This is a genomic window from Salipiger bermudensis (assembly GCF_017309175.1).
In the GTDB taxonomy this organism is placed as follows: Bacteria; Pseudomonadota; Alphaproteobacteria; order Rhodobacterales; family Rhodobacteraceae; genus Salipiger; species Salipiger bermudensis.
In genome coordinates this window covers 503,992-556,806 of the sequence record NZ_JAEKJV010000001.1, presented here as the reverse complement: position 1 = coordinate 556,806, position 52,815 = coordinate 503,992, and the positions used below count along the sequence as shown (strand labels likewise).

General features: G+C 65.1%; 68 protein-coding genes and 1 tRNA gene (1 of these 69 only partly in view). 27 read left to right on the top strand and 42 right to left on the bottom strand.

Annotated features, from left to right (window positions below):
- Positions 1–459: 459 nt before the first annotated feature.
- The 3 genes from JF542_RS02775 to JF542_RS02765 all read left to right on the top strand — a co-directional run bounded on the left by JF542_RS02775 (position 460) and on the right by JF542_RS02765 (position 2,773).
- Positions 460–924 carry a hypothetical protein gene (locus tag JF542_RS02775; RefSeq protein ID WP_207074658.1) on the top strand — a complete coding sequence of 155 codons (465 nt, stop codon included), beginning with the start codon at positions 460–462 and terminating at the stop codon, positions 922–924.
- A gap of 260 nt (positions 925–1,184) precedes the next feature.
- Entirely contained in the window at positions 1,185–2,192 is a 1,008-nt protein-coding gene (locus tag JF542_RS02770; protein ID WP_207074657.1) for a hypothetical protein, read from the top strand.
- Entirely contained in the window at positions 2,189–2,773 is a 585-nt protein-coding gene (locus JF542_RS02765; protein ID WP_207074656.1) for a hypothetical protein, read from the top strand. The genes JF542_RS02770 and JF542_RS02765 overlap by 4 nt, the downstream gene beginning before the upstream one ends.
- Positions 2,774–2,797: 24 nt before the next feature.
- Here the strand turns inward: JF542_RS02765 and JF542_RS02760 are convergent, their stop codons facing one another.
- Positions 2,798–3,280, bottom strand: coding sequence for a hypothetical protein (locus JF542_RS02760; RefSeq protein WP_207074655.1), 483 nt, complete (start codon positions 3,278–3,280; stop codon positions 2,798–2,800).
- 106 nt (positions 3,281–3,386) lie between these two features.
- On the opposite strand from JF542_RS02760, the gene JF542_RS02755 reads away from it, so the two are divergent.
- Positions 3,387–3,599 carry a hypothetical protein gene (locus JF542_RS02755; RefSeq protein ID WP_207074654.1) on the top strand — a complete coding sequence of 71 codons (213 nt, stop codon included), beginning with the start codon at positions 3,387–3,389 and terminating at the stop codon, positions 3,597–3,599.
- A gap of 16 nt (positions 3,600–3,615) precedes the next feature.
- Here JF542_RS02755 and JF542_RS02750 read toward each other — a convergent pair whose 3' ends face one another.
- The 38 genes from JF542_RS02750 to JF542_RS02565 all read right to left on the bottom strand — a co-directional run bounded on the left by JF542_RS02750 (position 3,616) and on the right by JF542_RS02565 (position 34,458).
- Positions 3,616–3,900, bottom strand: a complete 285-nt coding sequence (locus JF542_RS02750) for a helix-turn-helix domain-containing protein (RefSeq protein WP_242533547.1) — start codon at positions 3,898–3,900, stop codon at positions 3,616–3,618.
- 8 nt (positions 3,901–3,908) lie between these two features.
- The gene (locus JF542_RS02745) at positions 3,909–5,138 is read right to left on the bottom strand and encodes a hypothetical protein (protein WP_242533546.1); all 1,230 of its coding nucleotides are present in this window, start codon (positions 5,136–5,138) and stop codon (positions 3,909–3,911) included.
- 97 nt (positions 5,139–5,235) lie between these two features.
- On the bottom strand, positions 5,236–5,526 hold the full coding sequence (locus JF542_RS02740; protein WP_207074652.1) for a hypothetical protein: 291 nt from the start codon (positions 5,524–5,526) through the stop codon (positions 5,236–5,238).
- Between the two features lie 174 nt (positions 5,527–5,700).
- The gene (locus JF542_RS02735) at positions 5,701–6,069 is read right to left on the bottom strand and encodes a hypothetical protein (protein ID WP_242533545.1); all 369 of its coding nucleotides are present in this window, start codon (positions 6,067–6,069) and stop codon (positions 5,701–5,703) included.
- A 78-nt stretch (positions 6,070–6,147) separates the two neighbouring features.
- On the bottom strand, positions 6,148–6,699 hold the full coding sequence (locus JF542_RS02730; protein ID WP_207074651.1) for an N-acetylmuramoyl-L-alanine amidase: 552 nt from the start codon (positions 6,697–6,699) through the stop codon (positions 6,148–6,150).
- A gap of 159 nt (positions 6,700–6,858) precedes the next feature.
- A complete protein-coding gene (locus JF542_RS02725) occupies positions 6,859–7,287 on the bottom strand; it encodes a hypothetical protein (RefSeq protein WP_207074650.1) in 429 nt (142 codons plus the stop codon).
- Positions 7,284–7,586, bottom strand: coding sequence for a hypothetical protein (locus tag JF542_RS02720; protein ID WP_207074649.1), 303 nt, complete (start codon positions 7,584–7,586; stop codon positions 7,284–7,286). Before JF542_RS02720 ends, JF542_RS02725 begins: the two co-directional genes overlap by 4 nt.
- A 47-nt stretch (positions 7,587–7,633) precedes the next feature.
- Positions 7,634–8,173: a DUF4376 domain-containing protein gene (locus tag JF542_RS02715; RefSeq protein ID WP_207074648.1), complete on the bottom strand. Its 540-nt coding sequence runs from the start codon at positions 8,171–8,173 to the stop codon at positions 7,634–7,636.
- Positions 8,174–8,187: 14 nt separating this feature from the next.
- On the bottom strand, positions 8,188–9,396 hold the full coding sequence (locus tag JF542_RS02710; RefSeq protein ID WP_207074647.1) for a hypothetical protein: 1,209 nt from the start codon (positions 9,394–9,396) through the stop codon (positions 8,188–8,190).
- A 12-nt stretch (positions 9,397–9,408) separates the two neighbouring features.
- Complete coding sequence (locus JF542_RS02705) at positions 9,409–9,747, bottom strand: tail fiber assembly protein (RefSeq protein ID WP_207074646.1); 339 nt, start codon at positions 9,745–9,747, stop codon at positions 9,409–9,411.
- Positions 9,744–16,991, bottom strand: a complete 7,248-nt coding sequence (locus JF542_RS02700) for a host specificity factor TipJ family phage tail protein (RefSeq protein WP_207074645.1) — start codon at positions 16,989–16,991, stop codon at positions 9,744–9,746. Before JF542_RS02700 ends, JF542_RS02705 begins: the two co-directional genes overlap by 4 nt.
- Positions 16,984–17,358, bottom strand: a complete 375-nt coding sequence (locus JF542_RS02695) for an NlpC/P60 family protein (RefSeq protein ID WP_207074644.1) — start codon at positions 17,356–17,358, stop codon at positions 16,984–16,986. The genes JF542_RS02700 and JF542_RS02695 overlap by 8 nt, the downstream gene beginning before the upstream one ends.
- A complete protein-coding gene (locus tag JF542_RS02690; protein WP_207074643.1) occupies positions 17,358–17,828 on the bottom strand; it encodes a DUF1833 family protein in 471 nt (156 codons plus the stop codon). The genes JF542_RS02695 and JF542_RS02690 overlap by 1 nt, the downstream gene beginning before the upstream one ends.
- The gene (locus JF542_RS02685; RefSeq protein WP_207074642.1) at positions 17,825–18,175 is read right to left on the bottom strand and encodes a hypothetical protein; all 351 of its coding nucleotides are present in this window, start codon (positions 18,173–18,175) and stop codon (positions 17,825–17,827) included. Before JF542_RS02685 ends, JF542_RS02690 begins: the two co-directional genes overlap by 4 nt.
- Position 18,176: 1 nt before the next feature.
- A complete protein-coding gene (locus JF542_RS02680; RefSeq protein WP_207074641.1) occupies positions 18,177–20,483 on the bottom strand; it encodes a phage tail tape measure protein in 2,307 nt (768 codons plus the stop codon).
- A 276-nt stretch (positions 20,484–20,759) separates the two neighbouring features.
- Complete coding sequence (locus tag JF542_RS02675; protein WP_207074640.1) at positions 20,760–21,098, bottom strand: GTA-gp10 family protein; 339 nt, start codon at positions 21,096–21,098, stop codon at positions 20,760–20,762.
- Positions 21,095–21,535 (bottom strand): phage tail protein, encoded by a 441-nt coding sequence (locus tag JF542_RS02670; protein WP_207074639.1) that lies wholly within the window; start codon positions 21,533–21,535, stop codon positions 21,095–21,097. Before JF542_RS02670 ends, JF542_RS02675 begins: the two co-directional genes overlap by 4 nt.
- A gap of 48 nt (positions 21,536–21,583) precedes the next feature.
- The gene (locus JF542_RS02665; protein WP_207074638.1) at positions 21,584–21,937 is read right to left on the bottom strand and encodes a hypothetical protein; all 354 of its coding nucleotides are present in this window, start codon (positions 21,935–21,937) and stop codon (positions 21,584–21,586) included.
- The gene (locus tag JF542_RS02660) at positions 21,937–22,416 is read right to left on the bottom strand and encodes a hypothetical protein (protein ID WP_207074637.1); all 480 of its coding nucleotides are present in this window, start codon (positions 22,414–22,416) and stop codon (positions 21,937–21,939) included. The genes JF542_RS02665 and JF542_RS02660 overlap by 1 nt, the downstream gene beginning before the upstream one ends.
- Positions 22,413–22,769, bottom strand: coding sequence for a phage head completion protein (locus JF542_RS02655; protein ID WP_207074636.1), 357 nt, complete (start codon positions 22,767–22,769; stop codon positions 22,413–22,415). Before JF542_RS02655 ends, JF542_RS02660 begins: the two co-directional genes overlap by 4 nt.
- A 44-nt stretch (positions 22,770–22,813) precedes the next feature.
- On the bottom strand, positions 22,814–23,374 hold the full coding sequence (locus tag JF542_RS02650; RefSeq protein WP_340689132.1) for a head-tail connector protein: 561 nt from the start codon (positions 23,372–23,374) through the stop codon (positions 22,814–22,816).
- Entirely contained in the window at positions 23,375–23,512 is a 138-nt protein-coding gene (locus JF542_RS02645) for a hypothetical protein (protein WP_207074634.1), read from the bottom strand. It lies immediately after the preceding gene.
- A gap of 64 nt (positions 23,513–23,576) precedes the next feature.
- On the bottom strand, positions 23,577–24,812 hold the full coding sequence (locus JF542_RS02640) for a phage major capsid protein (protein WP_242533544.1): 1,236 nt from the start codon (positions 24,810–24,812) through the stop codon (positions 23,577–23,579).
- 12 nt (positions 24,813–24,824) lie between these two features.
- Complete coding sequence (locus tag JF542_RS02635; protein WP_207074633.1) at positions 24,825–25,661, bottom strand: head maturation protease, ClpP-related; 837 nt, start codon at positions 25,659–25,661, stop codon at positions 24,825–24,827.
- Positions 25,639–26,907, bottom strand: a complete 1,269-nt coding sequence (locus JF542_RS02630) for a phage portal protein (protein WP_207074632.1) — start codon at positions 26,905–26,907, stop codon at positions 25,639–25,641. The genes JF542_RS02635 and JF542_RS02630 overlap by 23 nt, the downstream gene beginning before the upstream one ends.
- Positions 26,908–26,917: 10 nt before the next feature.
- The gene (locus JF542_RS02625; RefSeq protein ID WP_207074631.1) at positions 26,918–28,630 is read right to left on the bottom strand and encodes a terminase large subunit; all 1,713 of its coding nucleotides are present in this window, start codon (positions 28,628–28,630) and stop codon (positions 26,918–26,920) included.
- Positions 28,630–29,016 (bottom strand): hypothetical protein, encoded by a 387-nt coding sequence (locus JF542_RS02620; protein WP_207074630.1) that lies wholly within the window; start codon positions 29,014–29,016, stop codon positions 28,630–28,632. The genes JF542_RS02625 and JF542_RS02620 overlap by 1 nt, the downstream gene beginning before the upstream one ends.
- 196 nt (positions 29,017–29,212) lie before the next feature.
- Positions 29,213–29,569 (bottom strand): HNH endonuclease, encoded by a 357-nt coding sequence (locus JF542_RS02615; protein ID WP_207074629.1) that lies wholly within the window; start codon positions 29,567–29,569, stop codon positions 29,213–29,215.
- A gap of 21 nt (positions 29,570–29,590) precedes the next feature.
- Positions 29,591–29,959, bottom strand: a complete 369-nt coding sequence (locus tag JF542_RS02610; protein WP_207074628.1) for a hypothetical protein — start codon at positions 29,957–29,959, stop codon at positions 29,591–29,593.
- Positions 29,960–30,117: 158 nt separating this feature from the next.
- Positions 30,118–30,783: a hypothetical protein gene (locus tag JF542_RS02605; RefSeq protein ID WP_207074627.1), complete on the bottom strand. Its 666-nt coding sequence runs from the start codon at positions 30,781–30,783 to the stop codon at positions 30,118–30,120.
- Entirely contained in the window at positions 30,780–31,367 is a 588-nt protein-coding gene (locus JF542_RS02600) for a hypothetical protein (RefSeq protein ID WP_207074626.1), read from the bottom strand. The genes JF542_RS02605 and JF542_RS02600 overlap by 4 nt, the downstream gene beginning before the upstream one ends.
- 213 nt (positions 31,368–31,580) lie before the next feature.
- Entirely contained in the window at positions 31,581–32,237 is a 657-nt protein-coding gene (locus JF542_RS02595; RefSeq protein WP_207074625.1) for a DUF1376 domain-containing protein, read from the bottom strand.
- 62 nt (positions 32,238–32,299) lie between these two features.
- A complete protein-coding gene (locus tag JF542_RS02590) occupies positions 32,300–32,596 on the bottom strand; it encodes a hypothetical protein (protein WP_207074624.1) in 297 nt (98 codons plus the stop codon).
- On the bottom strand, positions 32,593–32,853 hold the full coding sequence (locus tag JF542_RS02585) for a hypothetical protein (protein WP_207074623.1): 261 nt from the start codon (positions 32,851–32,853) through the stop codon (positions 32,593–32,595). Before JF542_RS02585 ends, JF542_RS02590 begins: the two co-directional genes overlap by 4 nt.
- Complete coding sequence (locus tag JF542_RS02580) at positions 32,850–33,239, bottom strand: helix-turn-helix domain-containing protein (protein ID WP_207074622.1); 390 nt, start codon at positions 33,237–33,239, stop codon at positions 32,850–32,852. The genes JF542_RS02585 and JF542_RS02580 overlap by 4 nt, the downstream gene beginning before the upstream one ends.
- Before the next feature lie 56 nt (positions 33,240–33,295).
- On the bottom strand, positions 33,296–33,574 hold the full coding sequence (locus JF542_RS02575) for a hypothetical protein (protein WP_207074621.1): 279 nt from the start codon (positions 33,572–33,574) through the stop codon (positions 33,296–33,298).
- Between the two features lie 234 nt (positions 33,575–33,808).
- Positions 33,809–34,012, bottom strand: a complete 204-nt coding sequence (locus tag JF542_RS02570; RefSeq protein WP_207074620.1) for a hypothetical protein — start codon at positions 34,010–34,012, stop codon at positions 33,809–33,811.
- Positions 34,009–34,458 carry a hypothetical protein gene (locus JF542_RS02565; RefSeq protein WP_207074619.1) on the bottom strand — a complete coding sequence of 150 codons (450 nt, stop codon included), beginning with the start codon at positions 34,456–34,458 and terminating at the stop codon, positions 34,009–34,011. The genes JF542_RS02570 and JF542_RS02565 overlap by 4 nt, the downstream gene beginning before the upstream one ends.
- Before the next feature lie 40 nt (positions 34,459–34,498).
- Here JF542_RS02565 and JF542_RS24365 point away from each other — a divergent pair, with 40 nt between their 5' ends.
- The 12 genes from JF542_RS24365 (at position 34,499) to JF542_RS02500 (ending at position 40,415) form a co-directional block, all read left to right on the top strand.
- A complete protein-coding gene (locus JF542_RS24365) occupies positions 34,499–35,116 on the top strand; it encodes a helix-turn-helix domain-containing protein (protein ID WP_242533543.1) in 618 nt (205 codons plus the stop codon).
- A 254-nt stretch (positions 35,117–35,370) separates the two neighbouring features.
- The gene (locus JF542_RS02550) at positions 35,371–35,712 is read left to right on the top strand and encodes a hypothetical protein (RefSeq protein ID WP_207074616.1); all 342 of its coding nucleotides are present in this window, start codon (positions 35,371–35,373) and stop codon (positions 35,710–35,712) included.
- Positions 35,709–35,882, top strand: coding sequence for a hypothetical protein (locus tag JF542_RS02545; protein ID WP_207074615.1), 174 nt, complete (start codon positions 35,709–35,711; stop codon positions 35,880–35,882). The genes JF542_RS02550 and JF542_RS02545 overlap by 4 nt, the downstream gene beginning before the upstream one ends.
- Positions 35,879–36,130, top strand: a complete 252-nt coding sequence (locus tag JF542_RS02540; RefSeq protein ID WP_207074614.1) for a hypothetical protein — start codon at positions 35,879–35,881, stop codon at positions 36,128–36,130. The genes JF542_RS02545 and JF542_RS02540 overlap by 4 nt, the downstream gene beginning before the upstream one ends.
- Complete coding sequence (locus JF542_RS02535) at positions 36,117–36,374, top strand: hypothetical protein (protein ID WP_207074613.1); 258 nt, start codon at positions 36,117–36,119, stop codon at positions 36,372–36,374. Before JF542_RS02540 ends, JF542_RS02535 begins: the two co-directional genes overlap by 14 nt.
- Before the next feature lie 108 nt (positions 36,375–36,482).
- On the top strand, positions 36,483–36,905 hold the full coding sequence (locus JF542_RS02530) for a hypothetical protein (protein WP_207074612.1): 423 nt from the start codon (positions 36,483–36,485) through the stop codon (positions 36,903–36,905).
- Positions 36,906–36,919: 14 nt separating this feature from the next.
- Complete coding sequence (locus JF542_RS02525) at positions 36,920–37,162, top strand: hypothetical protein (RefSeq protein WP_207074611.1); 243 nt, start codon at positions 36,920–36,922, stop codon at positions 37,160–37,162.
- Positions 37,163–37,179: 17 nt separating this feature from the next.
- The gene (locus tag JF542_RS02520) at positions 37,180–38,169 is read left to right on the top strand and encodes a DUF2303 family protein (protein ID WP_207074610.1); all 990 of its coding nucleotides are present in this window, start codon (positions 37,180–37,182) and stop codon (positions 38,167–38,169) included.
- A gap of 65 nt (positions 38,170–38,234) precedes the next feature.
- Positions 38,235–38,483, top strand: a complete 249-nt coding sequence (locus JF542_RS02515; protein ID WP_207074609.1) for a hypothetical protein — start codon at positions 38,235–38,237, stop codon at positions 38,481–38,483.
- On the top strand, positions 38,480–39,109 hold the full coding sequence (locus JF542_RS02510; RefSeq protein WP_207074608.1) for an HNH endonuclease: 630 nt from the start codon (positions 38,480–38,482) through the stop codon (positions 39,107–39,109). Before JF542_RS02515 ends, JF542_RS02510 begins: the two co-directional genes overlap by 4 nt.
- Positions 39,109–39,333, top strand: a complete 225-nt coding sequence (locus tag JF542_RS02505) for a helix-turn-helix domain-containing protein (protein WP_207074607.1) — start codon at positions 39,109–39,111, stop codon at positions 39,331–39,333. The genes JF542_RS02510 and JF542_RS02505 overlap by 1 nt, the downstream gene beginning before the upstream one ends.
- A 2-nt stretch (positions 39,334–39,335) precedes the next feature.
- Positions 39,336–40,415, top strand: a complete 1,080-nt coding sequence (locus JF542_RS02500; protein WP_207074606.1) for a tyrosine-type recombinase/integrase — start codon at positions 39,336–39,338, stop codon at positions 40,413–40,415.
- A 105-nt stretch (positions 40,416–40,520) separates the two neighbouring features.
- Here the strand turns inward: JF542_RS02500 and JF542_RS02495 are convergent.
- Positions 40,521–40,604: transfer RNA gene (locus tag JF542_RS02495), tRNA-Tyr, on the bottom strand.
- Positions 40,605–40,734: 130 nt separating this feature from the next.
- Between JF542_RS02495 and rlmB the strand changes: the two genes are divergently transcribed.
- From rlmB to JF542_RS02445, 10 genes are all read left to right on the top strand, one after another.
- A complete protein-coding gene (gene rlmB / locus JF542_RS02490; protein WP_007791761.1) occupies positions 40,735–41,514 on the top strand; it encodes a 23S rRNA (guanosine(2251)-2'-O)-methyltransferase RlmB in 780 nt (259 codons plus the stop codon).
- Between the two features lie 37 nt (positions 41,515–41,551).
- Positions 41,552–41,851 (top strand): hypothetical protein, encoded by a 300-nt coding sequence (locus JF542_RS02485; protein WP_207074605.1) that lies wholly within the window; start codon positions 41,552–41,554, stop codon positions 41,849–41,851.
- 183 nt (positions 41,852–42,034) lie between these two features.
- Complete coding sequence (gene ribB / locus JF542_RS02480) at positions 42,035–43,159, top strand: 3,4-dihydroxy-2-butanone-4-phosphate synthase (RefSeq protein ID WP_207074604.1); 1,125 nt, start codon at positions 42,035–42,037, stop codon at positions 43,157–43,159.
- Positions 43,159–43,710 carry a 6,7-dimethyl-8-ribityllumazine synthase gene (locus tag JF542_RS02475; protein ID WP_207074603.1) on the top strand — a complete coding sequence of 184 codons (552 nt, stop codon included), beginning with the start codon at positions 43,159–43,161 and terminating at the stop codon, positions 43,708–43,710. Before ribB ends, JF542_RS02475 begins: the two co-directional genes overlap by 1 nt.
- Positions 43,707–44,198, top strand: a complete 492-nt coding sequence (gene nusB / locus JF542_RS02470) for a transcription antitermination factor NusB (RefSeq protein ID WP_007791787.1) — start codon at positions 43,707–43,709, stop codon at positions 44,196–44,198. Before JF542_RS02475 ends, nusB begins: the two co-directional genes overlap by 4 nt.
- 123 nt (positions 44,199–44,321) lie before the next feature.
- Positions 44,322–44,609 (top strand): hypothetical protein, encoded by a 288-nt coding sequence (locus JF542_RS02465; protein WP_007791784.1) that lies wholly within the window; start codon positions 44,322–44,324, stop codon positions 44,607–44,609.
- A gap of 112 nt (positions 44,610–44,721) precedes the next feature.
- Entirely contained in the window at positions 44,722–46,680 is a 1,959-nt protein-coding gene (parE, locus tag JF542_RS02460) for a DNA topoisomerase IV subunit B (RefSeq protein ID WP_207074602.1), read from the top strand.
- Positions 46,681–46,986: 306 nt separating this feature from the next.
- Positions 46,987–47,637, top strand: a complete 651-nt coding sequence (locus JF542_RS02455) for an adenosylcobinamide amidohydrolase (RefSeq protein ID WP_207074601.1) — start codon at positions 46,987–46,989, stop codon at positions 47,635–47,637.
- Between the two features lie 118 nt (positions 47,638–47,755).
- Positions 47,756–48,466 carry a DUF1194 domain-containing protein gene (locus tag JF542_RS02450; RefSeq protein ID WP_207074600.1) on the top strand — a complete coding sequence of 237 codons (711 nt, stop codon included), beginning with the start codon at positions 47,756–47,758 and terminating at the stop codon, positions 48,464–48,466.
- Positions 48,467–48,519: 53 nt separating this feature from the next.
- Positions 48,520–49,203, top strand: a complete 684-nt coding sequence (locus tag JF542_RS02445) for a hypothetical protein (protein WP_207074599.1) — start codon at positions 48,520–48,522, stop codon at positions 49,201–49,203.
- Positions 49,204–49,221: 18 nt separating this feature from the next.
- Here JF542_RS02445 and JF542_RS02440 read toward each other — a convergent pair whose 3' ends face one another.
- Both JF542_RS02440 and JF542_RS02435 read right to left on the bottom strand, forming a co-directional pair.
- Positions 49,222–49,629 (bottom strand): c-type cytochrome, encoded by a 408-nt coding sequence (locus JF542_RS02440; protein WP_207074598.1) that lies wholly within the window; start codon positions 49,627–49,629, stop codon positions 49,222–49,224.
- Between the two features lie 82 nt (positions 49,630–49,711).
- Positions 49,712–51,226 carry a bromoperoxidase gene (locus JF542_RS02435; RefSeq protein WP_207074597.1) on the bottom strand — a complete coding sequence of 505 codons (1,515 nt, stop codon included), beginning with the start codon at positions 51,224–51,226 and terminating at the stop codon, positions 49,712–49,714.
- 275 nt (positions 51,227–51,501) lie between these two features.
- Between JF542_RS02435 and JF542_RS02430 the strand changes: the two genes are divergently transcribed.
- Positions 51,502–52,815, top strand: the 5' portion of a protein-coding gene (locus tag JF542_RS02430; RefSeq protein ID WP_207074596.1) for a S8 family serine peptidase. Its footprint extends 744 nt past the window's final position; 1,314 of the gene's 2,058 nt are visible here — the first part of the coding sequence; it begins with the start codon at positions 51,502–51,504; the stop codon falls past the right edge of the window.

The following is a 52,815-nucleotide window of genomic DNA, read 5'->3' as shown; positions in this document are numbered from 1 at the left end:
GGTCTTGTATGCTTAGGAAGGGAGAAAGTGGTGGGCGACCTAGGAATCGGACAGGGTATAGTTCGCCCATATTTTACTGATCTAGGTGTCCCGCAAATTTCGTCTGCGGGACACCTGCCGACCAACCGAACCGCACCTCCTCTCGGCGCCCTACCCGGCAATAGCTGGTCGCTAAAGTGCTACCGCGAGGGCCCGGCGATCCCCGTGAAAGAAAGCGGCGAGCAAGGCGATGCCGCCCCCTCACCTCGTGATCGGCTCTAGGGTCCTAGTGAAGCTTTTCGATGAGGAGAACGCAGCGCTTAGAACCGTCCGGGACGGGCCGGGGTGGAAGGCCGGCACCTTGATCTTTAATATCCGCTTTCAGGACTACGAGAACTCGTATCCGGCCAAGCATTTGCAGCCGTATCTGAGGGTGGTCGATGAGTGACGCCCTTGCGTATGGGAAAACCGAGGTGAGATATGACGACAAGGCTTGAACTGAAGAGGGTTTTCTTCGAGGCGTACGACGGCTTCGCCGATAAACGCTACAAGAAACTTGAAAACAACCAGCCGTTCATCGTCGATGATCGAAGCCGCGGAGACCATGACGCTCAGGGGCAGCTATTCTTGTGGTTCTGCATGATCTTTGCTGAAGTCCTAGATGGCGACCGTATCCGCGTGAAACTTGGGGGTGGGGTGCCGCAGAGTGCCCGCGTATCACAATGGATTGCCGAGCACGGAGGCGAAATAGAGGAGGGCCACATTGGCTACTCCGCCGACTTCGAAGTCTCCGAAGAAAACCTCGATGACCTGCTTGATCTCGCTGACAGAGTAGGCGCGATTATTCGTGGCCACTACGATACTCCCGCCTACAAATATGTGGTGCCGCGCACCCAGGCCTCTCTTCTGCGCCTGCACGACCTGCTTGCCGAGGTGTGGCAGTAGATTTTTCACTCGACTGGAGCATGATGATGGCAGGCCTTCTGCCGAGCGCCGCCGAGAGAGCGTTACAGGTGACGTGCCAGGTCGAGGCGAATTGGTATGCAGCCGATCATCTCCGTACGCTCCTGAGCATCGTGGCAGAGTGAGTATGCCGCGGCAAACCGCAGTTCGTTGTGCAATATACCGGTCTAAACACTAGATATGGGTTCCCTCAAGCGCCCGAATCGGGGTTTGATCTCGACGTTTGATGAGGGAGAGAATTTGTGACTAAGAAGGCCACCGTCCAATATCGCTACGTGAACTTGGACAAACTCGGCGAACAATTTCATCTAAAGAATGTAGTCGTGGATGTCTTGCGGCGCTCAGCGAAGGGCGCGACTGGCTCGCGCGCTCAGCTAGTTCGTCATCGGAAGATCGATCTGGATCAAGACGGCAGCTACGTCATTCTCAACAAGATGAACGACACCGCGCTCTGGGATGGCCCGGTTTTCTGCGGGCAGTTGTTGCACATTCGCGCTGGCGCAGACGTCGCCGGAATCATGCAATCGCTCGAAGAGGACATCTCGGAACTCGAGCTTCGGAACATAACGATGGGCGACGATCAGAGGGTCGTAGATGGCGTCCTGTACTTCGCCATCGTTCACAACCATGTGGGTTTGATCGAAGGGCAGCGAGCACGTTCTCGAACGTTGGAACGGTATCTCACTCGGCTCCTCCAAGACTCGGGAGAGCTTGAGCCAGGTCACCCGGTGATCCTGAATGCGAAGCTTGAAGGCGGATCAACGGTAAACGAGGTAAGCGAGCTCTTTGTCTCTCCTCAGCGAAGCATGAGCTCAGACCAGGTGGATACCACAAGTGAACGCGGTGCCGGTAGCGCAGAAGGCCATGGCACGACAGTCTTTGACGTTCTCGAAACATTGGGCTGGTCGCACGAAGAGATCGAGAGCCTTCAGGCTGGCCTGCCCGAGGAGGGCTGGATCGAAGGCACATTCAAGATGGTATTCAAGCAGAAGGCAAAGAAGCGAGCGGCGAAAGCCGCAGTTGCTCGCAAGCAGTTGGAAGAAGCTCTCAGGAACCATCACCCTGCATCGTTTGGCCTCCGCGACCCGTCTGGCTCAACAGAAAAAAAGGGGCTTGCCAGGCTTGCTGAGAAACGCGATGTGCACACAGTCCAAGACCTCCTCGATCCTGAGGACGCTATGCGAGTGATCGTCGGGCTGCTACGATCCTGGTCAACATCCGGAAAAATCGACTGCGACTTTCAATCATGATCTGGCTCATTTCATCAGTGTTCTTTGCGCTCGGGGCAATGCTCCCGGTCGCCTCGTTCACTGATGGGGTAGCCAGTGTGCTTGTGACCTTCTTCGGATTGATGGCCACGGCGATCCTCGCGGCGCTCTCGCTTCTTGTGGGAAATGTTCTGTCGTCTGCTTGGACGGTTTCGAAGTTGAGGGAACTGAAATCTGAACTGGATTCGCTGATTACCAAGATGACGCGCACCCTAGCAGTGCTCGTCATCGGCGCACTGTGCGTGATCGTTTATCAGCTCGGCCTTCCCAAAATCGACTTCAACATCTTCCCCGCGTGGTTGCCGGTGGCCTCCCTCCCCTCATGGTCTGCTGAGTTGCCACAACGACTGGTACAAGGTCTCGTCAGCCTTTGTCTGGGCCTTTGCGCCGACCACATTGTGGTAGTATCCAGAGCATTCAAGAAAGTCTTGGACGCACGTTACGAGCTGGCATTGGCCGACAGTGTGAGACGAACGGAACGAGCCGCTCCGAAGAGCGAAGATATCGCTACTGGTTTCGCGACCCCGAAGGACTTCGGAGCTCGGATCCCGAGAGGCAACTAGTCTCAGGCCAGCTCGCCAGCCTCCTCAGTTGGATCTGTTCCGCGACTTGCGGACGTTGGCGGCATTCTGCTCGGCGGCCACCATGTCCAGCAGGTCGGAGATATCGTCGCCTTCAGCATAGAGCGCCGAGCCGTTGCCCCGCACCGTGTGGACGTAGACCAGCATACCGCAGGACCACAGCCGCTCAATCACCTGCCGCGCGTGAGCCGGTGAGAAGCCGATGCAGAGCGGCGTAGCGAAGAAAACCTGATCGCCGGCAGACAAGCTGGTGGCCATGGTCTCGAGGAAAGACGCTCGCTCCTTCAGCAGTGCCGGCCAGTTGGTGGTGCGCTTTCCGGTCACGTCGTCAACGATCAGCGCCGAAACGTCGCGCGCCCCATGCATGGATTCCGTCACGCCCCAGGCGCGGGCGCGGGCAATCTGCTCACCTCTCGACGGCAGGCGCTCATTCACCGTGATGATGGCCCACTTCCCGTTGAAGCCATCCGCTTTCTTACCGTCGCTCATGCACCGTCGCTTTCTGTCTGCTTTCTGTATTTGATAAGCAAGCAGCTTGCGGCGGTCAATCTACTCCCTTACTGTATTTGATAAGTAAGCCGAGCCGGAGGTACGAATGCCCGAAACACTTGGAGATGCCCTACCAGCTGCGATCCACCGCGTGCGCGAGGAAGTTCTGCCCGCGTATGAGGGCATCGGCGCCGCGGGACAGCCCGCGATCCAGTTGGTGATCAACCCCGCGATCCGGGAAGGCGTAGACGCGCTGGCGTCGGGCGACGTGGCCAGGATGGCCCGCGCCTACCAGGCGCTCGCCGACATCAAAGTCTGAATCTATCAATCCCCGGTCAGCCTTCCGGCATCTTCCAGCCGGCTGGCCAGCTCACGCTGTACCCAATGCCGTACTCGGTGCGGATGGTCACCGGCCACTCAGCCTTGACCAACACCTTCCGTGCCAGCTTCACCGAGTCCCTGACGGCGAGCTCACTCGGGCGGTAGTCCGCGATCTCTTCGATGTGGTCCATGAGGTGGCCCATCGTGTAGACCGCGCCGTTGCGACGGAGCATGAGCACCAGCACGGCGAGAGCCATTCGCCGCGCTGGGAAACCAAGACGCTCAAGAAGCCGCGCCATGTCCTCCGTCATGCGAGCAACGAAAGCAGCGCCTGCCCGGCATCGCGCCCGTTCTGCTGCATACCGTGCGCGTTGTAATGCGGATCATCATCCGTGGTGTACTGGTTCCCGTCCTGCGGATGCACCACCGTGACATAGGGAATTGCGTTCGGATGGCCGCTGTCCTTGTCAAAGCGGGCAAGCCAGTCCTGCATGTATTCACCGAGGCCCGGTGTCTCGATGGACTGGCTGTGTCGCACCACATGATCGCCAATATTCCAGAGGACCTGCGGCACATCCCCTATCAGGGCGCGCACTTCTGCGAAGAAGGTCTGATAGGGAGCGAGGTGCGCGTTGTCGTAAGCGTCCACGCTTGGGGCACTGAAACGGTCATTGGCGCCCATGGACCAGACCGCCCCAACGATCTCATGGTTCGGGCCGAGGGCTTCGACGGCAGCCTTCATCGCAAGCAGCTCGTTCCACATGCGCGCACCTTCGGGCTCTACCGTGGAAGAACTGCGCCAGTCTTCGGTGCCCATCAGGCCCGAGCCTGGATCACCCAGCGCCATCACCAACAACGGGCGCCCGCGGGCTGCCGACCATCCGACAAGCTCGCCAGCGACAGCGTGAACCGGCGACATGCGCCGGGCCTCGACCGTGGCGACCGGCTCAATGCAGGGCTGTGGAGTATGGCGCACGCTGTCGGTAGTCGGGAAAGTCCCCGAGAGCCGCAGGCAGGGCATATACCAGATACGCGGATCGAACGGGGTCTCGCGCGCCGACATGTCGATCTCGTCGCCGAAGCGCTCGGAGGTGGCATTGGCGCTGTTGCTGTCTCCGCCAACGATGATCACGTCGCAGGCCACTAGGTTGGGATCGACGGTCGAGAGGTCGTAGGCACGGACGTTATCGACCGTGCCGGCATAATCAGTCGTCGGCTGTAGATCGAGACGGGTTGCCGCGTATTCGACGTCGCCCGCCGGGACGAACTCGCAATCCATGTAGAGCGCGGAAAGCTGCCGGCTGATCGTGATGCCCGGGCTGGCGAAACGCATCCGCAAAGAGCCAGCGGTCGGCTGATGGTCTGCGAGGATGAAGTGCGCCCGACCCGGCGTCAGGGCCCCAGCCAGGGACAGCCGTGCAGCCTGTCCGGCGTTGCCGCCAGTGCAAGACAGGCGCCCGCTACCGTCGACCTCCCAGTTCGACCGAAAGTCGATATGCGCCGTGTCGGTGAACGCGCTTTGCGCGACGGTGAACAAGTTCGGCGGGGACGCCAGAGGGTCAACGGCAGGCGGCTGAACGGGGGCGCCTCCCCTGCCAGGCCCGCCAAACCGACGCGATCCGATGCTGCCGAACCTACGCATGGTCGACCATCACGCGCGCCTGCAGCCCATAGGCGAACCCATAGAACCTGGTCGGCGCGATGCCTTTGAAGATCTTCGGACAGTCCTCGCCGAACAGCGCCTCGCCAGGCCGAAGCTCGTAGCCAGGCGCGGTTGCCGCCGGTGTCTCTTCGCTGGTCGTGGCGATCACGCGGACGAACTTGGAGGTCGGGTTCTGCACCGTAATCTCGGACACGTTCGCGCCGCTGAGGCTCAAAAGCACAGGCACATCGCCCTCGATCGTTTCAAATTCATGCTTGGGCATCTCTGCACCTCATCGAGAAAGGGGAAGCCCGCGCGCCGACCAAAGCACGCGGGCGGGGACAGACGAGCCGCAGTTGACGGCCGTCTCTGCGATCCGGTTCGGATCTGGGATCCGGGAAAAGTGGAATGTGGCGGCCCGGCCCGCCCACCGCCGGCACCGCGCCGGCGGATCTCGTTACGCGGGCACCTGCACCCCGAAGCGCTCCATTGCCTCGCGGTAGTAGCGCAGCGCCAACCGGTCGAGGACGCCATCCCCTGGCACCAGCTGCTCGATCGCATCCGGGACAGACTGCTGGGCATGGAAGATCGCATGCGCCTTGATCTCCTCCAAGCCGGCCTCAGGCCCGCGAGCGAGCGCCGCCTCAATGCCGCTCTTGATCGCGGAGTGCAGTGCTTCGCGCGCCTCACGCTCGATCGCGATGCCCGTGGCCGCCTGGAACGCTCCGGCGGCGCGGTTGATGATGATCGTCAGGAAGATGCCGAAGACGCCCAGCAGCGCCTCCTGCAGCCCCGCATCGGCGAGGAGCGATGTCAGGATGTCCATAAACGTGTTCCTTGTTGGATTGGCGGCAGAGCGCCGCTGAGAGGACCAGCGCGAGGCGCCAGTCAGTGATCGGGAGGATCATTCGCCGGCCAGCGCGCGATCGGCGGTGTCGCGGATCTCGGCGAGACGCCAGCGCAGCTTGGTCGCGGCGGTGTAGTCCGGGTCGGTCGCGGGATCAGCCTCGGCCGACGGCAGCGCGCCCGCGAGCCACTTCGACACGTTGAAGCCCGGGCAAGCCTTGGCGGCGTAATCGTTGTGGCCGCTGATCTTGAGGCCGGGCCCGTAGGTGGCGTCGAGCTCGGCCAACAACTCGCGCAGCGCCGCATCCTGCGCCTCGGTGAAGTGCTCCGAGAAGACATCGGTCTCCGCGCTGCCATGGCCGCCGAAAAGCGACACGCCGATGGTCCCGGTGTTGTGGCCTTTGACATGCGCGCCGGTGCGCTCGATCGGGCGCCCGGTCGCCACGGTCCCGTCGCGGTCGATCAGGAAGTGATAGCCGATGTCAGACCAGCCGTTGTCATCGACATGCCAGCGCTTGACCTCCGCCACCTTCGCGCCGGTCGGGTAGCCATCCATCCAGTTGGCGCGTGTGGCCGTGGCGTGAACGATGATCTCAGTGATTGGTCGCATGGTCTCTCCAATGAAAAAGCCCGGCGCGATGTCCGGGCATTAGGGTTGCTTTCAAAGTGGCAAGCTGCTCATGTCCGCGAGCGAGTGCTGCGACAGGCACGTGTTTCCCTTCGTCGCCGAGCCCGTCCCAAGCCGGGTGCAGCGCTCGCGCCTGTCATCTCACCAGAAGTGCGTGCGAGTCAGGTATCGCTCGCCGCGGTAGCAGGCGTGGAGAACGTCCGCGAAGGTCTGGTCGATCATGAACTCGGGAATCGGGACGTAGAGACGGGTCCATTCCTGCCGCCCCTCTCCGCGACCGCGCGGCCTGTCCTTGAAATGCGCGCCTGGTATCCTGACCCCGTTCCCACGCGCCCCGAGAAAGACTTCGATCCCTCGATACTCGCAGCCGCCGCGCAGCTTGACCGCACCGCCCGCCAATTCGCTCGCGGCGCCGTCTTGAACGGGGCGAACCGCTGTCCTCTCGAACGGCGTTGTCACCGGCCAATACCGGGTCTCCGCCAGAGGCGCGAAAAGGTAGGCCAATCCGAGCAACAGAAAGGCTCCGACCAGCCCGCGATACTGCAGCAGCGCTGCGCGTGTATGGGTCATCTTCCCAAACGCTCCCGAATGATGGATTTGACGAACTCCCGATCGGCCAGCACCGCTGCGACGATGTCGAGGAGCATGTATCCGAACGCGGTCAGCACCATGACGACGAGTGTCTCGCTGCGACCGGTCCATTCCGCAACCTCAGGCGTCTGGCTGTAGCCGATGCCCGCGCTGATCGCGGCGATGAAGACGCGACCGACAAACGGTCGCGCCCGGTTTCTCTCGATGACGATCAAGGCCCCGGCGGCAAGCGCGACCCAGAATTCCAGTGGTTTGCCGAGCACGTTGCCTCCGGTCATAAAAAAGCCCGCCGGCGGCGGGTCGTGTCGCGCGATCGTTGGCCGGCTCAGGAAGGCCAGTAGCTCGGATCTGTGAAATCCTCCGGGATCGCGCCGGCGTCCTTGATCGCCCAGCTCGCGGACATCACGAGCTCGACCCACATCATGCCAGCCTCGGCCAGCTCCACGGCCTGCGCGCCGGTCAACTGGTGGATGGTGTTCGCGGCATCGCGGTAGATCATGTCGGCAGTCGTGTCGTTCGCCTCGACGCGCGCGGCGCCGCGTTGCAGAAGCGAGAGCATCACGTTCTGATCAAACGGTGTGCCGATTACCGGAACGTCGCCAATGCCGGTGACGGTCACGGTGGTGCCGGCAGCGATGAGCTGGTCGCGGTGAGCGTGCAGGGCAGCTTTGCGGTCTCTTTGGATCAGCTCGGCCTGCTGCGCCTCGCTCATATCGCCCACGGTCGCCAGAGCGATGGCGGTCTCTTGCGTGCTGTTTCCGGGCGCGCAGAACACTCGGACGCGCTCGCTCGGCGCAGTTTCGACAAGCCACTCCGTGCCGGATACGAGAGTGGCGCTGGGGGAAAATTCTGTTTCAGTCGGCATGATGTTGCGTCTCCTTAGAGCCAGCCGATACGGATGGCGCGTGACGATCCGCTTCGGTTCTCGATTTGAAGATTTCCGTTCTGGGGCAGGAAGATTGTTAGGTTTCCGTCCGATCCGGAGGTTCCGGTCGCGGAACCTCCGCCCGCCACATCTGTGTCCAAGTTTGCTCCAGCGTGGAGCGTAATGATGCCGTTGGTCGCACCGGCGTCCATCAGGAATACCCCAGACTCACTCAAAGTCGGGAAGCCGCTGCCCTTGACAGGGAAACTCATGATCGAGACGAGACCACCTGCACGCGGCGGCGTAAACTCGCCAAAGCCATCATCAGCAATGACAAGGTAGTCCCAGACAGCATCAGTCCCGAGGCCGAATGCCCCGACCCTCATCAGCTTGTCTGCCGTGGTGTCGGCAGGCGTGGCCTGAACATCCTGGTCGGTGATCGCCGTCATCCAGTCACTGAAAGTGACGCCATCCCAGCTGCCCCGGAATGCCAGCTTGGGAAGAGCGCTATTGGTCCGCTCAACGGCAACCTGACCTGTCAACAAGCCGAACCGCATCAGGTTAACGCCTGCGCCCAAGGGGAAAGGCGTGTTGATGTCATCGCTGGTAAACTGCATGAATCCGGACGTCGCAAAATTGTTCATGTCGTCGCCCGGAGGGGGCATGGTCGTCGCCGTCGCGACGCCGCCTGATCCCGTCCTCAGCAGTTTGCCGGAGGTGGTGTCCAGATCGTCCGATGTAACGGCACTGCCAGTGACGGGCAGATCGACACGCATTTCGGTGGTGGACAGTAGAACGCGTCGTACACCATTGGTCACGAACCCCAGCTGGTTCGCCGCCACGCGGTAGAGCCCCATCGCCGTATTGCTGGCGAAACTGATGCCCGGCGCACCAACCGTACCGTTGCCGAACCGGCCCGACAGTGCGCCATCGACATAGCCCTGCACGGTCGAGATCAGCGCAGCCATCTGCTGCGCCGCCAACAGCGGATACCCCTTGACCGGAACAATGCGGTAGACCTGCCCGCTTTGGGTCGTGCCGAGATAGTTCGGGGAAATCGTGAGGCTCGTGTCGCTGTTGATCGAGACGATCTCGTAGAGCCGCCCATCGGGCAGCCAGATCCCCTCGCTCGCCTGCGCGTTTGCGACCCATGCGGTGCCGCTCCCAGTGACCGTCGCGCTGCCATTCGTGACGCTGACCGTGCCGGCCGAATACCATGCCATCTGATTTGCTCCTTACTCCGGCTTCGCCGGCCAGTTGATGTTTTCGGGGAACCCGGGTTGATCGGGGATGTCTCGAAGGGCCTGCCGGTAGGCGGCCCAAGCGGAGGCCTCGACCGGTGCGTCTGCGACCTGCGTCCAGTCGGAGGCGGCGAGGAGCGCGGCCCGGCGGGCCCGCACCTCACGCGCGAGCGCCTCTGGCTCCGGAGGCATCTCGACCAGCTCGCCGTCGACATAGCCAAGGCCCAGAGGGTCGATCCCATCCGGGATTTCGGCCACATGAAGACCGGCGGGCGTCTCGCCTTGAGTTGCCCAGCTGCGGATCCTGCCCGCATCGTCGTAGAATATTTTCATCGCTTTCTCGCTAGAGCCCAGACGTTGGAGGAAAGGATCCCTTTGCCACCCATGTTGCGGATCCTCAGGATCACCTGCGGGTCGGTTCCGGTGATTCCGACCCGCGACAGCGGCATGTTGATGACGCGCGCTGTTGGGTCTGCCTGCGCAGAGGAATAGACATACTCCGCGACCTTCACGCCGCCGATAAAGGCATTGATCTCGAACCCGCTCGGGAAGTTTCCGGCCACATCGTCGAGCCGGATCTGAGCCGCCCCGAGCACGCCAAGCCCTGCGACCACATCCGTCGCCAGCGTGAAGTTGACGACTTCGGTCGGGGTCGCGGAATTGTTCGTCACCGCGCCAGACCCGCCGATGCCGTAGACCGTGGCAGCGTCCGCTTGGATCTTCCCAGTCTGCACCGAGCCATCAGCGTAGTTGATCGTCCCGACCGTCAGATTGTTGATGAACGCACTCTCGGTCGCGAGGCTCTGCAGCACCGCGCTGTCGATCTGCGCTATCCCCTTGATCCGCACATAGTCCACGTCAATCTCGGCGGTGACCTGCGTTCCGCCAGTGCCGTCCGAGACGCTGACCAGCTCCATCACGTTTGCACCATTGAGCCGCCAGACGTAGCCGGACGCAATCCCGTCGGCTTGCGCCTTGGCGAAGGCGGTCGCGGAGGCCAGCGCCTCGAGGTCCCCATACTCAGCGCTGATCCGCTGCTCGACAGCCGAGATCGCGCCGTTGGCATCGACGTAGCTGCCCTCGATCGTCTCGATCCGCGCCCTGGCATCGAGCTCGGTCTGCGACATGCGCTCGACACGGGCCTCAGCCACGTAAAGCGAGCCGGAAAAGCTACCCACGCGGCGCAGGAAAACCTGCATCCGCGACGCGCCAGCCGGGGCTGTGATGACCTGCGCTGGCGGGCGCGACCATGTCGTGCTGTTGACCGTCATGCCGCGCGCCTGCTGGGAGACAAGACCGCCATCGGCGTCTAGGAATCGCAGCAGCACATCGACAGTCCCGCTGGCCCCGGAGGCGGCGGCAGCCTCGATCTCGATAGAGAAGCGGTTGCCTTCTGATACCGAGAAGCTCCCTTCGACCTGCACCTGGTAGAGGCTCGAGCCAGACGCCATCTGCAACAGGTAGAGACGCGGCGCCGTGTCGCCGACCGTTCCACCGACGCTGCTCTTGTTGACGACCGAGATCTCCGCCGCTGCCGCCGTCCAGCCGGTAAGGTCGCCCGTCGCGAACGCGCCGTTCGGGATCAACTGCTCGGCCCCGAGCCCGACCTCGAACACATCCGCCCGACCCGCCAGCGCGGAGATGTCGCCCTCGGTCGCGTCTACGCGAGACACGGCGCCGGAGATTGCGCTGGCATTGGCGCTGATGTCGCTCTCGGTATCCGTGACCCGGTTCGACAGTGTGGTGACCGCGCTCGAAATAGACGAGATGTCGCCTTCGTTCGAACTCACCCGGCTGTCGAGCGTCGAGATCGTGCTGGCGTTCCCGGAGACCCCGCTTTCCAGGTCCGACACATCGCTCTGCAGCGAGGTGATCGCCTGTCCCTGAGACGTGATCGTGCCCTCGGCGTTGCTCACCCGCGTATCGAGGCCAGAGATCGCGCCGCCGTTGGCGGTGATCCCGCTCTCGGCGCTCGACAGATCCGATTGCAGGGTCGTCACGTCCTGCGAGATCGACGTGATGCTGCCCTCTGCCGAAGTGACGCGGGTCGTCAGGTTCGAAAGGCCGCTGGCGTTGGCGCTGATGTCGCCCTCCGCGTCGCTCAGACCACTTTGGAGAGAGGAGATCGCCGAGCCCTGCGAGATGATCGTGCCTTCGGCGCTATCGACCCGCGTGTCGAGCCCAGAGATTGCGCTGCCGTTGGCCGTGATGTCACCTTGGGCGCTCGACAAACCGGACTGCAGGGTCGTCACGTCTTGGGAGATCGAGGTGATGCTACCCTCGGCGTCGGTGACGCGGGTGGTCAGGCTCGAGAGGCCGCTCGCATTGGCCGTGATGTCGCCCTCGGCGCTCGACAGATCCGACTGCAGCTGCACCACGTCCTGAGAGATCGAGGTGATACCGTTCTCGGTGGTCGTGACGCGCGTGGTCAGGTTGGAGATCGCCGTCGCGTTCCCGGCCTGACCTGTCTCAAGGCTAGAGACATCGGCCTCAAGCGTCGTGGCACGCTGAGCCAGCGAGTCGATACCATCCTCGGTATCGGTAACCCGAACCACCAGCGCCTCGATCGCGGAGGAGCTGCCGCCATCGAGTGCCGCCTCAAGGTCCACAATCTGCTGCGCGAGCGCCTCGTCTTCAGCCGCCCGAGCGAGACGCTCGGTCTGGATCTCGGCAACGGCGTCCTCTAGCGCGGCGCCAAGCTGCAGCCGTTCGGACGCCTCGGCAAGCTGTCCCTCCTCGACGTAGGTGTGCAGCTCGGACGCCGCGAGCGCGATGCCTGCGCGGAGATCCTCGCTGCCCTTGAACTGCGCCCACATCTCGCCAACCGTCAGCGCCGACAGATCGTCGAGATCGAGACCGATCTCACGCACGCCCGAGGTCAGGAGCGTTCGGTCTGCGCTCTCTGCGACAAGCCCATCCTCGGTGTCCGACACGCGGGTGGTCAACTCGTCGATCGCGTCAGCTTGCGCCGCACGCTCGCCATCCGCGTTTTCGATGTCGGTCTGCAGCTGCGTCACCGCCTCCGCCGTGGCCTCGGCCTCGGTCGCCCGGGTGCGCAGAGTGTCCTCGATCTGGGCGACGCTGGTGTCGACCTGAGACCGCAGCTGGGTCACGTTCTCTGCGACAGCCCCGTCCTGCTCGTCGATATAGGCCCGGAGATCCTCACGGGCCTGCGCCTCGGCGACGCGCATTGCCTGATCGCTCGCGAACCGCTCGCCCATCTCCTGCACCATCAGCGCCGAGGCGTCCGACAGATCCCCCGGAAGGACGCGGCTGGCCTCGACCGCGCTGCTGATTTCGGCATTGTCGGGGAAGGCAGAAATCGTCTGCTCAGCCGCAGAAAGCCGCGCCTCGGCCGCGTCGAAGGTTGCCGAGGTGACCCGGTCGGTGATCTGCCCCTGTAGGCTGTCCAGCGTCTCCGTGACCGTGGTCATAGTGACGAGCCCGCCTTCGACCGTCAGCGTCTCAGTCAGGCTGGTGACGGTGCCCTCCACGGCGTCAAGATTCACCTCTGCATTGGAGATACGCAGGTTGAGGTCATCAATCAGCGGGATCTGCGTCGGGTCGAGAACAAGCTCGGACACCACTTGATCGACGTAAGCGACCGACGCCTTCAGGTCGATCGTCGCCAGTGCGGCGTCCAGTTCAATCGACACGTCGGAGACCTGCCCTTGCAGGTACTCGTAGGCGGCGATCTTGACCGTCCCGCTCTCGGGATCGACGTAGATCCCCGCATCGGAGATCCGCTTGTCGGTCGCAAAGAGGGCCGCGCCGAACTGCGCCAAAAGACCGGCAATGTCGGAGGTGGCCTCCTCGGCATCTGAGATCCTCGGCAGAACGAGATCGAGCCGCTCGCGCTCGGTTGCGATCTGGCTCGAAAGCGAAGTCGGCGCCGACAGCGGCCCGAGCGAGGTTTCGATCGCGCCGATGATCGTCTCAGCACCGATCCCATCGAGATAGGCATCAAGCGCGTCGAAGGTCGGCACGCCCGACAGGCTGGCGAGGATACGGTCGCGGAGATCTCCCACCGCGCCAGTCGCATCGTCGAGCGCATCGTCATGGCGCGCGAAGGCAACGTCGATCGAGTTTGCCAGATCGTCCGACAGGTCAGCGGGTGTCAGACGCAGGTCGCTGGTCGTCACGGGCAGCCATGCGCTCCATGTCCGCTGATCCGCAATCGCGGTGACGAAGCTCGCGTGCACCTCGTAGGCGGTCGCCGGCAGTATCCCGTCCGCGATCAGCACACTCGACGACGACGCCTCTGCGAATAGCCCGCGCTGCACGATGGCCCCGGTTGCGGCGACACGCACCTCCCACGTCACGCGCAGGGTGCGGTTGACCGACGGGGTCCAAGCCAGCTCGATCGCCGGACGACGCCCGTTGCCTGCGGCGTCGGGAACGCTCGAAGCGGTCACGGTGGCGGCAATCGCCGGCGGTGCCGGGGCGGCGATGGAGGCGAGAACCGTGTTCGGCCAGTCCTTCCAGCCCCGGGTCTGGCCGTCCGGACCGACAATCCGCACCTGCCCCTCGTAGGTCAGCCCCTCATCAAGCGCGCCCGTGAGCAGCGAATACTCCGCACCCGACAGCGCCTCTCCATAGGTGTAAACGGACCCAGACCCGGCTTCGCGCCAGCGCAGCTGCGTGGTAAGCCCTTCGCTTGCCGAGCGTGTCGCGAACGGTGCGATCTGCACGGCGATGCGCGGACGCACCGACAGATCGGGCAGGATCATCTGCGTGGTGCTGTCCGAATAGGCCGAGATCACCGCCGGCGCCGGAGGCAGGCCATAGTCCGCGCGCTCGCGGGGGTTGGTGACGATCGGCGAGTAGGTCGGGATCGGGCCGGTCGCGGCACCAAGGATCGCCGGGACCGCATCGACGCAGGTGATCTTCGCGCTCTCGTCCTTTCGCGGGTAGATCCCGGTCACGAGCATCTCGGCGCTGACCTGCTCGGTCTCCTCGACCGCCACCAGATCGCCCACCGCAATGTCGGCGGCCGAGATCTGCACCTCGGGCGTCCAGACGCGGGTGCGGGGATCCTCCGGGGAGAGGGCCTGGAAGATGACCTCGGCCTGCACGTTGCGCACCGAGAGGCGGAAGCTGTCGCGATTGAAGTCGAACAACTCGTCGAGCGTGATCGTCGCGACGTTGCCCGATCCGTCCTCGGTGATCGCCTTGATCCGTGCGGCACCGACCCCGATCAGCGGCACGTCATGAACGAAACGGATCTTGTCTCCGCGCTGCACGCGGATGTGCTCCCAGTCGGCGAAGAAGGTGTGCGTCTCCGGGCGGTTCTCGGCGACGGCGAGGTGATAGCGCCCGAGGCGATAGGCGTTGCCCTCGTCCTCGTCGTCTGCCGTCACCACCGTACCGGCCAGCTGCAGGGTCTCAAGCTCGGTCGCGGTCTCGCGGGTGAAACCGTCCTTCAGGACAAGGATCTCGTCCTCCTCCCACTCGAGCCGCTCGGAGCGCGCTTTGACGCGGAAGCCGTGGATCTCGCGCGGGAACGCCAGCTGGGCCTTGTAGCCCCACGAGTTGCGCGGCGTGAAGGTCTGGCGCACCGGCCCGGCGGCACCGTCCCGGATCACCGACCAGCGGAAATCGGACAGGGTGCGGCGGGCACGGCCGGCGGCGCAGATCACGTCGAGAACCTCGGCGGTCTGCGTGGGCGTGTCGATCACGTAGTCGCAGGTCCAGTGCGGCTCCTGGTCGGCCCATGCCTTGATCGCATCGAGGTCGAGACGGCTGTCGGCCACCGGGCGGCGTTGTTGCGGCCCGCGCAGCGCCTGCGCGTAGAGCCATGCAGGATGGCGCACCGGCTGCGGGTCGGTCCATGCGCTGCCGTCCCAGACCGGGGCCAGCTGCTGCACGATGCCGTTGAGGCTGTCGAGCCGCCCGTTGAGCTGGTCGCTGGCTTTGATCTTGAATGCGACCTCGGCAATGCCTTCCGGGCTGGGCAGTGGCTCGCCGCTCATGCTGCGGATCGCGGTGACCCACGCGCGGTTCTGGTCGCGCGTGCTGTAGTCGATCCCCGATGTCCGCTCGATTTTGATCGCATACTGGCCCGGCTCCGGGAACGACATCGGCACCGTGTAGCGCAGCGCCGTGGTCGATTTCGCCTCGTAGGTCGGGCTGGCGACTAGCACCCAGTCTTCCTCGACGATGCCGCCGGCGACAGGCTGGTAATAGATCGCGAAGCTGGCGTCGTGAGACTCGAGACCGTCATCCGTGCCATCGTAGAGGCCGCGCGAGAACGAGATGTCGACGGAGGCCGCGCTCGACGCTTCACGGGTGTAGCGCACCACCGGCGCGCCCGGCTCGGGCAGAGCGTTCTCGTCGTCCTGCGTGATGTCCTCGGGATAGAGGAACATCGAGTCGGTGCCATAGCGCCAGCCGGGCTGCACCTCGTGATATGTCGCCGTCGCCTTGGTGATCGTGACGGCATCGATACCCTTGCCACTGAAGAACGTGAGCCAGTTGTCAGTGTATTCACCTGCGCGCGGCGTCGAGCCGGTCAGCGTCACGCGGTATTCGCGCTCCACCCCATCCGAGTAGCTGGCCGAGGTGAAGGTGCGGGTTTCCTGCAGGCCGCTGAGCGGGTCGTGGTTGGTCACCGGGTCCTGGAGCGTGAAGCTCGCGACCTGCGTCCATGTGCCAGAGCCTGCGACCGCCTCCTCCACGATGAAGGTGTAGCCCGAGATCTTGTCCTGCGCCGACACGTTGAACTCGATCGTCACCTGATCGGCCGCCGCCCGCGGGGCGAAGATCCACGTCTTGCCGACCTCGGTCAGCTTGAAGCGCGGCTTATTCTCCTCGCCGGTTCGGTCGACCACGAAGGGGGCAAGCCCCGGCATGGCCGCAAGCGTCAGATCCCGATCCACGTTGCGGAACTCGAGCTCCACCTCCGCCGCGGCAAACTCGGTGATCGGGGTGGTGCCGATGCGCAGATCTTCCAGCGCCAAAGGCCCATAGCCGAAGGTCATCCGCCCGTAGTAGTAGACATCCTGGCCCGCGTTTTCCGAGAAGCCGGTCGCGGTCAGCGGCGGATATATCCGGTGACGGCCGAGCACTGTTGGAAACACGCCGTAGGGGTTGGCCGCGTTGGCGGTCCCGGTGATCGCGTAGTTCTGGACCCCCGAGGCGCCCTCGGTCTTCGCCGGCGGGATCAGGGCTTGGACCAGCAGAGTGCCGACGATGGTTACCGCGGCGACGACCAGCGAATAAGCCAGAGATCCCACCGTCAGTCCAAGCGCCGCGGAGCCAGCAATCGCCGTTGCCGCCTGCGGGATCGCCAGAGACGCGATCAGCGCGATCGAGCCGGGGTCGCGCACCGGGAATGCCACCTCGACGCGCGTACCGATCAGAGGGCGCGTCTTGCCCCACATATCGAGCGGCACCACCGAGATCTCGCCGCCGCGGATCATCGTGACCACAGGCAGGCCGTAGCGCTCGGTGTCGAGATCCATCGCGCCCACGATCTCCGCAATCGTGCTGCCCACGGGCATCTCGGGCGCGACCACGTCATGACGGATCGGGTGGCGCTGTCCGACCGCTTCGATATGAGCCAGATCTTTAGGCAATTCGGTAAATCCCTTCGAGCTTGCCGAGCCAGGAGGCGCGGCGCCAGCACTCGACCCGGCTGTCAGCCACGGCGTCGATATGCAGCATGTCGGTGTTGTCGATCGCATAGCCGAGGTGCAGGGGGCGCCCGGCCATGCGGAACAGGAGCGCGTCGCCCTCCTGCGCGGTGGTTACCCGCTCATAGCGCGGGCGGTAGGTGTCGACGGCGTCTTCCCGGACGGCATCGCGAATGGTGCATCCCGGGTCTGGCAGCTCCCGCCCGAAGCGCTCGCGATGCAGGGCCAGGAACAGGCCGAGGCAGTCATAGGCCTCCGGCCCCCGCGCCAGCTCGGCGTAAGGCAGACCCACCCAGTCGTCGGACCACATCAGAAAAGGCCGGGACAGACGCTCGGCGTCATCTCGAGAAAGCCGAACTGCTCCTCGAGGATCGGCTCGATCGTCATCACGCCGTTGATGGTCAGCGCGTCGTATTCGATGCCGGTGATCTGGACCTCGAAAGGCCCCATCTCGATGACATCGGGCGTGGCGGCCAGCACCCAACTGACCTCGCCAAGCACCTCGTTTCGGACCTGCCGCAACTGGCCGATGATCTCGCGTGTGACGTTCTGGACCGTGAACCGCAAGACCGGGAAACCCTCGTCCTTGTCCTCGGGCAGCGCCAGATCGAACGCGAACGGCAAATAGGTCTCGCCGCCATGCACCAGCGGCTCGGTGTCGCGCACCCAGCGCACTGAGTCGGCCCAGGTCGGGTGCATGAGCTTGACGATCGGCACGAAGACCTCGGCGCTCTCCTGCGCGTAGGTCGCGGCGAGCAGCCGGTCGGAGAGGTTTCTCATGGCAGGATCTCAAGCTCGGCGGTGACGGAGAAGAAATCGCCCCACCTCTCGACGCTGTATCCGCCGAGGAACCGGAAATCGCGCGTCGTATCATCGAAGGTGTCGAGCGCGTCGAACGACAGAGCGCCCTCCCCGAGCGTGACGGAGAAGAACGCTTCGAAGGCATCAAGCTCGGGCTTTGTCATCACCGCCATCCGACCGGATCGGCTTTGCGGCGTGGTCGATGTGCGGCGGCGCACCTTGTCAGGCCCGAAATCCATCTCGGACCTGAGCTGCCCGCCAGAGACCTGCCGGTTCGCCCCTGATCGTGAGCTGAAAAACGGCAGCGAGGCCGGCCATGTGGGCATGTCAGGTTCCTTTCGGGCTCGGGCGCAGGCTGTAATTGCGCTTCATCGCGCGGTTGCCGCGCCCGCTGTCGAAATAGTCATCGATCGCCTGCTCAACGTCGATGTCTAGGCCCCCGGCAGCATTGCGCCGGGTCGAGACCTTGGCCCCGTAGTTGTTGATGTTCACGGGCATGTTGACCTCGGTTTTCGCGCCGAGGCCACCGCCCTTGGTGTGGTCGATAACGGTCTCATTGGGGTGCAGAATGCCCACAAAGCCGCCTTTGCCATCTATGCCGCCAGTGCGAGAACCCGCCCCCGTGTAGCCGCCACCATCGAAGGAGGCGTATGCACCGGTTGGGATGTTCCCGGCGAAGGCCGGTGCAGCGGCACCCCCGAAGAGACCACCGCCTGCGCCCACCGCGCCGAAGACGCTGCTGAGCATGTCGCTGATCCCCGACGAGATGAAATCGCTGGCGATGCGCTGGAAGACCCCTCGCATAGCATCGCCGAAGTCCTGCCCTTGCGTGATCGCGCCTGAGACTGCCGAGCCGATGCTGTCGAAATATCCGCTGAGCTTCTGGCTTCCGTCATCCAGTGTTTGGCCGGTTGCGTCCGTGACCTGCTTTGCCGCGTCTGCTGCCGACTGGGCCGCCGCCTGGGCATTGTCGGAGATGCCGATGCCCAGACCCGACATGAGGTCGGCACCCAGGCGCATCCATGCTTGCGACGGAGAGCGCGTTTCAGAAACATCTCGCGCCGATTCCTCGGCGGCATTCGCCACATCGGCGGCTGCGCCCTCTACGCCGGCCTGCCCCGAGCGGATCCCCTCAGCCAAGCCCTCCGAGATGTCCGCGCCGACCCCGCGCATTTGCCCCAAGGGCCCATTGGCATCCTGAGCAGATGCACCGGCAACCCCCCTCTTGATGCTGTCGAAGATCCCTTGCCCGGCTTCACGCGCGGCGTCGGCGACACGTCCGGGGATCGCCTTGATCCAGTCGATCAGGCTGGTCACAAGCTCGTCTATTGCACCGCCCACCGAGGCGATCTTTTCCCGAATACCCTCGCCGATTGAAGCGATGATATCCCGACCGGCCTGCACGGTATCCGTGATGACCTGCGTGATGGTCTCGACCACGCCGGGGAAGGTGTCTCGGATGTAGGAGACGAAGGTGTCCGTGATCCGCTGAGAGGCTTCCAGGGCGCCCTTGAAGTCTCCCCGAAGGAGCGCTGAGAACAGCTCGATGTAGCTCACGGCGATTTCGAAGGCGGCTTTTCCGGTATTGCTGAAGATCTCCCAGACGCGCTTTGCCACTGAGCCGACGGTATCGAGGGCCGTTTGCAGGACCGGGTATTTCTCGACCAAGCTGTCCCACTGGATCGCGACATAGGCCACCGCGCCTGCAACAGCGCCGAACGCCAATACCGCAAGACCGATCGGCGAGGCGAGCGCTGCAAGCCCGGTCGCCACGAAGCCGAGCGCCACCGCCATTGGGCCGATCGCGACCGCCGCGGCGCCGACGGAGGCAACGAACGTCTTCATGCGCGGCGAAAGCCCGGAGAACCACTCTGAGACATCGGCAATTCCTTCCGAGATCGACTTGAGCGCCGGCGCAAGCGCGACCGCCATCTGGTTGCCGAGGCCTTGAGTGACGAGCCCTAGCGCGCTCATCGCGTCGTTGGCCTCTTCGATACTGTCCGCATCGACATCGCTGACCGAGACACCAAAGCGCTCGATTTCGTCGGTCGCCTTGTCGATCGTCGCCGCGTCTAGGCGCAGCATCGCGAGGCCGGTCTTGTCGCCAAACACCTGAGAGGCGACCGCAGCCTGCTCCGCTGCCGGCACCATCGCCGCGATGCGCTCCTGGATCAGCTTGATGCGCTCGGCCGCGTCGAGATCAGCCAGATCAGCTGCCTCGATCCCGAGCCGTGCGAAGGCCTTGGCGCCTGCACCGGCCCCCTGCTCTGCTAGGCTGATCCGGCGCGTCATCCGCCGCAACGAGCCCTCGAGATCCCCCTGCGAAATTCCGGCCATATCGGCAGCGCGGGTCAGCGCCTGGATGCTGCTTGTCGTCGTCCCAAGCGATTGCGCGAACTTCGCCTGCGCGTCGATGGTCGAGAGCGAGGACCGGACCATCAGGCCGGTGGCCGCAACGAACGGCGCAGTGACGCGGGTGGACATAGTTCTGCCCACCTTCTGCATGTGCCCCGCCGCCTTGGTCAGCGAGCGCTGAAGGCCATTCATGCTGGCCTGCGCGCGCTTCGCCCCCTTTTCAAAGGCGGCGCTGTCGAGGCTGAGGAGCGCGCGAAGTGCGCCGATTTCAACTGCCATTTGCCGCCTTTCCGCTTACCGCACGCATCCAAGCCCGCGCTTCAACAAGATCCACCTCGCGGTTCTGACCCTGCTGACGCTCAAAGTTCGGCTGATCCGGCATGTCGTTGGGTTGATGCACCGCAAAGCGGTGATATTGCGCCGCCTGCCAAGCGAGCCGCGCATCTCGGAGAGCCGCAGTTTCGATGATGAGCTGCGCCTCTCGAATGGTCGTGTTGGCCCATAGCTCGGGGTCTTGGCCCGCCAGAAGCCATTCACGAAATAGGGCGGTCCAGTCTATTTGGACCGGGCCGCCCCCTTCGCGTTTTTTCCTGCGCTGCCCTTCGTGGCCTGTGGGAACGCGGCCTCAGCGATCTCGCCCATCAACTCGCCGGCTGCCTCGAGACCGATCTCGTCAACTGCGCCCTGAGCCCAACCAAGATCACGGCCAGCGCCATCCGATGCGCACTCCGCCAGAAGCCGAACAACGGTGCCGACGCGGAAGCCCTTTTCAAGCCCCTGCATCACTTCAACGATCCCAGCACCCATCGTATCCTCGATCGCCATCATGGCGCGGCTGGTCAGGCGGAACGTCTCAGACGCCCCGCCGATCTCTTTGGTAACGCCACTGATCATGCTGCAGTGCCCTCGGTGAACGTCGGCGCACCGCTGGTGCGGATTGCGAGGTTCATGGCGATGATCGCACCAACCTCGTTCTGCTCGAGTTGAGGCGTGACGTACCCGGTGAATTCGAAGATGTCTCCGGTGGTCTGGCCCTCTTCCAATGGAAGAGTCGTCTGGAAGTAGACGAGCGTCCCTGCGGTCATATAGCCGTAGGCGGTGGCGTAGCCCGCGCTGGTGTAGCCACAGGGGATCGTGATCTGGCCTGCGTCCTTCAGGCCTGCCACGTACTCACGATAACCGCCCTCGCTGTCGAAGTTGGTCGCGTCCTGATACTCGATCTCAACGGTGGGAACACCGAGACCCTTGCACTCGGGCACGTTCGCCCAGGTGCTGCCGTCAGTGCTCCACTCGGTGGTGGCACCGTAGACAATACGCTGCTTGGTCGCCATGGCGATCACTCCTTCTCAGCGATTTCAGATTGCCGGCTTCCCGGCGGTTTAGTCGCGGTGCCAGACCGCGAACGTCAGGGAGACACGCTGCAGAAGCTGCGTATCTTCCGTGAACCCGTCGCGGGTCGCCTCAAGGAATGCTCCTTGGATCGGCCCGCCACGGTAACCTTCAAGCACCGCCCGGATTTCATCCTCGGCGGCATGGGCGTCTTCGACCGTCGCGCCATAGCAGTCGATCTGGACGCGCGTTTGCATCAGGCCCTTGCCTTGCAAGTGCATGTCGCGCACGCCGCTGGTGCGGTAGATCGAGGCTCGGGGCAGTCCGACGCCATCGCCGAGAGATCCCCATGCGACGGTGAAGCTGACCGCGCCCGATAGCAGGGAATATAGGTGCTCTTCCATCAGGCCCTCGCCGCCCGCTTCGCGCGGCGCGCTATCGTCTTCTCGATCTCATCCCAAAGCCGGGCGCCGAGACCTTCGAGAAGGCTGTGTTTGTGGATATCCCACGCCGGCTGAAGCATGGGCTGCGGCGCGACCGAACCGGTGAAGCGCCCGTTTTTCTGGAAGCGCGGGCCGGTGCCAAACTCGAGAAGGTGCGCGTGCGGTGCGCCGTCGGTGCCGGTGTTCGCCCCGACAAACAGGTTAACCGCGCTGCGGCTGCTGCCTGCGCCGCTGTCGGCGCGCTGGCCGCGGGAAAGCCGCGACGTGACACGAAAAACGTTGTCCGTAGCGCCGGGCCAGAAAGCGTTCGCTGTGTCGGCCACCGGCTGCAGCTCCTTCCGCATCGCACGCCGCGCAACACCCTTAGCCGTGCCCTGCGGCAAAGCGGCCAGCGCCTTCTCGATATCCCGGAAGCCGGAGACCTTCATGGAAATACTCATGATACCACCTCCCCCTCAACCGTGAGATAGACCCACTGCCGATCGGTGATCGCGTCCACCTCCTTCACGTCCCACCGATTGCCCGGCAGCGTGTCGCTATCGACGCCGTTGGGCAGCCCGCGGCGCGTGTCCCGCATCCGGTAGGCCGTGGTGATCGCTCGCGTCGACGCGCAGGATCGGACCTTGATCTTGAAGACGTGGCGCCCTGCGAGACGCGCGGCTTGGACAGCCTCGTTTCCGCTCTGATAGATCCACTGCGCCCGGCAGGCATGGCGCTCCACCCACGCGAACGTGGTGCCGCCGAGGCTACCGGTCGTGCCGACGTTCTCGTCGAAGGCGACGGCTTCTCGCAAGTTGCCCGCCGGCCCCTTCAGGCGCGTCTGATCCCTCTGCCTGATCACACGCGCACCCACCGATAGGGCGAGATCAGCCGATCGTAGAAGGGCGAAGACACCGATAGCCCCTCCCGCTCAGCGTACTGGTGCGCGACCATCTGCATGATCGCGATTTTGAGCGCCTGCGGCACGGCAGCCGCGTCACCGAAACCGCAGACGAAATCCATCCGGATCGGCGTGATCGAATCCGCCGCAAGCGCAGGAGCGGCCCAGCTCTTCGGCAAGACAAGCCGCGTTCCGGCCGCAACAGGCGCGAACTGAACCTCTGGCCCCGTCTGCTCCGCGCCATCTGCATCCTCATAAGAGATCGAGACCGAGGACACATCAGGCACTGGCAGCACGAAATCACGTGACCAAGCATCGAGAACCAGACGCCAAGTCTGATTCACCATCGCCCGCCCGAGGACGCCTCGGAAACCGTCGAGGTGCGACACGCTCGCTTCGATCATCGTCTCGATGAGCGCATTGTCCTCATCGTGCTCCACGATGGCGAGCGCCTTGCATTCGGCGGCCGTCACCGGAAGCTCTGCCGGGGGCGTAACGAGGACGGGGCGGCAGGTCACTTAATTGCCCCTCGGCTTGCCGCCATAGGGCACCGGATCCAGGCCCAGCTTCTTGGCCTCATCCGCGCTGAGGCGCGGCTTTCGCTTCGACTTCTGCGGCGCGGCGCTTGCGCCACCGCTCTTGGTTTGGTCTGCCATGATCTGGCCTCCTCAGATTTCAGTTCGAAACACTCCGGCGCGGATGGCGCCGGAGTGCGGTTCATCAGGATGCCGCGTGCTGGAGCACCTTGAGGCCCTGCGGATCGACCACCGCACCACCGACGCGCTTGGTGGTATAGAACAGCACCTTCGGCTTGGCGGTGAACGGATCCCGCAGAACACGCACACCGGCGCGGTCGACGATGAGGTAGCCTCGACGGAAGTTGCCGAACGCGATCGACATCGCGCTTGCCGCCATGTCGGGCATGTCGGGCAGCTCGGTGAGCGGATAGGCGAGAAGCTGCGAAGGCTGCCCCGCCTGCGACGACGGCTGCCAGAGCTGGCGACCATCCGAGTCACGGAGCTTGCGCACGAGACCCATCGAGGTCCGGTTCATCGTGAACCGCGCCTCGGCGGTATAGGCCGAGGGAACGGCGTAGATGAGATCGAGCAGTTCGTCCTCGGTCACCGCGCCTGTGGCCGCCGCCGGCAGAACCTCGATCGCGCCGAGCGGGTTGGTCGCCGCATTGGCACCGCCGGTCGCGAACGAGAGGAAGCCCGCCGGCTTGTTGGTGCCATTGCCGGATACGAAGGCAAGTCCTTCCTGCTTCGCGAACTCGGTCTCGACCTCGCCAGCAATCCACTGCTCTAGATCCACCTCGGCATCGTCGAGCATGCCCTGCGTCGCGCCCGGGTTGGCGTAGATTTCACCCGGCGTGATGGTCATGTCGCCGAAGGTCGGCGTGTTGGTTTCCGGACGCGCCGCTGCCTCACCGACCCAGCCGGAACCGGTGCCGCGCAGGTTGAACAGCTTGGTGAAAGCGTTCTTCGAGATCCGCTGAACGGACGAGATCTGGCGCATCGGCGACACCTCGACCAGCGCGTCGGTGATGGTCCGATCCCACTCCGTTGGCGCAAGGAAGCCACCCTCGTCGTCGGCGCCCTTGTTCAACGCCGCCTGGACTGCGCCCTTGGTGAAGTGCGCGCGGAAAGCTTCGGTGTATTCCGCGTCGGCCACCTGGCCGGGACCACCGCCCTGCATCGCGATGGCCGCGAGCTGTGCGTTGGCCTGGTCGACTGCAGCCTGCAGGTCCGAGACGCTGGCGTCGATGCGCTGGAACTTCTCGGTGGTCACCACATCGTCGAACTTCGCGCTGATCTCCTGATCCTTCTCGGCTTGCGTGTCCTTCCACGCCTTCCAGTCGCGCTGCAGGTTTGCGATGATATCTGCCACGCCGCCGGCATCTGCACGCACGGCGACGATCCCGCGAGCCTTCGCGGGGTTCATGTGCTTCGACATGATCTGTTCCTTTCAGAGTTTGAAAAGGCCCTCGGTGAGAGCACGGATTTCGTCAGCGTCGTGCATGACGGTCAGGGCAGCGTCGTGCGTACCCCCTTTGACCTCGGCCAGAAGCGCACGGCGTTCCGACCTTGGCATTCCTGTCTTGGCGAGCAGAGCATCAACCCGGTTGATGGCCTTCGGCGCTTTGGCCGCACTCGCCTGCGTCTTGTCCTCCTGCGCCGCGTCGGCGGGCAAAAATGCATCGGCGAGCCCGGCGTCGACCGCCTGCTCGCCGTTGAACCACGTCTCGCTGTCCATCCATTCGGCAGCCTTGGCTTTCGCGACACCTGCGCGATCCGAGTAGACCGTCGCCATCGCGTCGTCGAACGGCTCCATGGTGGCCGCCGCCTCCTCGAGGTCGTGCCGGTTGCCCATCGCGACCACCCAGGCGTTGTGCACCATGAGGAAGCCGGCCTTGCCAATCTGGATCTCGTCACCCGCCATCGCGATCACGGAAGCCGCGGACGCCGCGATCCCGAGCACTCGGACCGTCACCTTGCGCGGGTGTGCACGCAGGGCATTGTAGATGGCCACGCCCTCGAAGAAATCACCTCCCGGGCTATTGATGTCGACGAACACATCCTGATCGCCGATGGCGCGCAATGCTGCCGAGACTCGCTTCGAAGTGACACCGCCGCCGGTCCAGAAATCCTCTCCGATGACGTCGAGAACGGAGATGGTGTTCTCGGAAGACTGGGCCGCCCGAACGGACGCGTTCCAGCGTTCGAGAGCATCCTCGTCGGGTTGGAAGGCGCAGACCTCCGGCAGTCGGCCAGCCTTGATCTCAGGAAGGTTGCGAAGCGTCATCAGAATTTTCCTTTCCAGTAAGGCCCGGAGGTGGTGGAGGCGCCTTGTCGAGCGTCGGAAGATCCATCGTCTCGCGGACTTCCTCCCAGCCCATCCAGGGCTGGTGGCCGCCGGCACCCAAGGCCTTGGTGAAGAACTCGGCCTGGTCTTTCATAGAGCCGCGGATCAGCGCCCCAGCGTTGAACTTCGCCTCGTAAATCTCTGCATCGTGATCGTTTAGAAGATCTCGCTCGATGGCCTGCTCCCAGGCTTGAAACCACGGGTTCAGAGAGTAGCGCACGAAGAGCTGGCCGAGAGCATCGATCCCGGTGCCCCACGAGGTGTCGCCCATCACGAGCAGCGGGCGTGGCACACCGCCGAACGCGCGGGAGATTTCCTCGATCTGGTGGCTTCTGTTTTCGATCGTCTGACTGTCTCGCCCCGACTGACTGACCGTCTGCAACTCCATCCCCTCTTCGAGGATCTTCCAGCGGTGAGCCCCTTCGGCGCCGCTGTCATCGTTCATGCTCGCCTTGAGGCGCTCGTAGGCCTCAGGCGAGAGTCGCCCCGCATGCTTCAAGGCACCGCCCACAATCATGCCGTTCCGAAACAGTCTCGCCGCAGCCCGCTCTGCCTGCTGCGCAAGACCAATCGCCTCGGCGGCCTGTTTGACCATCGACAGGCCGGTGATGCCGTCTTCGGAAAGCGGGTTCCGGACGTGAAACACATCACGTTGCTGCAGCACGAGCTTCCCGCCATCCTCGCGCATGAACTCGAACCGGAGCGTCCAGTCCGTGTTCTGTTTGACCGAGACCCGGTCAGAAGAGAGCGGGATCAACTGGAGGATCTTGCGACCACTCCGCACGATGCGCGCATAGGCGCTGCCGTGCTGAAGCGCCCTTTGCTCCATCAGGCTGCGAAACTCGAACGCAGTCTGCCAGGCATTCGGTCTGCGGTGCAGGATCCGATCGAGCGGGTGATCGCTCGCGTTCGTCTTGTCGTCCTTGCGCTGGAGATGCAGCGGCAGCATGCCGATCGAGTTCGAGATCAAAGAGACGCAGCGCAACACCGTTGTGTTCCGCATCGCGGCCGCGACGGTAACTGTCGCGCCACTCTCCGTGATCGATCCCGCGCCTTGGCGCAGGAACTCATAGAATTGCGGGTCATCCAGCCCGAAGAACTGCCCCGCCTCTCCGGCCATAGCTTGCGGCGCGGCTGCGCCGGCCGCCACCGGTTCGGAGCGGCGAAAGAGGTTCATCAAGCCCATTCTCAACCTTTCATACGGTCAAGAGACCGCGATCCTCGTAGACACTGGGGCCGCCGCTCGCGACCGGGTTCCAGCTCATCAACATCACTGCGTTGAACATCGCCATGAGCGGATCGATCTTCGCGCTGCCGCTTTGCGCTTTGGTCACGATCACGGCGTTGCCGCGCGCCTCCGTCTTCGCGTTTCCGACGCACCAGGTCATGATCCGCTGGCCGCTGTGGACCATGCTGCCGTTCTTGAGCTTCACCGGCGCCGTCTTGATCGCGGCGTTTAGCTTGTAGCCTTGGCTGATCGCCCGGATGTCGTCGATCTCGAAGCCTTCCGCGACCAGATCATCGATGATCGAGCCGACCCCTTCTGGGTCCATCCCGATCCCGTCCTGATCCGGGAACAGGCCGGCGTCGCGGATCCTCGCGCAGATCTCGACGATCTTCGGGTTGGCCTCCTCCTCAATGTTGTCGACGAGGATCAGCTCACCGGCGGCCTCGAGGGCCTCGAGCTCCGGCGCGATCTGCTTCCGAAGCGTCAGCACGTCCCGATCCGCCCAGGCGCGGCCCCAGCCTTGCCATCGGCTCGTCTCGGCGTGACGCCCCAGCACGTAAAGCCCGAGCAAGTCATCGAGACCCCCGCCATCAACGCCCACGACGCAGACCTCCGAGGTCGCGAGGATCTGCTCGAAATCGACCTCTTCGCGCTCGGCCTTGGCCCAGTAGTCAGCGCCGACCCAGCGGCCCGACTTCAGACCGAGCCCGATCTGCACGTTCAGGTGCTGGCTGGCGAAGAGGGCCAACGCCTCGGGCCCTCCTTCCTCCGCCTTGCGCATCTCGCGCTGCAGGTATTCCCGAGAGACCGAGCGCTCGATATTCGGGTTGACCATTCCCCAGGTCTTCGGGTCCCGCCATTTCTCGGCCTCGGCCATCTTCGCCGGCAGCTCGTAGAGCACGGCAAGCATCGGGAAATCGAGCTTCCCGTCGCGAACCGCGCGCGCGGTCTCAAGCTCTTTCTCCCACTGGCCGGTCGGACGATCCTTCGACTGGGTCGTGATCTGCAGCAGAAACCCCTCGGGTCTCGATGCGAGCCCGCCGCGCAGCTCGACGAAGATGTCCGGAGCCTTCTGTTTCGTCCCCAGCACGTGCGTCTCGTCGACCAGGATGAACGTGCCCTTGGATCCGGTGACCACGTCACCGTCTGCCGACAGGATCATGATGACCGCGCCGGTGACGTGGTGCGTGATTTCCTTCTGGTGGTTCTGCACCCGGAAGAGCCGCACCAGGTCTTCGTCGAGCGCGATCATGTTCTTCGCCTGCTTGAACGCAATGCCGGCGATCTTCTGCGTCGGCGCGATCAGCAGCAGCTCGGCTTGCGGACGCTCGTTCATGATCGCAGCCGTGACGATGATCGCCGCCGCGATCGCCGACTTCCCGTTCTTCTTCGGCACCAGCAGGAAGAACTCCTGCAACATGCGCTTCTTCAGCTCGGGGTCGTAGCTCCCGAAGATGACCCGAACCAGGTCAAAGACCCATTCCTCGCAGACCTCACCATATGTCGGCGTGCCGATCAGGTCAGGCACCCGTAGCCGCTTGAAGATCCGAAGCGCCTTGTCCGCGACTGCGTCGAAGAGCGGCAGGTCCGGGATCAGCGAGCGACCCTCGACAATCCGCTGCTCCCAGTCTGGAACGGCGGTCGACCATTCGTGGTCGAGGAAGTCTGCCGCGCCGTTCATCAGTGATATTCGCCCGGGCTAAGGTCACCGCCCCAGAGATCGCCGCCGCCGGTCTTCGCGACCTCCTTGGCATCCCGGCGCGCGCGCTCCTTCTTCCCGATCTGCTCGTCCGCCTTGTCTTTCTCGGCCGCGCGATTGACCCGTGCGGCGGCCAGCCGGCGCTCGTTGTCGTCGATCAGCTGGCGCACTTGGCGGATCGCTCCCATGTCCCCTTCGATCGACTTCCGGACGGCCGTCGAAAAGATCAGCAGACGAAGCCGGTCCGGCATCTGATCCCGCATCCGGAGCAGAGGCCCAAAATTCCGCTTCAGCGTCGAGACACCTACCCCCAGCGCATCGGCCACGCGCTGATTGCTCCAGCCCTGCATCAGGCCAGCTTCCAGCATGTCCAGGTCCTTCGAGGTCAACTCCTTCGGAGGCCTCCCACGCTCGCCCTTACGGGCTCTCACGGGGTTGCCGAAGAGGTCCGTTTCGCGCGTGTCGTTCAAAAACCCGATCTCCAGAAAAAAATCTCTCGGTGATGGGGCGACGGGTTTCAGTCCCCCGGCGCCCTGAACTTTCGACCGCCCCCCCTGCTTAGGGTCAGGCGAGGCCGCGCTTCTCGAGGCTCTGTTTGGTCCGGTCGTGCCAGACCTTGCTGACCGCCTGCAGGTTCTTCGGATCCCAGAAGAGCTTCGGGTCACCGCGATGCGGCTTGATGTGGTCGACCACCGGGCTGTTCGGCGCCGGGTAGACGCCAACCAAGAGCACGCCGGTCTGCCGACAGGTGAACTGATCGCGTTCGAGGATCTCCAACCGGAGGCGCCGCCAACGCGAGGTGTTCAGCCAATCCTTCGAGCGCCTCCCGTCGTCGGTCGTCTTCGGAGCAGCGCGGCGCTCGAATCGGGGCTTGGCATGACCCAGCCTTGGCGGCAGCCCGCGCCCCTTCAGTTTGCCCATCCAACCAACCTGTGTTGACGGCTAGAAGTCCTCGAGGCCTTCGAGGAACCACTTCTCGCCTTCTTCCCTGACCACGCAGATCATGCGTCCTGGCAGCGTCGCGCCCATAGCATTCTCGGCTTCGAACTCAGCCTCGACCCGGACAGAACCGTCATCCAACAGCTCCTTTTCCCAGCCAGACCAGGCGCCGAACTCCGCTGAAGACGGGGAGACCAAGGAGGCCTTGATGAATTCCCGGCACGCATATGTCGCGCCGCTTGTCGGATCCGCGTCGCGCGCAGCCTGTTGCGCCGCAATCTCCTCCTCGCTGGGCGTTATTGCCAAAGCAAGCAAGATGACCACGCCGGACAGCGCGAACATAAGCAACAGGGCTCTCTTAAACGCCGACATCAATCCACTCCCACGCATCCATCAGACACGAGCAATGTGACCGCGCACCCTTTTCATGTCCACACGGAGAAGCCGCCTAAAACGAGAAGCGCCCGGAAGCATCTCTGCTCCGGGCGCGGTTCGGTTCTCTGGCAATCTGTCAACGATCCTACATTTGGTCAAGAAGATTTCCGCCAAGGCGCGGATGGCGGCATCTCATCAGTCACCGCAAAGGCCGTCAGATCGCAGCCCAGACGGAAGGTAGACTGCAGCTCCAGAAGCGCTGACCACCACTGCAGCCACCCTCTCCGCATCCGTGCCTGCTCAGCCGCGGTCCCGGTGAAGACGACACGGCAGCAATACCCATCGTCACGGCCGAGCTGGTGAGCAGGCCAACGACCGAGCCCGTCCCAGATCGACTTCTCTGCGAAGCGGCCCCGCCAATGGCTTTTCCACGCGACGGGCTCGCAACGAGAGACGACGCCCTGCCCCCAATCCGGAACGCGCCCCTGCCGCGCGAGCTCCGCGATCCAGACCGCCATGCGCCGCCCGCCGCAGCCCTCGGGCAGGCACGACACAGCCGAAGCCACGAGGTCCGCATCCGGGTGCGGCTCAGAGCGCCCGCCGCCATCGATCGCGCAGCCAAGGTTCGCCCGCTGCATCATCACCCATTCCATCGACACGCCCGGCCGCTCGCCGGCAGCGCTCGCCAGCTCGTCGAAGTCCAGCGACACACGCTCCGACTGGAACGCCCAGACCAGCAGATCCCAGATCGCGACCGGCGTCTTGTTGGCGCGCCCCGGACGCACGCGGGGAACTCGGAATTGCGCGCCCATCACGCTCATGCCTGCGCCTCCGCCATCTGCCCGAGAGAGGAGATCCAGCGGCACTTTTCGAGCGCCGCTTCCCGGCGCTTGACGAAATCGGCTTCGGCGTCGGACAAGACGCGTCCGGCATCACGGTGCTCAGCCAACTGCGCAAGACGCCGAACGTGAGGATCAGCCTTGGCACGGCACTGTGAAATCAGATAGCTGTTCGGCCACAGCCGCACCTTCCGAAGCTCGAAGAGCAGTTCCGGCGCCCAGCCCTCCGCAATCGCTTCTTGGCCGAGCCCGTGCGCGAACACTGCCCGGATCAGTGGCGAGGCGTCATCCGCCGGCCGCTGGATATCGCCAGCACGTTCGAGAATGCGTTGCGCGATAGGAAACCGGTCACGCGCCTTGCCGCTTGCCATTCCCGCCGCGATCTCTTCGAGCGCCATGAGGTTCTGCCCGGTGAAGTAGGCGAGCTTAGCGCACAGGCTGTCGAGCATTGCCTCGAACTCGTCTCGCGTCATGCCCGTCGGCTTCACCAGGCCCCGCTGCTGCAGCGGCTCCACCAGAAGCTGCCTGACCCGTCGCTGGCCCTCTGCCTGTTCTGCGCTATCCATCGTCGGCTCCTTTCTCAGCAATCGGCGTTTGCGGCTTGCCCCAACGGCTCGGCCCGGGGCGGTATCAGGGTGTTTTTTCTTGTTCTGTTTTTTCTTGTCTTGTCCTGTAGGGCAGTCACACTTCCGGCCTTTAAAAAAAGGCAGATCACAGGTGTGACGCACTGTGCCGTCACAGTGACATCACTGTGACCGTCACACGCGGTCACACTCGGATCACAGATCGCCATCGGCACCTCCGGCGCTGCGCAATGTGGTGACTTCGCGAGGAATGCCGACGGCATCGGCCATGGCGATCCGCAGGTTCTCATCGGTGCAGTAGAGGCCCGCCTGATCAAGGAAGTCAGCGACGGTCTCGACGATCTGCCGGCTGTCCCAGATGTGCTTAGGATACTTCATCGAGTGGAGCTTGGCCCTCACCCGACTCCTGAGGCTCGACATCCGGCTTGCCGCGCGCGCCTGGTCCCTGCCCTTCTTCCGCTTGTGCATGTCGAAGGCGATCTCGGCGATGACAGGGTGGGCCAGGCGCGCAGTGCGGCCCGGCTCCTCGCCCTCGATCTCCGCCGAGCGCCAACCGTAGAGCGCCCCGGCGCGCGCCGCCCGCCAACCATCCAAATCCGCGCCGAACCGCGCGATCTGGGCGAGCTGGATGTCGTCATCCGGGAGCGTGCCCGCCGGGTCCTGCTTGAAGCTCTCCGCCCAAAGCAGAAGGGCCGTGCCGAGATCTGCCCGCCGGCCCTCCGCAATGGCATGAGCCACGAACCGAGAGGTTAGCAGCCGGTTGATGTAGAGCGGAATCCAGTCGTGGTTCGACAGCGTGTCGCCGTAGCGAAGCGGATACCACCATGTGTCCGAGACAGTCGTCGTCTCCATTTCGTCCCTCACCTTCAAGTGTTCGCGCAGACCTCCCCGCGCCGCCCGCCCTGCGGCGAGCCTCAATTCGTTGCCGGCATCCCCAGCGCGCGCCCGGCCCAGTACCGCGCCAGCTCACGCCACAAGCGCATCTTGGCATCGTCGAAAGCCGCCACGTCGCCATCGAGGCGCGCATCGCAGAGAGCGCGACCAGCGCCTGCGACCTCGCGCAAATCGTCATCCAGCGCGCCGCCCAGAGACCGCAGAACCGCGTCGAGGCGCACCAACAGGTCCGGGCACAGATCCATGCCGCCCCGGAACAGGGCAACGGCCGTTGCAGTCGTCACCAGCCGCGCACGCGGCCCCGGAGCTCCCCTCATGCCGCACCTCCGACGTCGTCCCGGAAGCGCCGGAGGGCGGAGAGCGCGATCTCCATGTCGGCAATGAAAGCCTCGAGCGCCGGACCGTCGAGCGTACCGTTGACCACCGGCCGGGTCTCCGCCGGCTGAAACCCACCCGGGCGCAGCGACCAGCCGCGCGAGCCGCATTCAAGCTGGTGCAGCCGCAGGTCGAGATGCCCGAACTTCGTCGTGACCGAGTGCACGATCGGCACCCGCTTTGCGCCCGAGCCGCTCATACCTCCCCCAGCGCGCCGACCGTCGCGGCGACCAGTTGAGACCGGCGCTGAGCCGCGCCCTCGGCGCCCCGCAACGCAAATAGGACCGTGGTGTGGTCGCGGCGGAAGAACCGCGCGACCTCGGAGACCGAGAACTCCGCCCGGAGCATCAGCTCATAGGCCTCGCGCCGCGCCTCGACGAGCGCTGCGCGACGGCAGTGCCCGCGCATCTCCTCGCTCGAGACGCGGTGGCGCGATGCCACCTCTTCGCACAGAACCTCGAGCAGCTCCGGCACGGAGACCTCCGCCCCGCAGACTTCGCCGCCACCTGCCACAAGGATGGCTCTCAAGAGCGAGACCCTCTCTCGCGCGTGGCGCTGCTGCTGTTCTGACCAGGTCTCAGCCAAGGCTTCACTCCTTTCCTGAATCGACAGGCAAGCGGATGACGTGGGCGCGCCAGACATCACCGCTGCACTCCAAGACGCCTCCACCAGCGCACCGGCATCCCGCCATCGCGGTTTTCTGGTTTCTGGCATGCGCAGTAGGGAAGACCGCGGTCGGCGCACTTCTGCACGAACTTGGTGTCGCCATCCCTGAACCTCTTGAACGCACCCGCGATCGAAGACCGCGTGCGGCCAGTTCGCTCCGAGATCTCGGAGAATGTCATGCCGTGCTCGTCCCTCAGATCGAGCAGGTGAAGAAGACCTTCGTCGTCTGCCCTGCTTGGCACCGTGGAAGCCATGTCAGACCTCCCCCATGAAAGACCCCGGCGCCGCAAGCGACACCGGGGCAAGGTTCAACAGGGAGGTGCGCCGAGGCCCCGCGGCGCTCGGGATGAAAAAGGGTGCGCAGGGCATGCTGGCAACTGGGGAGGAGACAGCCAGCTCGGGGACAGCCCCGCGCACCAGTTGGCGAGGTTGGATCCTCGCCAGGCAGGCCCGGTCGGGACGGGCATTCGAATTCTGAAGAGAGCGCGTCACGTCGACACCTCCCAGGGCGCCGACGGCATGGTGACCGGCGCGGTAACTCCCAAAGCACTGCTGATCCCGACGCGCGGCACATGCGCGATCGTCACCCCGTCGCGGGTTTCGCGCGCCAGCGGCTTGCGGTCCTCGCGAGGGCCGCGCTCGAACGGGCGCATCACCGGCGGGCGCCCGAGAAGATCGGACGCGGCGCTCATTTCGACGCCGCCCGCATCGGCACGGCCCCCTTGGCACGCGCCTCGCAGAGGTCAGCCATCTCGCGATGCTTCTCGGCAGCTTCGCGATGCTCGACGACGGCGCGGCTCCAGTCTTCTTCGCTGGACGACCGCGCCGCCTTGAGACCCGCCTCAACGGCCTCTCCGTGTTCCTTCGAGATCTCGCCGATCAGGTCATAGGGGCACGCATTGACCGGTGCGTCATGGGTCTGTGCCCGGTAGCTGTCGAAACAGGCGTTCTTGGTGGCGTCCTGCAAGGCCCAGGCCCAGAGCAGCGGGACCTCGGCGTTGCCGTGCTCGATGCGGCTCAGCGTCCCGATGCTGATCGAGTGACCGACCGCCGAGGTGATGACCGCAGCGGCAGCTTCCTTGCCACCCGCCTCGGTCACGAGGTTCTTGAACATCTGCGCGGCGACTTTAGGCTGCATCTGAAAGGCCTTTTCCTTCGGGTTGACAGGGTGTTGCCCCATGTTCGAGGCATGGAAGAGCACGAACGTTCAGCAAGCCCTCTCGGCGGGCGTCGCGACCCAAGCAGAAACGGGAACAGCGCCATTTGTTATGCGCTCGATTTCAGCCGCCTTCTCCCAAGAAGGCTTGGCGCCGCCGAGCCATCGGTTAACCGTAGGCTGGCTGACGTTGACTGCCGCGGCGAATGCGCTTTGCGTCATGCCGGCCGCCTTGAGATATTCTGCGAGGGTGCTCATGAGCAACATATACGCTGAGCGTATTTCACGGTCAATCCGTCAGGCGAATAATTATCCGTTTACGGGAATAGCCGACTCCACCCCGGTCTGCGACATAGCAGCCATGAAGAACCTCAAGCGCATAAGGGCCGCCCGCGGCTGGTCGCAGGCAACACTGGCCGAAGCAGCCGGCGTTAAGCAGGCAACGATCTCACGCATAGAGAGCGGAACGAACAACCCCTCGCTCGCGGTCGCAGATCAGATAGCTGAAGCCTTGGGCGTCAGTACCGTCGAGCTTTTTGGCATCCCCGAGCTTGAACAGAGATTTCTGGAAGCCTTTCGCGCAGCAACGCCAGAACGGCGCGCCGCGCTTCTGACGCTACTCGAGAACGATCACTCATAGTCGATTCCCCCTCACCAGTCTCAACATATCGCGTCGCTGCCAAAATGTGGCGCTCGTAATCTGACGACATCAATATCCCCTGAAAGTTCCATCTTCGTTCTAATATAGACGCGGCTCCGCGTCAGTATTAAGTTTGACAATTATACGCAGTACGTATTGACCGACCGATACGCTCGGCGTATTAAACCTCCTATCCCCGCCGAAGACGCCACCTGGCCGATCGCGGGTTCTGACACCTCAGATGGGAGGGACGCATGTTCAAGACAGGGACTTTCACCGCCGTATCGCGCACGCTTTGCTCGCCCGGCGTCGTTCATCTGGCCCCCGCCGCCGCGCAGGACGCGTGGCTCGCCGCCAAGGAAGCACGCGGTCAAGCACTCAGCGCCGCGCAGCTGGCCCGGCTCGAGGAAATGCCGAGCCACTACCCCGGCCAAGCCGCGACCCCCGAAGCCCCGTTCGTCGAGGTGATCGACCTCGACGATCTCGACGACATCCCCGCGCCGGCGCCAAGCGCGCCCGAGGCCGGACTGCTCCGCGCCATGCCCGCGATCCGCGCGGCAGTGGCGAAGTTCGGGCGCGGCGGAGACGCGGCATGATGGATCGCTCCCACCTTGGCCGCCAGTGCGAAGCCTTCGAGGTAGACACCGACGACGATCTCGTCTGGCACCCGCCGCTGCTGATCGTCGTCGCCTCGATCTTGGTCTGGGTATGGATCGTTTTCGAGGCCTACCAGATGGTCCACCGCGCCCCCGGGCTTTTCGAATGACAGCGCCCGCCATCACTCACGGACCCGAGCCTGTCCCGTTGCCGGGCGACCACCTGTGGTATGCCCGGCAGCTTCGGGCCCTGCCCGGCTGGCAGCTTGGCGAGATCCCGGACGACGTGATGCTCGAGGCCTGCAGCACGGTGATCGCGCTGTCGCACGCGCCCGAAGAGATCGTCTCGGCGCACAAGCTCGCCGCAGTCCTGATCGGAGAGATGGCCAGCGCCGGAGGCGAGCATGACAGCTTCTGACACCCCGCTCGCGCAGCGCGCCGGCATCCTCTGCAACGACGCGCGGTTCCAGCGCTTCGCCGCGGCCCGGTCGGGCTTCGAGGATGCCCAGTTCTGCACCAGCGCCGCCGCCGAGTTCCTGCGCAGCTTCTGCCGCATCGAGAGCCGCCGCGCGCTCGACACCGACGAGACGGCCCGCGCCCGCTTCAGCGTCCTGACCACCGAGTTCGATGCTTGGACGGGCCGGATCGCGACCCACCGATAACCGAATGCCGGGCATTCCGCCCGCATCCCCCGCCGCAACAGCAATTCTCAGGAATGGCCGTGCCGAACCCGCGGCGGGGGCAACAATCTCAGAAGGAGACGCCCCGTGATGGCGAACAGGAAACCCCCGGCGCAGATCATGCCTCCCGAGCCCCACGACCCCTACAAGATGCGGAGCCTCGAGCAGATCCTGACGCTCTTCGATGGCGGCACCTTCCTCTCGGACGTGATGAAGCGCCACCAGGACCTGATGCAGGACTTGATGGATCACCTCGAGGAACACGGCCCGAAGGGCTGCGGCGGCTCGATGACCATCACGCTCGACTACGCTGTCGGCAGCGCCGGCGATGTCGGCATGGGCGCGAAGGTCGAGTTCAAGCCGCCGAAGAAGCCGAAGAGCAGCGCCGCCGCCTTCATCAACGATGCCGGCGAGCTCACCCTCTACAGCCCGATGATGGCGCGCATGCATCAGCCCGTGCGCGATGTTCCCGACCACGACCCCGAGACCGGCGAAGTCCGCGATCTCGACTGACCAACGAGGACGACATGGACCAGCAGATTTCTTTGCTTCTGGCGGCGGCATCTGCCGCCAGTTCTGCCGCGACAGATCTGATCGAAGCAGCACGAGACGGGTCGATCAGCGCAATGGGAAACGCTGGTTCGGGTGAAACGCTTCTCACGCTTGCCGATGCGATCAACCTCTTCCTCAGCGCCGCACCCGCCGAAACCGAGGAAGAGGTGCAGCTACACGGCGCCATTTCCCGCTTCATCGAAGATCAATCCACCTAAACCGCCGGAGAGACACAATGACCGACGAACTCGCCCGAATCGAAAACCCCGCAGAGACCATGCGCGACCTGATGGCAGACATCGGCCACCACGACCCGATCGAGACGCCGCATGACCTCGACCTCAAAAAGGCGCACCTGGTCACCCTGCCCAACCATCGCAACGTGGTGGATCTGACACAGCACCACCGCGCCGCGCTCGAGTTCCTCAAGCCCGCGCGGCGCAGCGGCACGGCGAAGCTGAAGGATCTCGAGAGCCTGATCCAGTGGGCAAACCGCTTCAAGGGCGAGACCTCCGCCCTCTTCGCAAACCCCGACATGGCCGCGCCGACGCTCACCTGCATCGCCGACTACCACGCCGCCGGGCCGATTGACCCGATCACGGCGAGCGGCGACCCGAGCGCGCGCCACTGCCACCACCGTGCGGTCTACGGCTTCCCCCTCTCCAACGAGTGGAAGGCATGGATGGCGATTTCGGGCCGGGCGCTCGACAAGGACGAGATGGGCGAGTTCATCGAGGCCAACGCCAAGGATATCATGGACCCGACCCCTCCGGTTCTGGCGCTCACCGAAAAGGATGGAAACCAGCCCTGGGAGAACCGGCTGATCCAGACCGCCCGCCAGATCGAGGGCCGCTACGGCCAGCTCGCGCAGCTGCTCGCCATGTCGCGCCGCTTCCAGGTCTATGAGACCAGCGACCTCACGGTTAAGACGAACCGGGACACCGGCGAGAGCGAGATCCAGTTCCTCAACGAGCACAAGGACGCTGAGGGCAAGCCGCTCAGCATCCCGAACCTGATCATCATCACGATCCCTGTCTTCCTCAACGGCGCGCCTTATCGCATGCCGGTCCGCTTCCGCTACCGCAAGGCCGGCTCGGCGGTGAAGTTCACCCTCTCGATCTACAACCCGGAGCGCGCCTTCGAAGCTGCCTTCGACGAGGCGCTCCAGATCGCGGAGGAGGCCACCGAGCTTCCGATCTTCCGGGGACACCCCGAAACCGCCTGATGCCCATGTCAGCGCCCCAGAGATGGGGCGTTGCGATGGACACCAGACCGCTTGAGGAGCACCCCGTGAAGAACAAGCTCACCGACCTCAACAACCACCTCTTCGCCCAGCTCGAACGTCTCTCGGAAGACGGCCTCGACGCGGAGGACATCGAGCGCGAGGTGAAGCGCACCGAGGCTATCGTGAAGGTGGCCGACCAGATCACCGGCAATGCCGACCTTCAACTCAAGGCCGCCAAGCTCTTCGCCGAGCACGGCGCCGGCGTCCTCCCGATGCTGCCGCAGATCGGTCCCGGGAAAGCGACAGAGCAATGAAGGGCCATCGCATCGAATACAGCGACGCTGAGCTGTTCTGGATCCACGACAACCACAAGCGCCCGCGCCGCGAAGCGCATGCGGAGTTTGTCTACCTCTGGGACCGCCCGGACGTGTCGCTCTCGAACTTCAACAGCCTCTGCAAGCGCAAAGGCTGGATGACCGGACGGACCGGCTGCTTCAAGAAAGGTCAGGTGCCGGCGAACAAGGGCCGGAAGGGATACTGCGCCCCTGGCAGCGAGAAAGGCTGGTTCAAGAAGGGCGAGCGCCGCGGCGTGGCGGTGAAGCTCTACAAGCCGATCGGCACAGAGCGCATCAGCAAAGATGGCTATGTCGAGCGCAAGATTCATGACGGTCTGCCGCTGCAGTCACGCTGGCGCGCCGTTCACATGATCCGCTGGGAGGAAGCCAACGGCCCCCTTCCCGAAGGCCACTGCCTGAAATGCCAGGACGGCGACAAGGCAAACACCGATCCCGAAAACTGGGCGGCCATCCCTCGCGCGCTTCTTCCGCGCCTCAGTGGTGGCCGCTGGTATCGCGGATACGACACTCTCGAACCCGAGGTGCGCCCCACCGCGCTAGCCATCGCGAAGCTCGAGCACAAGGCGAGGACGATGGACGACTGATGCCGACTACCCTCGACTTCGCACCACGGCTTATGCCAGTGACGCAGGCCGCGCACTACATCGGCGTGAGCCCGTCGAAGCTACGCGACCTGCCGATCCCAAGGCGCCAGCTTGGCGGCAAGCGCGTCTATGACAGAGCCGACCTTGACGCCTACGCGGACTCGCTGCCCTATGACGGCCATGCGCCGATTACGGCTGCTAAACCAAAGGCATGGAAGAGGTGAACATGCGGGTAAAACTGCCCGGCCTGCTACAAGAGAAGCACCGAAACGGAACTACGCGCTGGCGGGTGCGCGTGGATGGCGACAAAACCCGCCGGATCGCGCTACCCGTCGGCCCTGAGCACAAGGACTTTCTCAATCACTACTATGCCGCCCGTGACGGCAAGGCATATCGCCCGGACAAGCCGATCCTGGTCGAACGGTCGCTCGACTGGCTCGCGGGACGCTATCTCGCACACCTCGAGCAGATGGTGGATGGCGGCTTGCGCTCGAAGGACACGCTACGTCAGCGCCGAAGCGTCCTGACACGACTATGCGATCACCGAGACGAAGACGGCGATCGATATGGCGACTTCGACATGGACGCGCCAGCCGCAGCCTTCGTCGCCCTGCGTGATGCTTGGTCATCGAGGCCGGGCGCTGCGGACAACATGATCAAGACCGTCAGGGCCTTATACAAATGGGCGATGGAGCGTGACGAGATTTCGCACAACCCGGCCGCTGGCATCGGCGCGATCAATACTAGGAAGAACGGCGGCGCGGTCCCGTGGACCGCTGCAGACCTCGAGGCCTTCCGCAAGCGCCACCCGAAGGGCAGCACCCCGCACCTCTGGCTCACCCTACAGGCATTCACGGCCTGCCGCATCGGCGACGCCATCTGGCTCGGGCGCGATCAGGAAGTGAAGCGCGGGGGTAACCTCCACCTCGAATGGCAGCCGCGCAAGAAAGGCTCCGCACCGGTGAGCATCAGGATCTTGCCGCCGCTGTACGAGGCCACCCGGGCGGCAACCGTCGTCGGCAGCGCCTACCTGCTCGGAAGCCGGGGCAAGCCCTACTCGAGCGCGGAGAGCCTGCGGAACCAGGTTCGGAAATGGTGCGATGCTGCCGGTCTGCCCGAGAAGTCGTCGCACGGCATCAGGAAGGCAATGGCCGAGCTCATGGCGGAGGCCGGAGCGACTCAACATCAGATCATGTCCGTCATGGCTCACACCGAGGCCCGGACTTCCGAGATCTACACCGCCGGCGTCCAGCGGCGGGCGCTCGCAGAGGGCGGGATCTCTGCCCTGGCAAAGCTCGACTGGTGACGAAACTGCGGGACACTTGGCCTGTAAGTCATTGAAATATGGTGGCAGATAGCACCCACATTGCGGGACACCTGACCATTGATTTCGTTGACTTTTTTGGGAAAGTGGTGGGCGACCTAGGAATCGAACCTAGCGTGCGTCTCCGCGAGGGAGTTACAGTCCCCTGCCACACCTTGCGGCCTGTCGCCCACTTTCTTGCCGGCGCTGCCGGCGTGTGGCGCTGACTACAAAAGGCGCAAACTGGCGTCAACAGGAAAATCCCTTGCGGCGAAGACAAGGGAAAGGCAAGGGAACGGCACCGCAGGAAGAGAGGCGCGAGATGGTCAAGAAACCGAAATGGGTGGTCGAGAAGGAACAGGCAAAGAAGGCCAGGTCCGCCGAAACGGTGTGGCTCTTCGGCCTGCACGCGGTGCGCGATGCGCTGCTCAATCCGCGGCGCGAGAAGCTGCGCCTGATCCTCACCCCCAATGCCGAGGCCAAGCTCGCCGACGCGGTGGCCGAGGCCGGCATCGCCCCCGAGATCCACGACCCGCGCAAGTTCGGCGCCCCGCTCGATCCACAATCGGTGCACCAGGGCGCGGCGCTCGAGGTGAAGCCGCTCGACTGGGGCAGGCTCGACGACGTGGCGGTGCGCGACGACGACCGCCCGGCGCGTCTCGTGCTGCTCGACCGGGTCAGCGATCCCCACAACGTGGGCGCCATCCTGCGCTCCGCCGAGGTGTTCGGCGCGCAGGCGGTGATCGGCGTGCAGCACCACTCCGCCCCCGAGACCGGCGCGCTGGCCAAGACCGCCTCCGGCGCGCTCGAGCGGCAGCCCTACCTGCGCGAGCGCAACCTCGCCGACACAATCCGCACACTGCAGACGATGGGTTATCTCGTGCTGGGCCTCGACGGCGAGGCGGAAGGCACCATCGAGCAGGCGCTCGAGGGGCTGCGCGACCGCCCGGTGGCGCTGGTGCTCGGTGCCGAGGGCCCGGGCCTGCGCGAAAAGACCAAGACCACCGTCGACAAGCTGGTGCGCATCGATTTCGCCGGCGGCTTCGGCTCGCTCAACGTCTCCAACGCCGCCGCGGTCGCCCTCTACGCCGCCCGGCCCTGACCTTGCCGGGCGCGCCTGTCGCGCCCATATCGACCCGATGCCCAGCACCAAGATCGCCACCTGCAGTTATTGCGGCACCCGCGCCGCGCTGGTCCTCGACCGGGGCCGGCACGAGCTTGCCTGCAGTTCCTGCGGCGCGCCGCTGCACGAGCTCAAGCAACTCCGCCCCGAGGCCGTCGACCGCGATTCCCCGCGCCACCGTCCCACGTCATCCGAGAAAGAGGCAAAGACGCGCGCCAAGGCCCTGCGCAAGGCACAGAAGAAGCGCCGCAAGAAGAGCCTCGGCAAGAAGGCCACGAAGGGCCTCTTCGACCTGCTCGAAGACATCTTCGACTGACCTGCACCACCCCGCGCCGCCCCCGCCCCTTCTCTGGTTCCAAAATACCTCGGGGTGAATGCCGCCCCAAGGGCGGCAGAGGGGCAGCGCCCCTCCTGCCCCTACAGACCATCAACGCAAATGTGCCCTAGCCATTTTGCCCCGCATCTCTTATCTGGCAGGGACCAGACAGAAGGTGACGAGATGGCGGATTTCGAAAGCCCCGGCCCGGTCGAATCGGACTGGAAGGATGCAATCTCCCCGATCGAGGAGATCATCGAGGATGCGCGCAACGGGCGCATGTTCATCCTGGTCGACCACGAGGATCGCGAGAACGAGGGCGATCTGGTGATCCCAGCGCAATGGGCCACCCCCGACGCGATCAACTTCATGGCCACCCACGGGCGCGGCCTGATCTGCCTGTCGATGCCGCCCGAGCGCTGCGACCAGCTCGGGCTCGAGCTGATGTCGACCAACAATTCCTCGCGCCACGAGACCGCCTTCACGATCTCGATCGAGGCGCGCGAGGGGGTCACCACCGGCATCTCCGCCGCGGATCGCGCCCGCACCATCGCGGTGGCGATCGACGCCTCGAAAGGCGCCGCGGACATCGCGACCCCCGGCCACGTCTTCCCGCTGCGGGCCAAGTCCGGCGGCGTTCTGGTTCGTGCCGGCCATACCGAGGCCGCGGTCGACGTGTCGCGCCTTGCCGGCCTCAACTCCGCCGGGGTGATCTGCGAGATCATGAACGAGGACGGCTCGATGTCGCGCCTGCCCGAGCTGGTGGCCTTCGCGCAGAAGCACGGCCTCAAGATCGGCACGATCTCCGACCTGATCGCCTATCGCCGCCGCCATGACAATCTCGTGCGCGTCGAGCGCTCGCAGACCGTCAGCTCCGAGTTCGGCGGCGAGTGGGACATGCGGATCTACTCCGACACCACCCATGGCGACGAGCATATCGTCCTGTCGAAGGGCGATCTCTCGGGCGACGCGCCGGTGCTGGTGCGGATGCACGCGCTCGACCCGATGCTCGACATCGCCGGCACCGGCCACACGGGCCGCGCCAACGAGTTCCGCGACGCCATGACCGTGGTGGCCGAGGAAGGCCGCGGCGTGGTCGTGCTGTTGCGCGACACCGCGATGAAGCTCGACCCCGAGGAGGGCAGCTCGCCCAAGACCTTGCGCCAGTACGGTCTTGGCGCGCAGATCCTCTCCTCCCTCGGACTGTCAAAGCTGGTGCTGCTGACCAATTCGCCGACCCCCAAGGTGGTTGGGCTCGACGCCTACGGGCTCGAGATCGTCGGCACCCGCAAGATCGGAGATGCCTGATGGCCTCGAACGAAGAGCATTACACCCTGCCCCGACCGGAGTTCGACAAGCCGGTCAAGATCCTCATCGTGGTTGCGCCCTATTACAAGCAGATCGCCGAGCAGCTGGTCGCCGGCGCCATCGCCGAGATCGAGGCGGTGGGCGGGTTCCACGAGGTGATCGAGGTGCCCGGCGCGCTCGAGGTGCCATCGGCCATCGGCATCGCCGAGCGGATGTCGAATTTCGACGGCTACGTGGCGCTTGGCTGCGTGATCCGCGGCGAGACCACGCATTATGACACGGTCTGCAATGACAGCTCGCGCGGGCTGACGCTGCTGGGTCTTCAGGGCCTGTGCATCGGCAACGGAATCCTCACGGTGGAAAATTACGATCAGGCCTGGGCCCGCGCCGAGGCGGCGGGCCAGAACAAGGGCGGCGGCGCCGCCGCGGCGGCCTTGCATCTGATCGCGCTGGCCCGTAGGTGGGGCGGCGCCCGCAAGGGGGTGGGATTCGTCCCCTCCCGCGACGAGTACCAGATCGCGGGTGCCTCACGAGGAAACGATAGCGCATGACCACCCCGGACACCCCCCCGGCCCTCTCGGGCAATCAGAAGCGGCGGATGAAATCCGCCTCGCGGCTCTACGCGGTGCAGGCGCTGTACCAGATGGAAGCTGGGGACGTGGCCGTCGAGAAGGTGCAGCGCGAGTTCGTCGACTACCGCTTCGGCGCCGAGATCGATGAGGGCGTCGAGATGGTCGAGGGCGATGTGACGCTGTTTGGCAAGATCACCTCGTCGGCGGTCAACTGGCAGGCCAAGATCGACCAGATGACCGATCGCGCGCTGGTCGCCAAGTGGCCGATCGCCCGCATCGACCCGACCCTGCGGGCCCTGTTCCGCGCCGCCGGCGCCGAGCTCGTCGACAGCGACACGCCGCCCAAGGTCGTGATCTCGGAATATGTCGAGGTCGCTTCTGCCTTCTTCCCCGAGGGCCGCGAGCCGCGCTTCGTCAACGCCGTGCTCGACCACATGGCCCGCGAGGCCCGGCCCGAGGCGTTCTGAGCCCGGCCCCCTGCCTCTCCCGTCGATCCTGACCAGCCCGCGCCGCGATTTCGCGGCGCTCGCTATTCGTGGGGCGAGGATTTTCGCACTCCGAAGCGTCATACGTCTGTTACACTTCCGGGCATGCGGACCCTCGCCCTGATTCCCTTCCTGCTCCCGGCCCCTGCCCTCGCGGCCTCGCCGATTGCCGAGGTGCTGTGCGAACCGGGCCCGCAGATGACCAAGCGCCTCGCAACGCGCTACGGCGCCACGCTTTCCTCCACCGGCCTTCGCAATCCCGAGGAGGTGGTCGAGGTCTGGACCGACGCTGACGGCGGCTGGACCATGGTCATCGCCTATGCCTCGGGCACCTCCTGCATCGTGGCGATGGGCGAGCACTGGGCGCAGCTTCAGCCACAAGATCCGGCGTAATCCACAGGCTTTCCCCCATGATCGTGGGGTCTGACGCCGCGCGGACCCTTTTCGCGGCTGTCCCGCTCTGCCATAATCGACGCCAATCAACGATCAGAACGAGCAGCGCACCATGGCCGACGATCTTCTCGCCGCAACCGATACCCCCGACTACGACGCCTCCTCCATCGAGGTTCTCGAGGGGCTCGAACCGGTCCGAAAGCGGCCCGGCATGTATATCGGCGGCACCGACGAGCGGGCGCTGCACCACCTCGTGGCCGAGGTGCTCGACAACTCGATGGACGAGGCCGTCGCCGGCCACGCCAACCGCATCGAGGTCGAGCTGCATGGCGATTACGCCGTTACAATCCGCGACAACGGCCGCGGCATCCCGATCGATCCGCACCCCAAGTTCCCCGGCAAGTCGGCGCTCGAGGTGATCCTCTGCACGCTGCACGCCGGCGGCAAGTTCTCCGGCAAGGCCTACGAGACCTCGGGCGGTCTGCACGGCGTCGGCGCCTCGGTGGTCAATGCGCTGTCGGATTCGATGGTCGTGCAGGTGGCCCGCAACAAGGAGCTCTTCGAGCAGCGCTTCTCGCGCGGCATCCCGCAGGGCGGGGTCGAGAAGGTCGGCGCGGCGCCCAACCGCCGCGGCACCACCGTGACCTTCCACGCCGACGAGCAGATCTTCGGCTCGCACCGGTTCAAGCCGGCGCGGCTGTTCAAGATGGTGCGCTCCAAGGCCTACCTGTTCTCGGGCGTCGAGATCCGCTGGAAATCCGCCATCGACGACAACGAGACCCCGCTCGAGGCCACCTTCCACTTCCCCGGCGGCCTGTCGGACTACCTGACCGAGACGCTGGGCACCGCGTCGACCTATTCCGAGAAGCCCTTCGCCGGCACCGTCGACTTCAAGGAAAAGTTCAACACGCCCGGCAAGGTCGAATGGGCGATCAGCTGGACGCCGTCGCGCGACGGCTTCATCCAGTCCTACTGTAACACCGTCCCCACTCCCGAGGGCGGCACCCACGAGGCCGGGTTCTGGGCCGCGATCCTCAAGGGCATCCGCGCCTATGGCGAGCTGGTGAACAACCGCAAGGCCAGCCAGATCACCCGCGACGACCTGATCACCGGCGGCTGCGCGCTGGTGTCGTGCTTCATCCGCGAGCCGGAATTCGTCGGCCAGACCAAGGACCGCCTTGCCACCACCGAGGCGCAGCGGCTCGTCGAGGGCGCGGTGCGCGACCATTTCGACAACTGGCTTGCCGCCGATACCAAGTCCGCCGGCGCCATCCTCGATTTCCTCGTGCTGCGCGCCGAGGAGCGCCTGCGCCGCCGGCAGGAGAAGGAGACCGCCCGCAAGTCGGCCACCAAGAAGCTGCGCCTGCCGGGCAAGCTCACCGACTGCACCAACAAGAACCGCGAGGGCACCGAGCTGTTCATCGTCGAGGGCGACTCGGCCGGCGGTTCGGCCAAGGGCGCCCGCTTCCGCGAGAGCCAGGCACTGCTGCCGCTCAAGGGCAAGATCCTCAACGTGCTGGGCGCGGCCTCGAACAAGCTCACCTCCAACGCCGAGATCCGCGATCTCTGCGAGGCGCTCGGCGTGGGGCTCGGCACCAAGTTCAACGTCGATGATCTGCGCTACGAGAAGATCATCATCATGACCGACGCCGATGTCGACGGCGCCCATATCGCGGCGCTGTTGATGACCTTCTTCTACACCCAGATGCGCCCGCTGATCGATGGCGGCCACCTCTACATGGCCTGCCCGCCGCTCTACCGCCTGACCCAGGGCGCCCGCCGGATCTATGTCGCCGACGACGTCGAGAAGGAGGAGATGCTGAAGAAGGGTCTGGGCGGCAAGGGCAAGATCGACGTGCAGCGCTTCAAGGGTCTGGGCGAGATGGACGCGAAGGACCTCAAGGAAACCACGATGGACCCGGCCACCCGCAAGCTGATCCGGGTGACCATCGACGAGGACGAGCCCGGCGAGACCGGCGATCTGGTCGAGCGCCTGATGGGCAAGAAGCCGGAGCTGCGCTTCCAGTACATCCAGGAGAACGCCCGCTTCGTCGAAGAGCTGGATGTGTAAGCGGGCCTGACGGCCCGGCCAGTTTCCCCGCGAACCGCCTGGGCGCCGCCGCACCATCGCCGGACCGCGGGATGGCGTCGCGAACTCCGAGCCTCTCGATTTATCCCGGCCACGTCCGAAAGACCTCGACACGCAGCTCCCAGCCTCACCAAATCGCCAGCCCGGGGGGCGGGCCATGCCAAAGGCATGCCTCCGGCATGACGATGGCGCGGCGGCTTCGCCTTGATTCCGCGCGGGCGTGATGATCGAGGCTTGCGCCATAGCCAGCGACCCGGTTCAAAGAGGCAACACCAACACGGCCCGCCCATGCTTACCCTATCCCCGCCCTGGCTGACCTTCGATCTCGGCCAGCCCATGCAGATCCTCAGCTTCGCGCCCCATAATGGCGGGCTGGTCGAGGCGCGCCGCATCCTCTGGCGCGAGGTGCGCAATGCCGATCTGTCGGAGGATCTCGACGCCATCGCATGGCTCGAAGCGCAGCTCGAGGACCGAGGGGCGACGGACGCCGTCTGCTTCCTGACCTCGCGCAGGCTCGACGCCCACCGCAGCGCCACCGCCACCGAGGACGGCGTCACCGCCACCGCCGTGGTCACCGCGGGGCTGTCGAATGCCGAGCGCATCGGCACCCGCCTGCCGCAGACATGGATGCAACCGAAGGAGTGGGGCACCATCAACATCGCGCTGCGCCTGTCCTGCCCCCTCGGCCAGACCGCCCTCATCGAGGCGCTGAGCCTCGTGGCCGAGGCGCGCACCGCCGCCGTGCTCGAGGCCCGCACCGACCTGCCCACCGGCCGCGCCACCGGCACCGGCACAGACTGCATCGCCGTGGCCGCGCCAAAGGGCTGCGCTGCCTTCGCCGGCAAGCACACCGCCGCCGGCCACGCGCTTGGCCGCGCGGCCTATGAGGCGACCCTCGCCGCGGTGAAGGATTGGCAGCGCGACGCAGAGGGCTGGTGAGCCAAGCGGCACGACACGGCAGATCCGCTCACATCTGCGTCAGGCCCACCACGCGGCGCTTCGCGAAACCAACCCATCAGGGCTAGCCTTGCCGCAACGCCACGATGGAGCCCTGCCCATGCGCCGCCTCGCCCCTGCCCTCGCCCTTTCGCTTCTCGCCGGCCCCGCGCTGGCACAGGACACCGATCTCGAGCTGGTGCTGCTGGCCGACAGTTCGGGCTCGATCTCGCCCGCCGAGCTGATGTTCCAGCGCGAGGGCTACGCGCAGGCGATGACCGATCCGGAGGTGCTTTCCGCCATCGCCAACACCGCCTATGGCGAGATCGCCGTGACCTACATGGAATGGGCCGCGCACCAGGGTCAGGTGGTGAAGTGGATGCGCATCAGCGATGCCGAGGATGCGCAGGCCTTCGCCGACCAGCTGCTGAGCACGCCGCGCATGGCCTTCGGGCGCAACGCCATCGGCGCGGCGCTGCTCGAGGCCGCCTGGCAGATCGAGGCCAATGACATCGACGGCTGGCGCAAGGTGATCGATTTCTCCGGCGACAGCGCCGGCAACTGGTCCGGCCCGCCGATCGAAGCCGCCCGCGACGAGGTCCTCGCCAAGGGCATCACCATCAATGCCCTGCCGATCCTGCGCCCCGATGATCCCGGCCGCGCCCAGGGCGGGCTCGAGGCGATCTACGAGCAGCGCATCATCGGCGGGCTCGGCGCCTTCGTGGTCACCGCCGAGGACCGCGACAGCTTTGCCGAGGCGGTGAAGCGCAAGCTGATCCTCGAGATCTCGTCTTCCGGCATGGTCGACAAGCGCCACGCCGCCGCCGACTGAAACGGCCTGAGACGGCGCTTGCGCCCGGCCCAACACTCTGCCCCTATCGCTTCATGCGTATCCTGGCCTTTTCCCTTTGCCTGCTGCTGGCCGCCTGCGGCCGCCCGCTGACCACGAACGAGGTCTCGTTCCTGACCGCAATGCAGGGGCCCGGCTTCGACGGCGATCGCATCCGCTTTCACGATGGTCTCTGGGCCGGAAAGATCACCTACCAGCGTCCGATCCGCCCGCGCCTGACCTGCATGGAGCGCATGTGGCCGCCTTCGCGCGGGGAGACCGTGACCGTCTCTCCCGGTGCGATGACGCTGTTCCGCCACGTGTTCTACCGCGAGGATCTCTACCGCGACGATTTCGTGCCGGAGTACCCCGAGCGCATCGACCTCGCCGACGCCATGCTGCTGGCGCATGAGGCCACCCATGTCTGGCAGTGGGAGAACCGCGCCCGCACCGGCTATTCGCCGCTGAAGGCGGCGCGAGAGCACCGGGTGTCGGAAGACCCCTATCTCTTCGACCCAGGGAACAGCGCCCGCTTCCTCGATCACGGCTACGAGCAGCAGGGCGCCATCGTCGAGGAATATGTCTGCTGCCACGTGCTCGACCCCGAGGCGCCGCGCACCGCCCGTCTGCGCGAGATGATCTCGGCCGAGATGCCGGTCGCAGGGCTCGAGGCGGTGCTGGACGATCCCGAGGTGCTGGTGCCGTGGCGCGGCATCCAGCCCGAGGGCATCTGCCGCTGAGGCCCCGCAGCGCCGGGGCTAGTCCGGCTTCTGGATCTCGAGCAGGTAGGTCACCAGATCGACCACCGGCCTCGAGGTCAGCACCGGCTGGCCTGCGGGGGTCTTGATCGGCACGTCGAACACACCTTCGAAATAGTCACCGTAGACCGGCATCGGAGAGCCGTGGCTGACCAGCGGGTCGCGGCCGTCGATGCGTTTGACGATGCGCTCGAGCGGGAAGCTGCCGCCATTGGCCGCCGAGAGCTCGGTCAGGTTGACCGGCTTGATCAGCAGGACCCCGGCCATCGGCCCGTCGCCCCGGCCTTCGAGCCCGTGGCAGGTGGCGCAGTGGGTGTGATAGAGCGAGCGGCCGATGTCGGCGTCCTGCGCAGAGGCCGCGCCGCTCAGGGCGGCGAGTGCCAGCGTGGCGATAATGAATGTCCGCATGAGATCCTCCCCGTGCTGTGCGGGGAAGTCTCTCACTCCTCGAGGGCCCGCGCCTTGACACCGGTCAAGGTGGGTGCCCGCCTCAGACCACCGCGAGATGGCTGCCGCTGCGACCCGCCTCCATCGGCCAGGGCGCAAGCCGGCCCTCGATGCGCAGGGTGGCGTGGCCGGTGGCGCCGCGCGGGTGCACCGCAAGGTCGACCATCTGGCCGTCGAAATTGCTGAACCCGAGCGAGAGGCTCTGGCCCTGCGCCTCGAAGCGGCGGCGCAGCACGTGGCAGGCGATGGCCTCTCCAAGACGCAGATCCCGGTAGTTCTCGGACTGAAAGTAGTTGCCGCTCACCGAGCGCGCCAGTGCCACGTCGGCGGCCAGCCGGTCGGCCTCGGCGCCGATATCGATGCCGGTGCCCTGGCTTCCGACCATGCGAAGGCGGGCGTGCCGACGGCTGTCGAACACCGCTTTCAGCAGGGTCGAGAGCGCCCCCGCGACCACTGCCTTGGCCACGTGATCGGCGCGATGCGATGGCTGGTCGTCACGCAGCGACGGCAGGTGCAGGTCGGCCCGCCCGCGGCGGACGCCCCCCTGCGCCCGGTTCATCCGGTCGACCCAGTGCAGCAGTTGCGGCGCCTTCCCGGCGAGTTCCTCGGCGCAGGCGGCAAGGTCGCCCTCGCCCCCGACAGGCTGATCCTCCCGCGCCAGAAGCGCCGTGATCCGCGCCGCGGTCACCGAGGGACGGCTGAGACGGTCGGCGCGGCCCTGCATGCGCATCGCCGCCGAATAGGAGCGCTCGGCACACTCGGCCATCATCGACAGCAGGGCCTGGGCAGAGACCACGCCCGGCGTGGCGATGGCCTCGAGCCCGGGGTCGAGGGGCGCCCGGCGGCCCAGCAGCCGCAGCGCAGCATTGAAATAGATCCGGCAGGGATGGCTGGCATGCAGCCGCCCGACCAGAGCCCGCGGCGTGATCAGCGCCTCGCCCTGCGAAGCGCCCTGCCCCGGCAGCGCCAGCGAGGCGCCGGAGCAGCGTTCGATCCACTCGAGCCAGCGCGACATCGGCGCATCGGCATCGGGCGCGGCGCAGGGCTCGGTCTCGGCGCAGGGCTCGGTCTCGGCGCAGTTGGCGCGATCTGTGGCGTGCAGGGTCGAGAGACGGATCTGCGGTCCACGATGCGCCACAACGCCGCGAAACAGGCTGCGCAGGGTCAGCTGACCATCGCCGTTCAGCCGAAGGCCGCGGCGCTGGTCAGCATCCCCGCAGACGGTCCGGGAGCAAAGAACCGTCTCGACAGGCCCGGGAACGGGAAGGGCCTGATCGTTGAACCAGCTCAGCGAGCGCAGCTCGCAGAGCAGTTCGTGAAGGGTGAAATGGGTGCTCGCATCGATCCAGATCTCGCAATGGGGATCCTGCATCAGCTCGAAGGGCAGATCGCGGACCAGCGCCATGGCGTAAAGCTCGGCCAGTTCGGCGGCAAGCTCGGCCGGCCCCATGCGCGGCGCGGCGGGAAGCTGGAGATGGAGCCCGGCAGGCGTGTCGGGGCGGAGGCCGCCATCGATGACGTGCAGCCCGTTCTGGTGTGTCTCAAGCCGGATGCTCATGGTGATATTCCCTGTCGCTGGCGGCCTCTCGGCGGACCGCCTTGGATAACGTGACGTAGGGACAATGTGACCGGCCCGCGTGAATGCAGCGTGAGTGAACCGCGATTTCCGCGTGATCGGACCGCGAATTCGCTAATTTTTCCAAAGCCCCCTGCCGTTCCCGCGCGTGAATATTGCGCAATTCCCGGCGCACCACCGAGGCGCTCGCTTGACCCAGTCCCGGCGCTCGGCTTTGCTACCTCCATAGTTTCAAAGCATTTCGCGAGGACCCGGTCATGACGCTCACCTGGCACGCCGCCGAATCTGCCAGCTTTCACGACGCCTACGTGGATTTCTCCTGGATGCTGCGGCAGCGGCGCCAGCCGCCGGTGGGCACCGATGTCTACCAGCCGATCTTCGTGCGTCTCACCGCCTGCGCGGATGAGAAATCCGCGCGCAAGCAGCGCCTGCGGCTGAGAAAGCTGGTCGAAACCCCCGCCGAACCGCTGCTGATGGAGCCCTTCGAGCTCTCGGTGCTGCGCCGGCGCTGCCACCTGCCCGATCCTGATGCCGGGCTGCCGGACGAGTACCCGATCTATCGCGCGCTCGGCACGCCCGACGACGCCTTTGCCGACCTGTTCGAGGTGCTCGACGACGGCACGCCGGTGGCGCTCGATCCGTCCAGCGTCGATCTCGATGCCGCCGAGAGCCTGCAGCCGGCGCGCGAGACCAGGCGCAAGGAGAAGGGGCAGCCGATCGTGGCGGTGATCGACGACGGCATCGGGTTTCTCAATGCGCGCTTCTGCAAGGCCAGGCGCAAGGGCCGCGGCACCGCGCTCAAGACCCGGTTCGAGGCAATCTGGCTGCAGGCGCTGGAGCGCGCCGGTCCCGGCGACCGGAGCGCCTGTCTCGGAGAGGTGCTCGAGCGCAGGCAGATCAACGCCCTGCTTGGCCGCGAGGGGCTTAACGAGACCGGCGAATACACCACGCTGAACGCGCGCCTCGCGCGCGCCGACGCGCGGCGCTCCACCGATTTCGGCACCAGCCACGGCACCCACGTGCTCGACCTTGCCGCCGGCAGCGAGCCTGACGACAGGGACAACCCCGCGCGCGACTGGCCGCTGCTGGGGGTGCAATTGCCGCCGCAGGCCATTGCCGACACCTCGGGCACCAAGTTCGAAAGCTATCTCGTCGACGCAGTGCGCTGGGTGCTGCGCCGGGCCGAGGCGATGGACCCACGCGCACCGGTGATCATCAACCTGTCGCTGGGGATGCTCGCCGGCCCCAAGGACGGCACGCGCTTTGCCGAGTATCAGGTCGCCCGCGAGGCGCGGTTCTGGGAACAGGTCAAGGGCCAGCCGGTGCGCGTGGTCTGGTCGTTCGGCAACGACTATCGCAAGCGGCTGGTGGCCGGCCTGTCCTACCCGGCCACAAAGGCGCGCAGCGACAGCGAGCAAAGTATCGAATGGCGCGTCCAGCCCGGTGATCTGACCGAGAGCTATGTCGAGATCCGCGCCGAGCCCGGCCAGCCGCTCAAGGCGCTCGAGATCGGCGTGACCACGCCGTCGGGGCTCTCTTCCGGGGTCTCGGGGCTGAAACCGGGCGAGGTC

What these genes read in the sequence shown, in the direction of transcription:
- JF542_RS02670 (WP_207074639.1), bottom strand. Translation starts at nt 21,535, where the DNA reads ATGGCGACCAAGCAGCGTATTGTCTACGGTGCCACCACCGAGTGGAGC.
- JF542_RS02705 (WP_207074646.1), bottom strand. Translation starts at nt 9,747, where the DNA reads ATGAAAATATTCTACGACGATGCGGGCAGGATCCGCAGCTGGGCAACT.
- JF542_RS02730 (WP_207074651.1), bottom strand. Translation starts at nt 6,699, where the DNA reads ATGCGACCAATCACTGAGATCATCGTTCACGCCACGGCCACACGCGCC.
- JF542_RS02485 (WP_207074605.1), top strand. Translation starts at nt 41,552, where the DNA reads ATGCCCAGCACCAAGATCGCCACCTGCAGTTATTGCGGCACCCGCGCC.
- JF542_RS02710 (WP_207074647.1), bottom strand. Translation starts at nt 9,396, where the DNA reads ATGGCATGGTATTCGGCCGGCACGGTCAGCGTCACGAATGGCAGCGCG.
- JF542_RS02605 (WP_207074627.1), bottom strand. Translation starts at nt 30,783, where the DNA reads ATGAGCGTGATGGGCGCGCAATTCCGAGTTCCCCGCGTGCGTCCGGGG.
- JF542_RS24365 (WP_242533543.1), top strand. Translation starts at nt 34,499, where the DNA reads ATGTTCGAGGCATGGAAGAGCACGAACGTTCAGCAAGCCCTCTCGGCG.
- JF542_RS02475 (WP_207074603.1), top strand. Translation starts at nt 43,159, where the DNA reads ATGGCCTCGAACGAAGAGCATTACACCCTGCCCCGACCGGAGTTCGAC.
- JF542_RS02765 (WP_207074656.1), top strand. Translation starts at nt 2,189, where the DNA reads ATGATCTGGCTCATTTCATCAGTGTTCTTTGCGCTCGGGGCAATGCTC.
- JF542_RS02635 (WP_207074633.1), bottom strand. Translation starts at nt 25,661, where the DNA reads ATGACGCTTCGCAACCTTCCTGAGATCAAGGCTGGCCGACTGCCGGAG.
- JF542_RS02510 (WP_207074608.1), top strand. Translation starts at nt 38,480, where the DNA reads ATGAAGGGCCATCGCATCGAATACAGCGACGCTGAGCTGTTCTGGATC.
- JF542_RS02685 (WP_207074642.1), bottom strand. Translation starts at nt 18,175, where the DNA reads ATGCCCACATGGCCGGCCTCGCTGCCGTTTTTCAGCTCACGATCAGGG.
- nusB (WP_007791787.1), top strand. Translation starts at nt 43,707, where the DNA reads ATGACCACCCCGGACACCCCCCCGGCCCTCTCGGGCAATCAGAAGCGG.
- JF542_RS02610 (WP_207074628.1), bottom strand. Translation starts at nt 29,959, where the DNA reads ATGTCGGCGTTTAAGAGAGCCCTGTTGCTTATGTTCGCGCTGTCCGGC.
- JF542_RS02645 (WP_207074634.1), bottom strand. Translation starts at nt 23,512, where the DNA reads ATGGCAGACCAAACCAAGAGCGGTGGCGCAAGCGCCGCGCCGCAGAAG.
- JF542_RS02715 (WP_207074648.1), bottom strand. Translation starts at nt 8,173, where the DNA reads ATGCCGACTGAAACAGAATTTTCCCCCAGCGCCACTCTCGTATCCGGC.
- JF542_RS02520 (WP_207074610.1), top strand. Translation starts at nt 37,180, where the DNA reads ATGACCGACGAACTCGCCCGAATCGAAAACCCCGCAGAGACCATGCGC.
- JF542_RS02540 (WP_207074614.1), top strand. Translation starts at nt 35,879, where the DNA reads ATGACAGCGCCCGCCATCACTCACGGACCCGAGCCTGTCCCGTTGCCG.
- JF542_RS02530 (WP_207074612.1), top strand. Translation starts at nt 36,483, where the DNA reads ATGGCGAACAGGAAACCCCCGGCGCAGATCATGCCTCCCGAGCCCCAC.
- JF542_RS02550 (WP_207074616.1), top strand. Translation starts at nt 35,371, where the DNA reads ATGTTCAAGACAGGGACTTTCACCGCCGTATCGCGCACGCTTTGCTCG.
- JF542_RS02440 (WP_207074598.1), bottom strand. Translation starts at nt 49,629, where the DNA reads ATGCGGACATTCATTATCGCCACGCTGGCACTCGCCGCCCTGAGCGGC.
- JF542_RS02590 (WP_207074624.1), bottom strand. Translation starts at nt 32,596, where the DNA reads ATGAGGGGAGCTCCGGGGCCGCGTGCGCGGCTGGTGACGACTGCAACG.
- JF542_RS02525 (WP_207074611.1), top strand. Translation starts at nt 36,920, where the DNA reads ATGGACCAGCAGATTTCTTTGCTTCTGGCGGCGGCATCTGCCGCCAGT.
- JF542_RS02505 (WP_207074607.1), top strand. Translation starts at nt 39,109, where the DNA reads ATGCCGACTACCCTCGACTTCGCACCACGGCTTATGCCAGTGACGCAG.
- JF542_RS02595 (WP_207074625.1), bottom strand. Translation starts at nt 32,237, where the DNA reads ATGGAGACGACGACTGTCTCGGACACATGGTGGTATCCGCTTCGCTAC.
- parE (WP_207074602.1), top strand. Translation starts at nt 44,722, where the DNA reads ATGGCCGACGATCTTCTCGCCGCAACCGATACCCCCGACTACGACGCC.
- JF542_RS02435 (WP_207074597.1), bottom strand. Translation starts at nt 51,226, where the DNA reads ATGAGCATCCGGCTTGAGACACACCAGAACGGGCTGCACGTCATCGAT.
- JF542_RS02680 (WP_207074641.1), bottom strand. Translation starts at nt 20,483, where the DNA reads ATGGCAGTTGAAATCGGCGCACTTCGCGCGCTCCTCAGCCTCGACAGC.
- JF542_RS02725 (WP_207074650.1), bottom strand. Translation starts at nt 7,287, where the DNA reads ATGACCCATACACGCGCAGCGCTGCTGCAGTATCGCGGGCTGGTCGGA.
- JF542_RS02630 (WP_207074632.1), bottom strand. Translation starts at nt 26,907, where the DNA reads ATGGGCTTGATGAACCTCTTTCGCCGCTCCGAACCGGTGGCGGCCGGC.
- JF542_RS02565 (WP_207074619.1), bottom strand. Translation starts at nt 34,458, where the DNA reads ATGCAGCCTAAAGTCGCCGCGCAGATGTTCAAGAACCTCGTGACCGAG.
- JF542_RS02775 (WP_207074658.1), top strand. Translation starts at nt 460, where the DNA reads ATGACGACAAGGCTTGAACTGAAGAGGGTTTTCTTCGAGGCGTACGAC.
- JF542_RS02575 (WP_207074621.1), bottom strand. Translation starts at nt 33,574, where the DNA reads ATGGCTTCCACGGTGCCAAGCAGGGCAGACGACGAAGGTCTTCTTCAC.
- JF542_RS02615 (WP_207074629.1), bottom strand. Translation starts at nt 29,569, where the DNA reads ATGGGCAAACTGAAGGGGCGCGGGCTGCCGCCAAGGCTGGGTCATGCC.
- JF542_RS02445 (WP_207074599.1), top strand. Translation starts at nt 48,520, where the DNA reads ATGCGTATCCTGGCCTTTTCCCTTTGCCTGCTGCTGGCCGCCTGCGGC.
- JF542_RS02545 (WP_207074615.1), top strand. Translation starts at nt 35,709, where the DNA reads ATGATGGATCGCTCCCACCTTGGCCGCCAGTGCGAAGCCTTCGAGGTA.
- JF542_RS02640 (WP_242533544.1), bottom strand. Translation starts at nt 24,812, where the DNA reads ATGTCGAAGCACATGAACCCCGCGAAGGCTCGCGGGATCGTCGCCGTG.
- JF542_RS02585 (WP_207074623.1), bottom strand. Translation starts at nt 32,853, where the DNA reads ATGAGCGGCTCGGGCGCAAAGCGGGTGCCGATCGTGCACTCGGTCACG.
- JF542_RS02660 (WP_207074637.1), bottom strand. Translation starts at nt 22,416, where the DNA reads ATGAGTATTTCCATGAAGGTCTCCGGCTTCCGGGATATCGAGAAGGCG.
- JF542_RS02720 (WP_207074649.1), bottom strand. Translation starts at nt 7,586, where the DNA reads ATGACCGGAGGCAACGTGCTCGGCAAACCACTGGAATTCTGGGTCGCG.
- rlmB (WP_007791761.1), top strand. Translation starts at nt 40,735, where the DNA reads ATGGTCAAGAAACCGAAATGGGTGGTCGAGAAGGAACAGGCAAAGAAG.
- JF542_RS02535 (WP_207074613.1), top strand. Translation starts at nt 36,117, where the DNA reads ATGACAGCTTCTGACACCCCGCTCGCGCAGCGCGCCGGCATCCTCTGC.
- JF542_RS02450 (WP_207074600.1), top strand. Translation starts at nt 47,756, where the DNA reads ATGCGCCGCCTCGCCCCTGCCCTCGCCCTTTCGCTTCTCGCCGGCCCC.
- JF542_RS02760 (WP_207074655.1), bottom strand. Translation starts at nt 3,280, where the DNA reads ATGAGCGACGGTAAGAAAGCGGATGGCTTCAACGGGAAGTGGGCCATC.
- JF542_RS02695 (WP_207074644.1), bottom strand. Translation starts at nt 17,358, where the DNA reads ATGTGGTCCGACGACTGGGTGGGTCTGCCTTACGCCGAGCTGGCGCGG.
- JF542_RS02625 (WP_207074631.1), bottom strand. Translation starts at nt 28,630, where the DNA reads ATGAACGGCGCGGCAGACTTCCTCGACCACGAATGGTCGACCGCCGTT.
- JF542_RS02750 (WP_242533547.1), bottom strand. Translation starts at nt 3,900, where the DNA reads ATGGCGCGGCTTCTTGAGCGTCTTGGTTTCCCAGCGCGGCGAATGGCT.
- JF542_RS02675 (WP_207074640.1), bottom strand. Translation starts at nt 21,098, where the DNA reads ATGATCAGTGGCGTTACCAAAGAGATCGGCGGGGCGTCTGAGACGTTC.
- JF542_RS02755 (WP_207074654.1), top strand. Translation starts at nt 3,387, where the DNA reads ATGCCCGAAACACTTGGAGATGCCCTACCAGCTGCGATCCACCGCGTG.
- JF542_RS02740 (WP_207074652.1), bottom strand. Translation starts at nt 5,526, where the DNA reads ATGCCCAAGCATGAATTTGAAACGATCGAGGGCGATGTGCCTGTGCTT.
- JF542_RS02690 (WP_207074643.1), bottom strand. Translation starts at nt 17,828, where the DNA reads ATGAGAAACCTCTCCGACCGGCTGCTCGCCGCGACCTACGCGCAGGAG.
- JF542_RS02570 (WP_207074620.1), bottom strand. Translation starts at nt 34,012, where the DNA reads ATGAGCGCCGCGTCCGATCTTCTCGGGCGCCCGCCGGTGATGCGCCCG.
- JF542_RS02465 (WP_007791784.1), top strand. Translation starts at nt 44,322, where the DNA reads ATGCGGACCCTCGCCCTGATTCCCTTCCTGCTCCCGGCCCCTGCCCTC.
- JF542_RS02620 (WP_207074630.1), bottom strand. Translation starts at nt 29,016, where the DNA reads ATGCTGGAAGCTGGCCTGATGCAGGGCTGGAGCAATCAGCGCGTGGCC.
- JF542_RS02735 (WP_242533545.1), bottom strand. Translation starts at nt 6,069, where the DNA reads ATGGACATCCTGACATCGCTCCTCGCCGATGCGGGGCTGCAGGAGGCG.
- ribB (WP_207074604.1), top strand. Translation starts at nt 42,035, where the DNA reads ATGGCGGATTTCGAAAGCCCCGGCCCGGTCGAATCGGACTGGAAGGAT.
- JF542_RS02455 (WP_207074601.1), top strand. Translation starts at nt 46,987, where the DNA reads ATGCTTACCCTATCCCCGCCCTGGCTGACCTTCGATCTCGGCCAGCCC.
- JF542_RS02600 (WP_207074626.1), bottom strand. Translation starts at nt 31,367, where the DNA reads ATGGATAGCGCAGAACAGGCAGAGGGCCAGCGACGGGTCAGGCAGCTT.
- JF542_RS02500 (WP_207074606.1), top strand. Translation starts at nt 39,336, where the DNA reads ATGCGGGTAAAACTGCCCGGCCTGCTACAAGAGAAGCACCGAAACGGA.
- JF542_RS02665 (WP_207074638.1), bottom strand. Translation starts at nt 21,937, where the DNA reads ATGGAAGAGCACCTATATTCCCTGCTATCGGGCGCGGTCAGCTTCACC.